This is a genomic window from Acinetobacter sp. GXMZU3951 (genome assembly GCF_054457875.1).
The window spans coordinates 115343-173013 of sequence record NZ_JBTLFO010000006.1 but is presented as its reverse complement, the minus strand read 5'-3'; the positions used below and the strand labels follow the sequence as shown (position 1 = coordinate 173013).

The window sequence follows — 57671 nt, the reverse complement described above, 5'->3', positions numbered from 1 at the left end:
GGTGTACGCACTTCTTGTGCTTCAAGGTCAATGGTTAACTGATAGCCTTCCGTTGCCGCACATTCTTTAAAAAGCTGATCGACAATTTCTTCAGCCAAAATTACCGGTAACATGCCATTTTTAAAGCTGTTATTAAAGAAAATGTCCGCATAGCTTGGCGCAATCACGGTTCGGAAACCATATTCTTCCAATGCCCACGGCGCATGTTCACGGCTTGAACCACAACCAAAGTTGGCACGAGAAATTAAAATCGTCGCACCTTGATAACGCGGCTGATTCAATGCAAACTCAGGATTTTTAGGACGTTTAGAATTATCTTGACCTAAAAAGCCTTCGTCTAAATAGCGTAATTCATCAAATAAATTTTCACCAAAACCAGTGCGCTTAATCGACTTCAAAAACTGTTTTGGAATAATTAAATCTGTATCGACATTGGCACGGTCTAATGGTGCAACAATACCTTGTTCAACGGTATATTTTTTCATGTCTTTGCTCCCCAGCCCGAATTAAAATGATCGTACATCAACGAAATGACCTGCAATTGCCGCTGCGGCTGCCATTGCTGGACTTACCAAATGCGTGCGACCACCATTGCCCTGACGGCCTTCAAAGTTACGGTTAGACGTCGAAGCACAATGCTCACCCGGTTGTAATTTATCCGCATTCATTGCCAAGCACATTGAACAACCTGGTTCACGCCATTCAAAACCAGCTTCAAGGAAGACTTGATCCAAACCTTCGTCTTCGGCTTGTTTCTTGACTAAACCAGAACCTGGAACCACCATGGCTTGTTTAATAGTTGCAGCAACTTTACGACCTTTCACTACTTCTGCCGCAGCACGAATATCTTCGATTCGTGAATTGGTACATGAACCAATAAATACGCGATCCAATTGAATATCTGCCAATGCCTGACCGGCTTGCAAGCCCATGTATTGATACGCACGGGTCCAGTCATTGCGTTGTACATCATCTTTAGCATCTGCCAAAGTCGGTACGACTTGAGACACTGGAATCACCATTTCAGGAGAAGTGCCCCAAGACACTTGCGGCTCAATCTCTTCGCCTTGTAAAACCACGACCGTGTCAAACTCGGCATCTGCATCTGAATGTAAGGTATTCCAATAAGCTACCGCAGCATCCCACTGCTCTGCTTTCGGTGCATAAGGACGGTCTTTCACGTAAGCAATGGTTTTATCATCAACAGCCACCATGCCCACACGTGCACCGGCTTCAATTGCCATGTTACATACCGTCATACGTCCTTCAATCGACATATCACGGAACACCTGACCACCGAATTCAATTGCATGACCTGTACCGCCAGCGGTCCCGATTTTACCAATAATGGCTAAAACGACGTCTTTAGGTGTAACGCCCTGACCTAATGTTCCATCCACGCGGACTAACATGTTCTTCATTTTTTTCTGAACCAAGCATTGGGTCGCCAATACATGCTCAACTTCTGAAGTTCCAATCCCATGTGCCAAACAGCCAAAAGCACCATGTGTAGCCGTATGCGAGTCACCACACACCACCGTCATCCCCGGTAAAGTTAAACCTTGTTCTGGTCCAACCACATGGGCAATCCCTTGGCGGATATCATTGATTTTGAATTCAACAATATTGAAGGCTTCACAGTTGTCATCCAAGGTTTGTACCTGAATACGTGAAGTATCATCTTCAATCCCTGCAATCCCCTGTTCGCGCTCTTTCTTTGAAGTTGGCACGTTATGGTCAGGCGTTGCGACATTGGCACTTAAACGCCATGGTTGACGGCCTGCAAGCTGTAAACCTTCGAATGCCTGCGGTGAAGTCACTTCATGTAATAAATGACGGTCGATATAAAGTAAGCACGAACCATCATCACGTTGTTTTACTAAGTGGTCATCCCACAATTTGTCATATAAGGTTTTGCCTGCCATGTCGACGCGCTCCATAGAACTGGGTAATTGCTATACTTTAGGTGATTATAACGCTGAAATAATATAAATCTAATTTATCATTTTTATAGATTTAAATACTTTTTGGAATGAATTTAACACCCAATTAAAATCGCATTATTCGATTATTTTAAAATAATTATTCGCTTTTACAGATTAAATTAAACTCATTATCATTAAGCCATACAGCGCAGCTCAAGGACATTTTTCTCATGGCACATATTTATCATTTTGTTCAGCACAATCAACGCACATTAAAAAAAACGTTCAGCTACTACCTTATGCATATCAGTGTAGCGATGTTCGTTGGCTACTTTGTAACAGGCAGCTGGGTCATGGCAATTACCTTAAGTTTACTCGAACCAACGGTTCAGGCGATCGCGTTCTTTTTTCATGAAAAAGTCTGGGATAAAAATTCAAATCAGGCGACGAGCACACAGGACATTTCAGCCTAATCATTCAGTCCTGAGTATGCTTTCCTCTTTGCACCCTAAATCTGGGTGCTTTTTTTATTTGCTTAATGCTAAAAGTTTATAAATAATACATAACACATAAAAAAACTTTATGGATTATATCTATGAACTTGGCCGCCTTTGAAGCCTTTGTAAAAGTAATGGAAACAGGTTCGATTTCCTTAGCGGCTGACCAACTGTTTATTACCCAACCCGCGGTCACCAAACGAATTCATAGTTTAGAAGATTATTTTGGGGTTAAACTGTTTGAATCCGCAGGACGTGGGGTACAAGCTACCCATGCTGCACACTCGCTGTTGCCCAAAGTTAAAAACTGGCTGAATGAACTGGGTGATATTCATCACACCCTGAGTCATGAACAAGGGCAAGTACAAGGCAAACTGAAAATCGGCACTAGCCATCATATTGGCCTGCATCACCTCCCGCATCATTTACGCAATTATGTACAACACTTTCCGCAAGTCACTTTAGATGTGCATTTTGTTGATTCCGAGCAAGCCCACGAACAGGTTTTGGCTGGTGATCTAGAACTGGCCTTTCTGACGCTACCACCGCAAGGGGATGAACGCTTAAATTATGTCACTATTTGGAATGACCCTCTGGTGTTTGTGGCGGCCCCATTTCACCCTTTGGCTCAGAAGAAAAATCTAAAACTTGAAGATCTGATTGCCTATCCAAGCTTATTGCCTTCGGCTCAGACCTATACCAGTCAAATTACCTTGGCCGAGTTTGAAAAACAGGGCTTAAAGCCGAAAATTACCATGAGCAATAATCCGCTGGAATCAATCCGGATGTTGGTGTCAATTGGCTTAGGTTGGTCGGTGCTGCCACAAACGCTGCTGAATCAAGATTTGCAGCAACTGGACATTCGTTTTGAAATGAACCGTCAATTGGGCATGGTTTGGCATCCGGCACGTACCCAGTCCAAAGCCGTTTTAGAATTAATTAACATGATGAAGTAAGCTTTGACAGCATGAAAAACCATCCTGAAGGATGGTTTTTTATCTTTGCCATAAACCTTCGCTATAGATTTTTCGATAAAATAACCTCTGAAAAAAAGGCTGCAATCTCAAACTCAGGTGATTGTGCCATCAGGGGAATTTCTTCAAACTGCTCTACAAGAGTCAGTTTTCCGCAACCAATACGGTACGAGCTTGCTCAGGCTGATTCATGCAGGTCACCTGCTTAAATAAAACTGAAAATGAAAAGATTGTTGATCTTAACGGAGCTCTTTCTTTTGATTTATTCAGTTATGCCATGGTGCAACCTATTTAAGCCCATCCCTAAATTACAACTTACTTTTGAGCATTGAATCTTCATGCAACGATTCATTCAGCTGATCGACAATAATCGCCCATTCACCATCGGACTGGATTTTTTCTTCTAAAAATTGCCGCTGTGCCCCGCTCCAAAAGTCGGCCTGAGCAATATGGGTTTGTGCATTCAGTTGATGCGTCACAATAAATAGCGCGATTGCATCTTCACTGGCATCTAAACCGAGCTGTTCAAATAAATGTGTCATTCTTGGGCGCACTTGATTCATTTTAATATTCTCCAGTGTTCTTATTCTCCCTCTTAGCATATCAACACAACAGCCGAGAAACTGTTAAATCTCTTTAATCTGTCCATAAAAAAGCATGGGCAGATTTCAATCCACCCATGCTTGTTTATTAAAATCTGCTGAAAATTCTTTAGCTGATTGACCAGTCTTGAATGTCCCAGCCCTGTTCTTTGGCCAAAACTTCTAGGCGATCATCTGGATTCACCGCAATGGCATGGTCGGCATATTCCAACAAGAAACGGTCATTAATGGAGTCGGAGTATGCCCAAGACTCTTTTACTTCTCGTCCATCTAGCCATAAGTCTAAACGCGCCAATTTACCTTTTTGGTAGCACGGAATATTGATCACTTTGCCCGTATATTTACCATCGATCACTTCTGCATTGGTGGCGATAATTTCGCTAATGCCAAATTCACGAAAAATCGGTGCCGTAATAAAGTCCGACGTCGCAGTTATTCCCACCAAAGCATGTCCAGCTTCCCGATGTTTTTCAATTGCGGCAAATCCTTCAGGACGCATTTGTGGACGAATCACTTTATGCATAAAGCGTTCATGCAATTCAGTTAAATACTGATTGTCGTGCTGAGTCAGAAATTCAAAGACAAATTCATTATAGGCAATCGGGTCTAACTGCCCCGCTTTATAGTCTTCATAAAATTTGTCATTCATTTGACGATGGCGGATAGGGTCGACCAGTCCTTCATTGACTAAAAACTCTCCCCAAGAATGATCTGAATCGGTATTAAGTAAGGTGTGATCGAGATCAAATAGCGCCAATTTCATGAAAATACTCGTAAAAACTGAAATTTAAGAAAAAAATTGTAAATCTATCTCCGCTAGTCGATAGAAATTCGTTAAGATCATAGCAATTTTAACATTTTAGCTTTGTTTTGGTTCGAGTTGGATAAAGAAATAACAATCCCCGAACGCGAGGCCACAATATTACACAAAATTTAGGTAGCCAAATGATCGACTCTGAAGGTTTCCGACCCAATGTCGGGATCATTTTGGCAAACGACTTTGGACAGGTTTTATGGGCAAAACGCATTGGACACAATGCTTGGCAATTTCCACAAGGAGGTATCCAATATGGAGAAACCCCTGAACAGGCACTTTATCGTGAGCTGAGAGAAGAAGTTGGCTTACTGCCCGAACACGTCGAAATCATAGCGCAAACTAAGGGTTGGCTGCGCTATCGTTTGCCACATCGGTATATACGTGCGGATTCAGACCCCGTATGTATTGGTCAAAAACAAAAGTGGTTTTTACTGAAACTGACCGCTTCGGTACAGCACATTCAATTGAATTTGTCTGACCCGCCAGAATTTGACCAATGGCAATGGGTCAGTTACTGGTATCCATTAGGACAAGTGGTGAATTTTAAGCGCGATGTCTACCGTAAAGCCATGGTAGAATTGTGCAATCAATTACCCATTAAAAACCCTTAAAAAAAATGTATAAAAATGCAGATTTTTTAAGACACTATTGCTATAAATAATACTAATTTAGACCTTTATTTTGGGAGCAGACTTTATGTCAAATATGCAACTGGATACCCTCAGACGGATTGTACAAGAAATCAATGCGTCCACCAGTTTGCATGAATCACTCGACATAATGGTCAATCAAGTCGCTGAAGCGATGCATGTCGATGTCTGCTCCATCTACCTTCTCGACGAACGCAATCAACGTTATCTACTCATGGCCTCTAAAGGTCTGAACCCCGAATCTGTCGGTCATGTGTCTTTACATACTGGTGAAGGACTTGTCGGTCTTGTGGGGCAACGTGAAGAAATCGTCAACCTAGACGATGCACCAAAGCACGAACGGTTTATGTATCTGCCAGAAACAGGGGAGGAAATTTATAACTCGTTCCTCGGTGTACCTGTGATGTACCGTCGTAAAGTGATGGGGGTATTGGTGGTACAAAATAAGGAACGACAAGATTTTAGCGAAGCTGCAGAATCTTTCCTTGTTACTTTGTGCGCGCAGCTTTCTGGTGTAATTGCCCATGCACATGCTGTCGGCAATATTGATGTATTCCGTAAGCCGAACAATCTGCCGGCTTATAAAACCTTTCAAGGGGTTTCCGGTTCTGGTGGCATTGCCTTGGGTCGTGCCGTCATCTTGTATCCTCCTGCAGATTTATCCGCAGTTCCTGACCGTGAAGCTGATGACATCAGTGAAGAATTGGATTTACTGGATCGTGCGCTTACAGCAGTACGCGAAGAAATTCAGTCACTCGATGACAAAATGCAAGATGCCTTGATGGCCGAAGAACGCGCCCTGTTTAGTGTGTTCTTACGCATGCTGGATGAGAATGCCCTGCCAGCCGAAATTAAATCGGAAATTCGGGATGGTAATTGGGCACAAGGTGCGGTACGTATTGTCATCGATAACCATATTGCTCTGTTTGCGCAAATGGAAGATGACTACTTACGGGAACGCGTTGCCGATCTGAAAGATTTAGGCCGACGAATTTTAGCGTTTTTACAAGAAGCGGATTCTAGCCATCGTGAGCTGACCGATGAAAGCATCCTGATTGGGGAAGAAATTTCCACGGCGGCCTTGGTCGAATTGCCCGTGGATAAGATTGCCGCGATTGTGACCACCGAAGGCGCCATGAATTCACATATGGTGATTGTGGCACGTGCCTTGGGCATTCCAACCGTGGTCGGGGTCACGGAACTGCCGATCAATACCCTTGATGATGCCGAAATGATTGTCGATGCCCATCAGGGACGGGTCTTTATTAACCCGCCGCGTCGTTTGCGAACCCGCTATAAAGAAATTCAGAAAGAAGAAGAACAAATTGCCAAAGACCTGAAACAGTACGAGACCAAAGATGCCATCACTCCGGATGGTGTTGCAGTGCGCTTGTACGTCAATACAGGTTTAATGATTGATGTGGTGCGTGGTGTGCAGCGCGGTGCGAAAGGTGTCGGGCTGTATCGTTCTGAAATTCCGTTTATGCTACGTGACCGCTTCCCTGGCGAAGAAGAACAACGTGCCATTTATCGCCAGCAACTCAGCCATTTCGCCAACAAGCCAGTGGTGATGCGTACCCTCGATATTGGTGCAGATAAAGACCTGCCTTACTTCTCAATTGAAGAAGAAAACTCAGCTTTAGGTTGGCGTGGGATTCGCTTTACCCTCGATCATCCTGAAATTTTTTCTTCGCAAATTCGTGCCATGCTCAAGGCCAGTATTGGCCTGAATAATTTGCATATTCTGTTACCCATGGTCACCAGTGTGAGTGAGGTCGAAGAAGCCCTATATTTACTAGATCGTGACTGGCACGCCGTTCAAGAAGAAGAACAGGTCAAAATTAATAAACCTAAAATCGGGATTATGGTTGAAGTGCCAAGTGTGCTGCTGCAAATTGAAGAGTTTGCAGAATTGGTGGACTTCTTCTCGGTCGGTTCAAATGACTTAACGCAATACTTATTGGCCGTAGACCGTAACAATCCACGGGTTGCTAACGTCTATTCGCACTACCACCCTTCTATCTTGAGAGCACTCACGCGCTTGGTACAAGAATGCCATCAGTATGACAAGCCGATTAGTATCTGTGGGGAAATGGCGGGGGATCCGCTGTCTGCGGTGCTGCTGATGGCGATGGGCTTTAATACCCTCTCGATGAGTTCGAGCAATATCTTACGTGTGCGTAAAGCGATTTGTCATGTCCCGATGAGCGATGCACAACAACTGCTGGAACGCGTGCTGAAAATGAGTAATCCGTTAATGGTGAAAAGCTGGATGGAATATTATTTTAAAACGCATGGTTTGGCCGATATGGTGAAATCGAGTACCCGAATTGTCAGTGCCTAAGTCAACAGCACAGTATTGATGAGACATAAAAAAGGGCGATAATCTTCGGAATATCGCCCTTGTTTGTGTTTGTTATAACCACGTTTTGCATTTTTCTTTCGATCTACAAACACTTGGCTTTTGTTGACCTCGTGCATGTATTTTGCCACAAAATTATGCATCACAGCTTCTGGCTGTGGCTTCTTCTTTGCCATTCTGTTTCACCTTATTCACAACAGATTTCAAGCATGCTCTGAGTAGAACATGCCCTGCGATAATACGCCTTTCTGTTGCTTTTTCAAGCAATTTTTCGTCCTCAGAACGCCCTACTTCGGTCTGCAAAAATGCTTCTAAATTCAGCCAGGGTCGACCGAGTAAAATTCATAATTGGCTACAAGCCTAGCGCGCTTACCGTTATAATATCAATAATTTCCACGCTCGGTGCCCGACCATGTCCAAATCAGAGGAGTTGTTAAAGCTCGATAATCAACTGTGCTTTGCGCTCTATTCGACCAATCTGGCACTGAACCAATATTATCGTAAATTACTACAGCCACATGGGATTACTTATCCGCAGTACTTGGTTATGCTAATTTTATGGGAGCAGGATCAACTGACAGTATCTGAAATTGGCGAACGGATTTTTTTAGAGTCTTCCACCCTCACCCCCTTATTAAAACGTCTAGAAAGTTTGGGTTTGATTGAGCGTAAACGCTCAGTTGAAGATGAACGGCGCGTGCTGATTTCCCTGACAGACCAAGGCAAAGTCCTAAAACAAGCTGTATTGCCGATTCCAGAACAAATTTTGAATGCCATTCAATGTATGCCAGACCAAGTCACCCAATTAAGAGAAGAACTACATCGCTTACGTACGCAATTAAAACAGCAATAAGATAAAACACAGCAAAAAGGAGATTGAAAAGTCCGGCTTGTACATTTTACAATCATTTTATCTCCTTGCTTGGGACCGCGTCAGGCAACCAAATCCAATACATTTTCCATCATTCACATAAAAACAATCGTGCTTGACAGATATTGAGCCTTGTCTGCCCATACGAATAAAACATAACAAACCACCTGCTTTAGCATCATGGCTCTACTTTACCAAAGGGCTGAATGTACAGATCACCGTACGATGGGATCTGCTAAAGGTAAAGCACTTCCCCCACCTCTTTCAACTCAATGTTTTGGCTAGGAAAAAAATAATGATAAGCAGATAAAAAGGATGAACATCATGAGAAATCAAGCTTTTAGGTTAGCCAAATATCCGCAAGGAACATTGAGCATAGACATGTTTGATCTGCTTCCCTTTCCCCTCCCGCAGCTCACTCAAGGTGAGTTTTTAGTCAAACAAAGCTATATGTCCTTAGAACCAGCCTTGCAGAGCTGGCAGCACAAAACACTACACAACCCGAGCAGCCATTCAGTGTTTGATGACGTCTTACAGGCTTATGGTGTGGGCATGGTGATTCAATCTTTGAATGCTCAATTTCCCGTTGGTGCGATGGTAGTGGGTCCAACCACATGGAGTGAGTATGTACTGGGGTGTGAGGAAATGCAGATTGTAGATTCGACCCTCCCCGCAGAAGCCGTGCTCGCGATTTTCTATTTGACTGGCCTGACGGCCTATGCGGGCTTAATCAAAATCGGACATGCTCAAAGTGGAGAAACCGTATTGATTTCTGACGCGAGCAGTAGCGTTGGGGCGTTATTGGGACAACTGGCAAAAGCCCAAGGCTTAAAAGTGCTTGGCATCGCAGAATCGGCAGGTCAGTGTGCATGGCTAAAACAGCAGCTTGGATTTGATGCCGCCCTTAACGAGAATGCGCCCGATTTAGCGACAGAATTAAAAGCCGCTGCCCCACATGGGATTGATCTTTTTTACCCCAATACGCAGCGTTCAAGCTTCGATCAAGTTATGCATCACATGAATCAATACGCACGGATTGTATGGGGAACCACCCATGCTGTGCAAACTCAGCATCAGCCCAAACATGCCATAGATTGGGCCGATATACAGAGGAAAAGTCTGCATTTACAAGGCTTTGTGGTGGCTGATTATTTAGACTACCAAGAGGAGGCCAATCACGTGATTGCTGCGTTGTTACAGCAAGGTCTAATCCAATATAAAGTCCATGTAATAGACGATCTAGCACATTTACCGCAACGCTTAATTGAGTATTTTAATCACGACCATGTCGGTCAATTGATGGTGAAATTTTAACGCAGATCAGAATCGGACTAAACCTGAATATATTTTTCTTCTACAAAAGAAAAAGCCCAACATCCTGTCGGGCTTTTCCGTATTTGTTGCTCGGTATAACATCCTGTTGCACCAAAACGATCCTTGCTTTAGAACATCTCAATCCTTGTATGTTCCGGAACATCCTGTTCCTGAATGAGATGCATGATAGGAGATTTCTAAAAAAATACCTATACGCAAAGTCCTTCATTTATTGTACGCCAGAGCTTACACAGGCGATCAAAAAACAATCTACACTTTGCGTTAGTTTGTCATGATAACTGCTTTTAAACTCGTAAAGCACGTTGTAATAATTGTTCTACATCAATATCTTGTAGCTCTAACATGCCCACCACGCGCCCATGAAAGGCATGGTAACGTGACTGAATAAAAGCCTTGCTGACAAAGTCTGGTGCATACTGCTGTAATAAAATCGCTTGGGCTAAAATCACCAATCGACTGACTAGACTACGTGCCATGAATTGCAATTGCTCAGACTGTTGCTGAAATAGGGCCAGCAATTGCTGTAGTTCTGCCTGCAATACAGGCTGCTCGGCTGCCACAGGTGCAAAGGACTGGAGTAAAACCTGCAGCGTTTCCGGCTCTCGCTGAATGGCTCGCAGTACATCCAGACACATGACATTACCCGAACCCTCCCAAATGGTATTGACCGGTGCTTCCTTAAAAATGCGCGCCATCATGCCATTATCGACATAACCATTGCCGCCAAACACTTCCATCATTTCACCAGTGAGTTCCACCGCACGCTTACAAATCCAGAACTTGGCCGCAGGGGTCATAATGCGTTTCCATGCGACAGACAAGGCATCATCTGTTGCATAACAATGCGCCAAGTGAAAACTAAGCTGTATGGCAGCTTCGGTTTCTAAAGCCAAATCAGCCAGTACCGCTTGCATGAGGGGTTGTGCGGATAGGGTTTTGCCAAAAACTTGACGCTGGCGGGTATAGGCCAAGCATTGCACCAAGGCCTGTCTCAGCATGGCGCTACTGCCTACCGAACAGGTCAAGCGGGTGTAATTCGCCATTTCGATAATGGTCGGAATGCCACGCCCTAGCTCGCCAATCATGATGCCCCAAGCCTCTTTAAATTCGACTTCAGAACTGGAATTACTGCGATTACCGACTTTTTCTTTTAAGCGTTGCACCTGTACCGCATTTTTACGGCCATCGTCTAGCCAACGCGGTACAAAGAAGCAGGCCAAACCATCCTGTTCAGTTTGTGCCACCACCAAATGCGCATCACACATTGGTGCAGAGAAAAACCATTTATGCCCCGTGAGTAAATAGGCTTGCCCTCGTCCTGCGGCAGCAATCGGTTTTGCCAAAGTTTGATTGGCGCGGACATCCGACCCACCCTGTTTTTCGGTCATGCCCATGCCCAGCCAAATCGACTTTTTCTGCGCAATTGGAATATCTCGCGGGTCATATTCGGTCGAGAGTAATTTGCTCCCAATTTTCTCCCACAGCTCGGGTTCACGTTGCAGCACAGGAATGCTGCCCAAAGTCATTGCGGTCGGGCATAAACTGCCACATTCTACTTGCCCTGTGAGATAGAATCGTGCTGCCCAATCCACCCAATTTGATTTTGTATGGGGCTGTATAAATGGATGGGCATGTACGGCATGGTTTCGGTTTAATGCCATCCATTGATGCCATGCAGGATGAAACTCGACTACATCCAGACGACGACCCCGAGCATCAAAGCTATGTAATAGTGGTGTATGCCGATTGGCCTGTTCTGCATAGGCATAATATTCTGCTGAGCCTGCAATTTGCCCCAGTTTGGTTAAATGTGCCTGATCCTGACTGCCATAACGTGCCAATATTTCCTGTAATACCATGTCTGTACTGAACAAGTTATAGTCTTGTTTTTCATCAAATTGATTGCTAATTTGATGGGTCATCCATGTATTCAACATCGCCATTTCACTCTTGTTCTGATTTGGGTTTTCTTTCAGTATAGACAAAAATGTCCCTTGAGATGTTCAGCTTTCAGCTATGAAAAATCCTGAGATTCAAGTCCGTCGTAAACCACGCCAATCCAGAGCTCGACTCACTCAAGAAGCGTTGCAAGACAGTTTTGTTCGGCTTTTGCATGAGCGTTCGGCAGAGAAAATGACCATTCGTGAAATTACCGATGTGGCTGGTGTAGGCTTGGGCACCTTTTATGAATATTTTTCTAAGAAGGAAGATTTGATTGCCTTAACCATTCATCAGCATGTAAAAAACAATGCTGAACAACTCAAAAGTTATGCACAAACGCGAATGGAGTTATCCACAAAATTAAGTTTTGAGGACTATTTACAGCAAATTATTCACTTCCAACTTGAACAGATTCAGGCGCAACAGTTTCTTTGGGCGCAGACTTTTTTACTGGAACGGCAGATTTCAAGCATTGAAAGTTACCGTAAAAGTTATGCCATGATGCTGCAAATGTGGCACAGCATTTTGTCGCCTTATGTGGAAGATGAAATACAACTCCAGCGAATCAGTTTAAATGTACAACGGGTGTGTTATGGCTTTGTATCGCAGACTTTGTTGGTCGAGCCTGAATTTAAAGACTGGCAAATTTTAGAACAAGACATTCAATTTACTTTAGATGGGTGGATGAGTTCGTAAATATACCTCTCCCCTTTCAAAACAAGTCCACTGGAAGTTGATAGAAAACAGAATTTTATTGAAGAAATTTTCTAATAAGTCAATGTATTAGATGAATGCTGTCGACACACTGGCAAAGTATTCAATATCAATAAAAAAACTGCCATTCGTGGCGGCTTCTCATTTCTGTTCTTGGTATATATCGGTATTTAAACCAGCATATCTAATTACTTTGACTTAGGTGGTTGTGGATGGTCTTTTCCGTTCATGTATTTCGGCTGTATTGGGCAACCATTGGCATCTTTTGGTGGCTGTGGGCAACCTTGTGCATTCGTCATATTGTGATGTGCTGAATCATGCTGCATATGGGCTTGCGAATTTTATGTGGCTGTAGCCGAGTTTTCCGCTAATGCAGTACCTGCTATAGCCAATGAACTCACGCTTAAAATTAAGCCCGATAAGATTTTTTTCATTGTGATGAATCTCATTTATTTCACTTATTCTCGCTATCCTGTAAATCAATTATGAATTTTTAATGTATTTATTCAAATATATCAACATATTATAAAATATACTCTGATTTATGGAATAACATTCAAACCATTATTTTTTAAATTTTGATATTCATAGGGTGCATCTTCTGCTGGATAACGTAAATTTTTAACACCATAGATTTGGGCAATACTCCATACAATACTTTCACCAGCAGGTAACAGTTGTGGCTGAATTTTGTACATTGGATCTTGATAAGCTGTATCACTATCAATAAATTTCCAGCCCTGTTGATTGAATGAAACAATGATATCTTCTAACCATGCTGCATTAATGGCTCTAACATGAAGTAAAAGCACATGCTTTGGTGAGCGTCCCAATGTTTGTCCTGCTAAGTCATCGTAATATTTTGCTCGGTCAAGTAAATGGGAAATATAGGCATGTTTTAATTTTTCTAAGCTTGCCTGATCACTTTCTTGTTGGTATTTCAAAAATAATTGATTGTAATACCAATCACTCGCGTCAATGCTTACAGCTCCTGATTGATAGTGATGACGACTAAGCCAATTTCTTACAGCATCCCTTTTTTCTACAGTATTTCCCTCTTTTAAAAATGGAAATCGATAACGTGGTACAAATCCGTCTAAAGTAGAAAAGGCATAATGACCCTGCTGCATATCTTGCAAATAATCAGGTAATTTCACTTCATTTTTATTCAAATTGAGATGTAAGTTGCCATGATTACCAATACGATGTCCTTGTTTCCCCCATTTCGCAATAAGATTGAATCCTTCTGCTCCGCCGATTTTACTGATACTAGGGTAAACAATTGCATGAATTTTATGGCGCTGTAAGGTCTTTAAAATATCATCATTGATTTGTTGAGCTTGTAAATTAATGGAGGGATCTAAACCATCATCAAAACTTAGTGCTACGCTTTTTGCGATGACTGCATTAGACAAACCTACGCAAAGGCAGAAAATCATTTTTTTAAGCATAAAGTGACTCTATTATTTGAAATGATTAATGATGAATCACCTAGCCTAACATTTTATCGTACGGTTAAACCTTTCTAAAATTCATCTAAATACAGTTGATACGAAGTTCAATTCATAGCATAAATATTTCAATGTCTTGAGCTATATAAACGACTAAGTTTCTAAGTCGTTTAATTAGATTCAAAATCATCAATCCATAAAAAAACCGCCCTTTCGAGCGGTTTTCTAACCTAAATCAATGCAAATTACTTCACATCAAAACGGTCTGCATTCATGACTTTATTCCAAGCGGCAATAAAGTCATGCACAAATTTCTCTTGGTTATCGTCCTGCGCATACACTTCAGCATAAGAGCGTAAAATCGAGTTAGAACCAAACACCAAGTCCACACGAGTCGCAGTCCATTTCACTGCGCCTGTCGCACGATCACAAATTTCATAACGGTTTTTAGCAACGGGTTTCCACGTGTTATTCATGTCGGTGAGGTTCACAAAGAAATCATTGCTTAACACACCGACACGGTCGGTAAACATACCTTCTTTTGCACCGCCATAGTTGGTGTCTAACACACGCATTCCACCAATCAACACCGTCATTTCAGGTGCGGTTAAGCCCATGAGTTGGGTATGATCTAGTAACATTTCTTCAGGTTGTACCGCATAATCCTGTTTTAACCAGTTACGGTAACCATCATGCACAGGTTCTAAATCGGCAAATGAGTATTCATCGGTTTGTTCCTGAGTCGCATCACCACGACCTGGCGTAAATGGTACTTTCACATTTACCCCTGCGGCTTGTGCTGCTTTTTCTACCGCTGCGGTTCCCCCCAGTACAATCAGGTCGGCAATGCTGACTTTTTTCGCAAGACTGGCCTGAATTTCTTCCAGTTTGGCTAAAACTTTGGCTAAACGCTCAGGCTCATTCCCTACCCAGTCTTTCTGTGGCGATAAACGAATACGCGCGCCATTGGCACCGCCACGGTAGTCCGAACCACGATAAGTACGTGCACTGTCCCAAGCGGTGGTAATTAAATCACTGCTAGATAAACCACTATTCAGCAATTTCGCTTTCAGTTCATCAATTTCCGCTTCAGACAAGGTGTAATCCACAGTCGGAATTGGGTCTTGCCAAATCAAGTCTTCCGCAGGCACATCGGCACCCAAGTAACGCGATTTTGGCCCCATATCACGATGCGTCAGTTTGTACCATGCGCGGGCAAAGACTTCGGCTAAACGTGCAGGGTCTTTATAAAAACCTTCTGCAATTTTGCGGTATTCCGGATCCATTTTCAGAGCCATGTCGGCATCGGTCATCATCGGATTGCGGCGTACGTTTGGGTTGTGCGCATCAACAGGCTTGTCTTCCTCTTTGATGTTAATCGGTTCCCATTGTTTCGCCCCCGCAGGGCTGGTGGTTTTTTGCCACTCATAGGTGAATAAAAGATACAGGAATTCATTGTCCCATTTGGTTGGATGTGTGGTCCATGCACCTTCTAAGCCACTCACCATGGTATTAGGGCCGTTGCCTGTGCCTTCTGGGTTATGCCAACCTAAGCCTTGGAATTCGACATCGGCTCCTTCCACATCTTTACCGAGGAGTTCCGCTTTACCATTACCATGCGCTTTACCCACGGTATGCCCACCGACGGTAAGTGCCACGGTTTCTTCATCATCCATGCCCATTCGGTCAAAGGTGACTCGCATGTCTTGTGCAGTGCGCAGTGGATCTTGCACGCCATCCACGCCTTCTGGGTTCACGTAGATCAAGCCCATTTGTACCGCAGCCAATGGGTTTTCTAAAGATTTACGGTCTTGGTCACTGGCATAACGGTTGGCTGTCGGTGCCAGCCATTCCTGCTCTTCACCCCAGTAAATGTCTTTTTCAGGATGCCAGATGTCTTTACGCCCACCACCAAAGCCAAAGGTTTTAAGACCTGCCACGTCATACGCCACAGTGCCTGCGAGAATAATTAAATCTCCCCAAGAAAGTTTGTTGCCATATTTTTTCTTGATAGGCCACAGCAAACGGCGACCTTTATCGGTGTTGACGTTATCTGGCCAACTGTTGAGGGGAGCAAAGCGCTGATTGCCTGTATTGGCACCGCCACGCCCATCTTGCTTACGGTAAGAACCCGCCAAATGCCATGCGGTACGGACAAACATCCCAATGTAACTGCCATAATCGGATGGCCACCAGTCTTGGCTGCTGTTAATCAGGTCTCGGAGATCTTGTTTTACGGCTTCTAAGTCAAGCGACTCGAATGCCTTGGCATAATCAAATTCGGGATCTAAAGGATTGGTTTTGGTATCGTGTTGCGAAAGGATGTCTAAATTAAGTGAATTTGGCCACCAATCATGTGTGCTGGCAGCGGAGGTATTTGCGCCATGTGAAAATGGGCACTTACCCGTCGAGGCTTGCGAATTATTGTCCATATTATCTCTCCAAACTCAAGTATGGCATTGATTATTATTGAACCGTCGTAAATAGTGTTCGACTACCAACATAGCCCTTTTTTTATGCAAGCTAAAGCGGTATTTACTAATCAAAACAATCGAATTCTTCTATGCTTAGCCCAAATTCCAAGTCTATGTTTCAGTTCAACATCAAAAAAAAATCGGCCTACAATTGAGAGGCTTTTTTAAACTATCTCGGTTTTCAAGAATCTGCTATTTTGAAGCGTCTGAATCTGTGAATGCTTAAACAATGCAACAAGATATCCAACACATCATTCAGCAAAATGACATTATTCTCTTTGATGCCATTTGTGTCATTTGTAATGCTTGGGCCCGTTTTCTCATTCAACATGATCCACAGGCGCAATTTAAATTAGTGTCAGCTCAATCTGCTTTGGGTGAGGAAATTCTTAAATATTATGCGCTGTCGACCACCCATTACAGCACCATGCTTGTGATTATAGATGGGCAATTATTTACCGAATCTACGGCCTTACTAAAGGTTCTGTCTCGGCTAGGACTTCCGTTCTCACTGATGAACGCAGGTTATCTGATGCCGCGAGCTTTTCGAGATTTTCTGTATCGCAAGGTTGCATTGAATCGCTATAAAATTTTTGGTAAAACCCATTTTTGTCTTATTCCATCCCCAGAAAATAAACATCATTTTCTAGAACAGGTCATCCGTGGACAGTCAGCAAGCAAATAAAAAATCTCTGCAAATCATTCATATGAGCCTAGCCACACTGTGGATCTATCAAGGTCTTGTTCCGAAAATTCTATTTCAAGCAAATGATGAAATTCAGATCTGGCGCATGCAAGGATTCAACCTAAACACGGCTATACATTTGATGCAATACTCAGGGGTCATGGAAATCCTGTTTGGATGTCTCTTTTTATGTGGTTATAAAAGCAGGCTGTTACATCGCTTGAATATTCTCGGCATGTTGGGCTTAAGCTTTTTAATATTAGGGATCTATCCGCAATATTTTATGCAAGCCTTTAATCCCTTTGTCATGAATGTAGCAATGGCGGCGCTGTCTCTCACCGCCCTTACGCTGATCCAACAGAGGGATAGCTCTTCTCACATGCCAAGGCTGCATTAAACAATCAAGCGCTTTCCTTCACGGATGCAATAGAACGGATTCATCAATTTCGAAGTGCCTCGCATCGCGACATGTAAGTCACGTTCAGGTTGCTCACGTGCTTCATCGGTGAGTTGATAGCTGCGATAATGAATCGCCAAGGAGCATTTGGCATGTAAGTCTTTATGCGCCTGAAAGGCATCTTCAGGGTTCATATGCAAATACCGCATTAACTCACGCGGTTCATACGCCCCGATTGGCAATAGGGCAATTCGAGGAGCCCCCAAGCGTGCATGAATCTCTTTAAAATGGGCTGAATAGCCTGTATCACCGGCAAAGAAACAATGATCTCGACCATGTTTTACCGAGAAGCCGCCCCAGAGTGCCATGTTCTGATCACGCATGCCCCGCCCAGAACCATGTTGCGCCGGAGTATAGACCAATTCAAGTTCATGGAATTGTGCCGACTGCCACCAGTCCAATTCAATCACATGAAAACTCTTCGGCAAATACCAGCCATTTCCTAAACCGGTATAAATCGGCATGGCAAATTTTTCATGTAACCAGTTCAAGCTGGCGAGATCCATATGGTCATAGTGATTATGACTGAGCAACACTGCATGAATGGTCGGCAATTCTTCCAGAGCAATCCCTGCTGGGCAAAAACGCTTGGGACCACGCCCTTGTTTCGGACTGACAAAATCAGCCCAAACAGGATCCGTTAATAAGTTATAAGGCCCAATTTGTAACAGTACCGTCGCATGCCCAACAAACCAGACTTGCCAGTCCTCCAGTGCCGCATTGGGACGATCATGCGGTAAAACACGGTTAGCACTGCTATTTGAAGGATCCGTGCTCTCTGCAGCGCCCCATGTGGAAGACTTTCTTTTTAACAGCCATTTAAACAGATCAAAATGGGTGAGACCTTCGGGTGCAGGCGTAGGGTTTAAAAACCGCACGCCATTAAAATGTGCAGATTCAAGATATTGAAAAGAAGGTCTACGCCAAGTATGTGACCAACATTCTTGGGTTTTAATTTGGAAATGCTGTTGTTGTAAGTTCTGCTTCATGTACTGTCATTATCTAAAAGAAATGTCACATTCAATCCAATAACACGAATGTCGAGATCGGCGTGTTTCTTATTGTAGATACTCTGTTTGCTAATTCAAGCCAAACCGTAAAATATAAACTTTAGACGTATAACTTAAAGCTGAGGCATCCACACTCTCGCGGTGGAACGTTCGGATAGATCACCAAATAAAAAAATAGCAGGCTTAAATCTCCCAAGCCTGCCAAGGTTGCAAACATAGTTTTAGGCAATTTTGCGTAAGTCTTGTACCAGATCCAGATGCTTTTCGGCATCAAAAGGCTGTTGCTTACTGATCATTTTTTTCAAATGGCGCATTTCTTTGGCCGCATTCACCGTGATGCCTCCCACCACAACACCATCAGTCACACCAAACAACACACACGAACAGGCTGAACCTAAAGCTGGGTCAATGTCCCCGCGCACATGCCATTCGGCTGCCTGCATATCACCCACAAACTGGTAATTAATCTCCAGTTGATCGGTCCAGAACCATGCGGGATTGCCTGCTGGATGCGTCACACCCATCACATGGCGGGCAAAAATCCCCGCTTGTAGATTGGCATTTTCCCAAGTTTCCACACGGCGGTATTGACCATCGGCACGCAGTTGGGTTGCCACATCACCCGCAGCATAAATATCCGGATGTGAGGTTTGGCAGTTTTCATTCACCTGAATGGCAAAATCTACCGCTAAACCGGCATCAACGGCCAGTTGCGCATTCGGTATAATGCCAATCCCGTAAATCACCGCATCTGCACGCAATTCTTCACCATCGACTAATGTAATCAGCACCTCATCACCCGCTAAGCGACAGTCGCTGATTTGCGTGTTTAGACGGACATCCACCCCCGCCAAACGTTGCTGTGCCAATAAAAATTCGCTCAGAATCCGAGGAGATGAACGTCCCATCACCATCGGCCCCATTTCAATCACGGTCACCTGACAGTCTTTAAACCGTGCTGATGAAGCCAGTTCCAAACCAATCACACCACCGCCAATTAATACAATGCGACGCTGTGCTTGCAGTACAGGCACGAGGGCTTGAGAGTCTTCCAGATTCCTTAAGGTATAGACCTGTTGACCCAAAGCATCGAAATTCGCTAAGCGACGCGCAGCACCACCTGTCGCCAATAACAGCTTGTCAAATGCCAAAACCTCCCCATTTTTCAAGGTCACGGTTTTGGCTTCAGCGTTGAGTTTGACCACGCCATTGCCGCGAATCACCTCGACGCCCAATTCTGCCAGCTTGGCTTCAGACAGAATTTCAATTTTGGTCTCTTCCGGTTTTAAAATCACGTCTTTGGATAAAGGTGGACGCTCATAAGGCAGGTGGCTTTCATCCCCCACCAAAATGATTTTGCCTTGGTATTGGTTAGCACGCAGTTCTAAAATTGCGCTTGCCCCTGCTTGTCCTGCACCGACAATAATAATGGTTTCAGTCTTGCTCATGTCATGATCCTTTTAATCCTGCCGATACGATGCCAAAGCCCGCAATCCACTCGCTAATGTCTTCATAGCAATGCGTGGTCATCTCATACTCACCTAACTCATGTAATGCAGCAAAAGCGGCCATCCATGAACGCACCTCCTGACCACCACGCCCACCATCACGGCGAATCTCGGCTTCGGTCATGGCTTCAATTGCAGCGAAGTCTGCCTTGGCAAAGGTCTCTAACAAGGCACGATCCCACTCAGGATTCAGCGGCACAGCCACGGACTGATCTCCCGCAGCCAGTTTTTGACCGACAGCAATGATTTTGGCTTGGCGATTTTGGCGTGATTCTGGCGATGGGTTACGCCCACAAATCAGAAACTCTTCAACTTCTGGTGGCACTGCTCCCATTTGTGGCGTCGGTGGATCATGTGATAATCCGCCTGTGCCTAAAATCAGCACCCGCTCATGTTCAAGATTTAAAGACTGGATAAACTGTCCCACGGCACGTCCTAAGGCCACTGTCCGCTTGGTGGTCGGCATCGGGGCAGCCGCGCCATTAATAAAAATCGGAATGGTTGGATAACGGTTTAACTGCCCATCACATAAAAAATGCAAGGGCTGAGTTACGCCATGATCGGCCTGCATGCGATAGGAATAAGCCACATCAACGCCTTCATCCAACACACGGCGGACCAATTGCAGCGCAGTCTCCTCCGGAACGTTCAGTTCAGGATGCTCCTTGCCATAGTCCCAATCCCCTGCGGCTGTGGCGCGAATGCCCACGCAGAAACTCGGCATCAAGTCATAGAAAAACCCATTAAAATGATCAGGACCAAAGGTAATGATTAAAGTCGGATCATAGGCTTTGACTTCCGCAGCCAGCTTGCTAAAGGTTTCACGAACCAGCTGTTCTTTGCGCTGTTCCTGCGGGGATGCAAATTCCATCAATGGGCTGTGCGATGCACAAATGAGTTTAACGGCCATGTGTGACTCCAAAATAGAAACCGTCGCTTAATGACTGTGTTTCCTTAAAATATGCAAAGATTTCAATATAAAGACTGGGTCAAAATTAAACGTTGAAATGATGAAGCGGAGTCTTTCCAAGAACGCATAAATTTTCGGATTAACCTTCGGTTCGACCTACTTTTCTTTTGGGAAAAGTAGGCAAAACCATTGTGATTCGCAAAACTCGGCAACGACCAGCTCGATCTTAATGAATCGCAGAAACATTTCGTTTTGGCTCTAGTCCTGCCTCAAACAATTGCGAATGACATTTCCGCGTACCAAAGATCTTGAGATCCCCATCCAACCTCATGCAATTTAAATTCGAGATTTCTTTAGGTTTAAAAGCTCTGAAGATCCCTAAATGATGAGTCGTTTAGTGAATCAATCACTCATCAAAAAAACCTGCACGCGGTTGACGTAAACCACGAATACCAAGACCACATTCAGCATTAATTAAAACCCCCGTCAGTGGACGGTTATTTTGACGCGATGCCAACAGCACATATGAACCGGTCATGTCTTCAGGTTCAGGTAGAAAATTCAACGGCATACCCCGGGCAATTTTTTCAGGGTCACGGGCATCTAGTAAACCGAGGTTCTCCTGCCCTAAAGATGCGGCACCTTTAATGTTGACGTTCATGCCTGATGGCGCAACCGCATTTACGCGCACTTTAGGCGCAAGCTCATAAGCCAGCTCTTTCATCACCCCCACACCCGCATGTTTAGAGGCGGTATAAATGGGTCCACCACCCGCAGAATAAAGCGCAGAATTTGAAAGCGTAAAAATGATCGAACCTTCAGATTTCACCAATTCATCCAGTGCTGCTTTCGCTCCGAGAATCAATGCTTTGGTGTTAATGCCCATGATTTCATCAAAGGCATGTTCCAGTTGCTCGCCCGACATATTGACGATGTCGGCATAGTGATCCCAAATGCCCGCATTACCAATAAAGCAATCCAGTTTGCCAAAGCGTTCTACCGTAGCCTGTACCGCATGCACGTTGTCGGCAAAATTAGCCACATCGCCAGCCACCGCGACAATACGATCACCGAAGTGGGCTTTGAGCGCATCCACTTTGGCTTGGGAGCGTTGCAATACTGCAACCTGAGCACCTTCTGCTAAAAAGCGTTCAACCAACGCCCAGCCGAGACCTGAGCCACCACCTGTAATCAGGGCAACTTCCCCCTCTAGCCAGCCCATGTTTAGGCTCCTTCCATGCTGACGTATACAGCACCGTCTTCGATCAGTACAGGAAAGGTCTGAATTGGATCAGTGGCAGGCAGGCACAATGCCTGACCTGTTTTTAGACAGAAACGAGCAGAATGTAATGGGCATTCCACGGTGCCATCTTCTTCCAGATAGCCTTCTGACATTGAAGCATTCCCGTGTGAACAACGGTCATTCATGGCGAAGAACTCTCCGCCATTGTTGAAGACTGCCAATGCTTCAATACCATTGACTCCACATGCCACTTTGAGTGCATCCCCTTCATCCAATTCATCGATTTGGCAGACAAAAATCTTATTCATTAGAAGAACACACTCAAGTTATGTGACGAATAGGTCACTTGATCCAATACAATTTTGCGGTTAAAAATCTGCCAGCCCAACTCCGTATCCACTTTACGGATTTTGTCTAGGCGCTTACCGCAGTAGATGGTGACATCTTTTTCTTTTTGCGTGCGATACAGCAAATAGGTCAGATGCACATCATATTCACCCTCGACGTCAGTCGCTTCGACCAAAATATTCGAGACCATATGCGTAGTGCGGGATGGTGGTTCTTCGGCCCACGCCATCCCCGTTTCCAAACGTGCCACCCGACGTTCCAACAAGTGTTTATTGTCATTAAACACCCATGTGGTTGGCGGTTCGACCGAGCGACGACGATCACGGGTTTGTGCATTTGGCGTGGTACGCAAGGTATAGGAAATATCCTCGGCCAGCACATCCAGCCATTCGCGGAATTTCCAGTCATCCAGCAACTTGGCTTCGGTATACATAAATTGGCTAATTGAATGATAAAGCTCTAGGCTGACTGCTTTCATTTCACAAGCTCCTTCTCGTAGGCTTCTGCAGCGGCTTCCACGTCTTCCCATTTTTCATGGATCAATAAATCTGCCCAACGGCGATATAAACCACGTGCGGCAGTTTCAGAGAAAATGTAATTGGTGATGCCTGGAATACCGTCTTCACGGACTTTCTCATTGCCCATGCCCATTTCCATAATCAGTTGGTTTTGACGAGCTTTGTAACCACGTAAGACTTTCTGAATTTCCACCCAGTTTTCCGAGTCATCTTGCTCAAGGAAACCTGCTGGACCAAAGGCACGTGTCGCAGAACGTTCAAAGGCATCTTTCACTTCTTGTGAGGCTTCGGCATCGGCAATACAGAATGCCCAAACTTCGGTTTTGTTTGGACCGCGTGGGTGCCAGACGCGCAAAGTCGCAGTACCGTTTAACCAAGACAAGGTTGGGAACATGGTGTTATGCCCTGCCAAACGTAAAGCCCGGATTTCACCTAAACGTTCTTTGACTTCGTCAAAGGTTTCACGGAAGTAGTTGGCCACTTCACCATCGACCCATACGTTGGCATCCGGTTTTTCGGTAAAGAAGAAGCCCGAACCATGACCGCGCTGACCATATTGCAAGGCATCTTTAGCGGTTTCCCAAACTGGACGCGCCGTTTGTGCTGCACCGAGTTGCTTCGAGGCATCATCATTCGGCTTGGCACCCAAAACTTGCACCGCAGAGGCATGCGAGAACAAGGCATGGTACTGGTCGGAAGCAAACTGTTCCGCGGCAAATTTCCAGTTACACTCGATTTCCCATTTGTGTACCCCGCCAATAATTTCGGTGCCCCCCGGACGACGATCCAGTACACCATCCAGATACCAAGCGATGTCGCCCATGTATTCAATCAGATCTGGGGTGGTTTCATCCCAGCAACCAAAAATCAGGCCTTTGTAGCTTTCTACGCGGTTAACTTCGACCAAGCCCCATTTTTCTTTACACGCGCCCTGTGGGAAGGCACGACCTTCTAAAGGAATGTCTTTCAGTGAACCATCGACCCCATAAGACCAGCCGTGATACGGACAGGTAAAGGCACGGGTATTGCCACAGTCGGCAAAGCTGACACGCATTGAACGATGGCGGCATTGGTTTAAAAATGCTTTGATTGAACCATCTTTTTGACGTGCCACAATGATCGGGTCTTCACCCATATAGGTATTAAAGAAATCTCCCGCTTTAGGAATTTGGCTTTCATGACACAAAAACAACCAAGTCCGTCCAAACACGCGTTCGAGTTCTAATTCGTATAAATCTGGATCGGTATAGATGGATGGCGAGATACGTCCATTTTGTGCATCGACCAAAGCGTCGATTTCACGCACATCAATTTTTCCACTCATGAAAAGCTCTCCTGCGACCAATACACGGCACAACGTAAATAGACTCAACTTTGGGGGAATCATGGTTTTTTAGGCGCTTTTAGGGAAATATTTTTTTTGTTTTAATTAATACGTTTTAGCAATTATTAAAAAAGTTATTTCTTATATTAAAATCTCAACCCTATACTCAAGATCATTTATTTTCTAAATGCTTGAATCAACTTCACGGCATAGTTGTTTATAGATTATACTTTGCTGCAGTCATGGTAAGACATTTTTTGGATTACTCAGTGGGTTATTTATATGGAACTTAGACACCTTCGCTACTTCATTACCGTTGCTGAAGAACTGAACTTTAGCAAGGCCGCATTGAAGCTTTATACCGCTCAGCCCTCTTTAAGTCAGCAAATTAAAGATCTGGAAGAAGATGTCGGTGTGAAGCTATTGCATCGAACCAAGCGCAAAGTTGAACTCACGGAAGAAGGCGCCGTTTTTCTGGAACAGGCTCGTCTGACGCTGGCTCAAGCCGACAAAGCTGTGGCGATGGCACGCCAAGTGGCGCAAGCCAAACAGCAGATGCTACGCATTGGTTTCGTGCCTGTCGCGGAAATGAAGATTTTCCCCTACGTCTTGCCGAATTTACGGGTACAAAATCCTGATTTAAAAATTGAATTGCTGAGTATGAACAATACTGAGCAAATGCGTTTGCTCAAAAAAGGTGAACTGGACATTACCTTTACCCGACACAATTTTCATAATGATGAAATTGAAAGTCAGTTTGTGCTGCGTGAGCCACTATTGTTTTTGCTGCCCAAAGATCATCCTTTGGCCAAATACGAACGCATTCCCGTTAAAGCATTGAATGGTATTGATTTTATTATTCCTGCGGCAGAACAATCGCTCACTTTGCACAACACCATTTTGGAGTTTGCCAAAGCCAACAATATTGAATTTAATATTGTGCAAAAGGCCGACAACATTCTGTTCAACATTAACTCGATTGGCATGGGACTGGGATGTACCATCTTGCCGGGCTATATTGCCCCACTGACCATGAACAATACCGTGATTCGCCCACTTGAAGTGGAGTTGCCTTACCTCGACCTGTATGTCAGCTACCGTAAAAATAATACCTCACAGGCCGTCGATAAATTCATGGAGTTGCTGACCCGCGTGTTTTATTTAAATATTAACCGCAATTAATTTCAGCTTGAAAAGCAATACCAGCTCCTCCATCAGCGCACCATTATTTTCTGAATAAATAGTGGTGGGCCTTTTTCCCCAGTAAATAGCAGCTTTTCAGCACAAAATCGTCCTTCATCGATAATAATACCGACACAAATATGGCGCTGTTTTTCCGCCCCTGATTTTTACGATACGATTCAGCCACAAAATCAGATTATTTGTAGGGTTTTTCCTACAACTTAAGTCTAAACTGATACCGATCAACGCATAAATTTTTATACTGTCAGCAATGAGATAAAAACAAAAAATTCTAGGGAGTGCTTTATGCCTATGCCTACCTTGCATCGTTTAAAATCAGGAATGCAATTTCGCCCTTTCTTTTTTATTACTTTTTTACTGACCGCCCTGATTTATGTGGTGCTGAATCTTTTCACCGACTGGGCATGGTCAACCAATTTGCTCATCAGCTGGAATATTGCCGTGTCCAGTTATTTGATTAAAACCATGCGTACCCTTTGGTCTGTCGACCATCGGCATATTTTGCAGCAGGCACAACAACAAGATGCCAGTAAATGGATTATCTTACTGCTGGTCATGATGACTTTGGTGATGTGCCTGATTGCCATCGTGATTGAACTGACCCATTTACCACATAACGTGCTGCTGACATTGGGACATTTATTGCTCTCACTACTAACCATTATCAGTGCTTGGTTTTTTATGCATACCATTTTTGCCATTCATTATGCACATGACTATTATCTGGCACTGGCCGATGAACAAGATGCAGGACTAGACTTTCCCAAAACCGCCCATCCGACTTATCCCGATTTCTTATACTTTAGTTATGTGATTGGCACCTCGGCACAAACCGCGGATGTTTCGATTACTTCCCGCCCGATGCGGATTCTGAATATTCTGCATATTCTTTTGGCCTATGGTTTTAATACCTCCATTTTAGCCATCAGCATTAATGTCGCCGCAGGTTTTATCACGCTTTAATTTAATGTGATCTCGATAAACGATCCGATATAAAAAAGGGATGGCTGAACCATCCCTTTTTCATTTACATCAGCTTATTTCACGCCACGTGCGCTCAAATAATCTTTAATCACAGTGTTAAATTCTTCGGCTTTTTCCACTTGTGACCAATGTCCACACTGACTGAAAATATGCGCATCCGCCAATGGCACCGTATTTAAAATATCCCATGTCCGCGAGACGGGAATCACCACATCCTGAACGCCATGAATCAGCAATACAGGCACTTGAATCTCTTTCATTTTTTCAAAATCGAGTGGGAACTCGAAACGGTCACGATCACGCGCACCAACCACATCCATTAAACGGTCTGAGGCATAATCATTCTTGGCCGCTTCATAACGCACTTTGACCAGCTCGTCGGTAATCAGGCTCTTATCCACCACAAACATCGACAAGGTGTTTTTAATGCCTTCTTCCGTTAAGACAGGGTTGGCATGGGCTTTAAGCGCTGCCGTTTGTTTGGCTCCACCGGTCCCCATCGATACAATACCCAGCACCCGCTCTGGGTAGTCCAGCACCATTTGGAAGGCCAACCAGCCCCCGAGCGAGTTACCGACCAACCAGGTTTTTTCAATGCCCAAGGCATCGAGGGTACGCACCGCGTGATCGACCCAGGCACGAATGCCATAGGCTGTCCCTTCCGCCACCACAGTTTGACCGTAGCCAATTGAATCGATGGCGATACAACGAGCCTGCTCACCAATTTGCGGCAAGTTCAGCCACCAGTTGGCCGCAGCGGACACCCCAGTACCAGATCCATGTAAAAATAAAATCGGTGTGCCTTGACCCACTTCATGGTAATGGGTTAACTCTCCCTCAGCCGTTTCAATCCATTTATCTTCCAAGCCAAAAAATGGGTCGGTGGTGTAATTCGGGATTTGGACCGTGCTCATACATACTCCTCGTACAGCCTTGGACCTATCTGATCTTCTATGTTCAAGACAGGTCAATTCGTTCATTTCGACAGGTTTTACGGTTCCATCTTACCTGTTCCAAGCGCTGCCACTGATACTTGTTTTCGATCATATACTATAAAAAAACGATAATTTAAAACACTGTTTTAAAACAATATTTTTACTTAAAAAACCAACTCCACCTGATTATCTCGGCGCGCCCCCACAGGGTATCAATAAAAAAAAAGAGCGACTTGTCACCAAATCGCCCGCTTGCGGCTGAAACTTAGAATTTATAACTATAGCTGGTGGCAACCCGATATTCTTTTAAGTCACTTTTCCAGTCATAATCCGTGTCAATATACATCGCTTGCACCCCTAAACCCTTGAGTTTACCTTCCGGCACGGTGTAGTTCACAATCAGATTTAGCTCTTGTTCTTGCTGATTGCTTTTACCGCCAGCCTTAGCATCATACCCTGCAAAATAGATGGCATTGGCATTCAAACCTTTTAACCCCAAGCCTGCAAAGTCATAGGCATAAGACAGGCTCCAAGATTTTTCCTTGGCATTGGTAAAAGTCGCAACTGACCAGTTCACCAAATACGGTTGTGGTACCCAACCTGCCAAGGTCGGGAAGTTATTTTCCCCAAACATTTGTTGATAGCCCAGCCCAACTGTATGTGCGCCATAATTCAATTTCGCACCCAGCGACAAGGCTTGGTTATCAATATCACCATACAGTTTGTCGCCTGACTCAGCGTTATCAAAATAGCGTACATGACTGCTAAGCTTGGTGTTTGCTGTTAAATTGGTGTTGTAATTAATACCTGCATAATGCTGTTGATAGATGTCTTTGACATCGGCATACCAATAACTCGCACCAAACGCTAGGTTAAATTGATGATCAATCCCCGCGATATACATTCCATCCGCGGCTTTGGCGGTATTGGGATTGTTGTGCGGGAACAAGCTTAAGTCCTGAAACTGATTGTCATAGCGGGCATTAATGCCATCAATATACGCCAAACTCAGTTTGGTATCTTTCAGCTCTTTCGACTCTAACCATGCCCCGCTATAAGTGGTGAGCAACTGGCGCGAAGGGTCAAACACCAAAACTGGCGATATTGGCAATAATTCACCGACTTTGAGTTCAGTTTGCGACACTTTGGCTTTTAAAGTGGCGCCGACTTTGCCGAAGTTGCTGGCTTGTTCCTGTCCATTATGCGGAAGCACCCAATCGGCATTTTTATCCCGCCCATTTAAACGGAATGCATGTTGCACCAACAAATCGGCCCCCAATTGCAAACCACCCAATTCGGCATAACCTGATTTGGCATCTAAGGTGATACCTTGCGACCAACTGCCCCAATTGTTTTGTGACACGGTTTCATACTGGCGGTCTAAATAAAAATTTCTGAGTTTAAGCTGGACTTGGCTATCGTCGATAAATTCTGCATTCGTTGCAGTTGTACCTAATGCTGCAGTTGCAACACAGATGGCTGTCCATAAAGTTTGACGACGCATGGTATTCATTCCAATAATCACATTAAGCTATGACGCCATCATGCGGAACTCGTCGAAGAGAAAAAATCCGACCACAGTCTTAAGAAAATGCGCGTAAACCCGACTTTAACCACGGAATACCGTTCGCCTATTTTTGATTAAGACCTAATTGCAATAACTCACTCTTTAGCAGATTTCGCAAGATGTAATGAAAGATTGAATCTATACCGTTTTTATTCGCCAAATCTGATTTATTCTCTGAATTACTGCAATTCTTAAGTGTTTTTTTGTTTAAATTTTAAGATCATATTTTCTAAGTTAGTTGCAGAATTATAAGAAAAAGCGCTCATATCACAGATATTTTCTATATGTGCATAATGAGGTTAAATAGCTTTAAAACAAGAAGAATGCGTAATCAAAAAACAAGAAAGGTCTAATTTATTAAATACGATAGAAAATAGAAGAACTTGATAATTCAATCGCAGTATTTTAAGTAAATATCCCTACGTTTAGAACTACTCGCCATGCAATCTTTCAATGGCTAAAGCTACTGTTGTTTCATAGCTGAGTAAAATCAGCTTTGGATACGCGAAGTGCGGCAGGGATGCCGCGCGTTGCCCATCACGGCACGGATGCTGTGTATGGGCAACAAAAGACTTTTGCCGACTTTGGGTCTTTCCAAAGTCGGATCTTGCCTGCGCAAAGGCGTTTAAACTTTATAAAATAAAAATACGGCAGTGCAAGCGCTGAAACTTAAGAATTAAAAAAGAAAATGCCAGTCAATTCCTTAATTGACTGGCATTCCTATTTAGATGTTCTTACTCATTCAAGATCAGATTAAACCATAGCCGCCTTGGCTTTAGACATGGTCAAGGCCAAATCTTCAATCATGTCTTCCTGACCACCTACAGTCCCACGACGTCCCAATTCCAGCAGAATTTCACGTGCAGAGACCCCGTATTTGGCTTCCGCACGTTTCGCAAATAACAGGAAGGATGAATACACGCCTGCGTAGCCTAAAGTCGCAGCATCACGGTCTGCACGGATTGGATTGAGCATCATCGGAATGACCAAATCTTCTGCCACATCCTGTACTTTAAACAGGTCCACGCCTGTTTCCATACCCATACGGTTGGCGACTGCAATAAACAATTCTAAAGGTGTGTTGCCTGCACCCGCGCCCAAGCCCGCAGAAGCCAAGTCGACGCGAATTGCCCCCGCATCCACCGCAGCCACGGTATTCGCCACGCCCATCCCCAAGTTATGATGCCCGTGGAAACCCAGTTCAATACTGCTGTCCAGTTCTTGGCGCAATAAACCGACACGATCCGTCACATCTTGCGGCAACATATAACCGGCTGAGTCTGTCACATAAATACAGTTCGCCCCATAAGAGATCATCTTTTTCGCTTCTCCCAAAAGACGCTCAGGTGATGCCATATGCGCCAACATCAAGAATCCTACGGTATCCATTCCCAAATGACGCGCAGCGGTAATATGCTGTTCGGAGCAATCTGCTTCGGTACAATGCGTCGCCACACGAATGGTCGATACCCCAATCTCATGCGCCATTTTTAAATGATCGACCGTACCAATGCCCGGTAATAGCAATGCCGAAACTTTAGCATTTTTCATCCGCGGCACAACAGCTGATAAGTATTCTTCATCACTGGCCGCAGCAAAACCATAGTTGACTGAAGCCCCTCCCAATCCATCCCCATGCGTGACTTCAATCAGCGGCACCCCGGCATCATCCAATGCCGTTGAAATCGCAATCATTTGTTCAACTGTGGTTTGATGGCGCTGAGGATGCATCCCATCACGCAAAGTCATATCATGCACAATAATCTTAGACATGGGTTGCTCCTTATACTTCAGCCGTTGCCAATAAACGTTCTGCAAACATTTCTGCGGTCCGCGCAGCTGCTGCAGTCATAATGTCGAGATTACCGGCATAGGTCGGCAAGAAATCTCCTAAGCCTTGCACTTCAAGGAAAATCGACACGCGATTGCCATCAAAGACCGGACCATTTACCAAGGTATAACCCGGTACATATTTTTGTACTTCTGTGATCATGGCCTGCACCGAAGCGGTAATGGCGGCTTGATCTGGCTCACCCTCGACCAAGCAATGCACCGTATCTCGCATCATCAGTGGCGGTTCAGCAGGGTTAATAATAATGATGGCCTTGCCTTGTTTCGCACCACCGACTTTTTCAATTGCACCTGCCGTAGTACGGGTAAATTCATCAATGTTTTTACGCGTTCCCGGCCCTACCGATTTGGTTGACACGGTGGCAATAATTTCACCATAGTTGACTGGTTGTACACGAGAAATCGCGGCCACCATGGGAATGGTGGCTTGTCCCCCACAGGTCACCATATTCACATTGGGCAACTCGCCTGCATCCAAGAGTTCTTGAAGATTTACAGGGGGAACACAGAATGGACCAATCGCCGCAGGCGTCAGGTCAATCATCTGCACGCCCAGTTCATTCAACTTACGGCTGTTTTCTGCATGCACATAAGCCGACGTCGCATCAAAGGCAATTTGAATCTCATCAGCAACGACATGCGGCAATAAACCCTCGACACCTTCAGCCGTAGTTTTTAGTCCCATGCTCGCAGCACGTGCCAAACCTTCTGAGGTTGGGTCAATCCCGACCATCCAGACGGGTTCCAGAAATTCACTCCGCTGCAATTTATACAGTAAATCTGTCCCGATATTTCCCGGACCGATTAATGCACATTTAATCTTTTTCATGCATCTACTCTCTTAAAATTCACACTTATTCCGCAGCAAAAGCAGCGACCACTGAACCAAAACCTTCAATTTCGACCTTGAACTCATCTCCCGGCTGCGCGACCACCATCGGACCTAAAGCACCAGTTAAAATAATATCGCCTGCAAGCAATGGACGACCACGGCGCACCATCTCATCCGCCAGCCACACCGCGGCATTCAGCGGATTGGCTAAACAGGCTTTGCCCACGCCTTGTGAAACCACTTCATCACCACGCGTCATCACCATTTTGCAATTGACCAAATCCAGTTGTTCAAGTTTCACGGGACGTGAACCCAACACAAAGGCAGCAGATGAAGCGTTGTCCGCCACGGTATCAATCAGTGAAATTTTCCAGTTTTCAATACGGCTATCGACCACTTCAATCGCAGGCAAGGCATAGGCTATGGCACTGATAATGTCGGCATAGCTATGTTTTTCTTGAGTTAAATCTTTATTAATCACCAGCGCAATTTCGGCTTCAACTTTGGGTTGAATCAATACGCCTGCGGGAATGGCTTCACCATCGCCATACGCCATGTCGGCAAACAGCATGCCAAAGTCGGGTTGATCGACCCCAAGTTGCGACTGAACCACTTTAGACGTCAGACCAATTTTACGTCCGACTAAACGACGACCTTCGGCTAAGGCACGTTGGGTATTGACTTCCTGAACCGCATACGCAATATCGACGTCTGCTTGTTCCGCGCCCAGTTGTGGGCGAATGGGTACAATCGCAGTCTGTGTAAGCTCAGCGTTACGTAAAGCTTGTGCAACGGATTCAACAACAGCAGAATTCGACATCTAGGTTTCCTTAAACTGCAAATAACGACAGATAACGTTTTCGAGTGTGTGAACATGCAAGACAGCATCTTTCTCATACAATGAAAGTGCCAAGGAGAATCTGATGGCTGTCCCTAACCACCGCTAAAAACGTGTATGTTTAGACCGCTTAAGCATCGGAAAAATGACCGCTTTATGCCAATACTTATTTTATTTTTTACAATAGCTAGAACCTATTAGTGCTGTTGCAGCAGTACATGCAGAAACAAGGACTTTACTTAGGTGAGACGTAATTTCCGAGAGGAATACGCTGTTCTTATTTTTCATTCTAGAGCGTCGATGGCAGCACTTAAGACCAAATGCTAAGCCCATAAAAAAATCAGGAGAAACCGCACTTTGTAGCCTCCTGATTTCGATTCAACCTGCGCAGCCTTAAATGGCTTGTTTAAGTTCCACATATTGCAATAGATATTGCTGCAAACTCGCCACATCATCGGCAATGGTCAGCGGTTGATATTGTTGCAAGGTGGTCGGCGTATGCACCCCATAGCTCACACCAACTCGCGGCATGGCAATATTTCTTGCCATTTCCAAGTCATAGCTGGTATCGCCCACCATAATCGCTTGCTCCGCATGCAGTCCTGTGACCTGCAAAATTTCCTGTAACATCAGTGGGTCAGGTTTGGAACGTGTTTCACTGGCAGCCCGTGTAGCAACAAACAACTCTTGGCTTTCGGTTTGCGCCAAGACACGATCCAATCCTTTGCGGCTTTTCCCTGTCGCCACAGCCAACAACAAACCAGCTTCACGCAATTCATTCAGCATATCCGCGACACCGTCAAACCAAGCATCACCTTTGGAGTTTGCGACATAGTGTTCGGCATAACACTGCAAAATCTCGCGGTGTAATTCAGGCACTTGAGGGAATAAACACTGCGCCACTTCGGGCAGGCCTAGACCAATAATACTTTTGGCATCTTCACGAGTAAGCGGTTGCGAAAATTGCTGCGCGGCAAACTGCAAACTCGCCACGATCTGCCCGACTGAATCAAATAGCGTCCCATCCCAATCAAAAATAATCAGTTCTACAGGTTTGTTCATTCAAGGGTCCAATATTTACTTGTATCAAGACAATTTACACGATGCATTTGCTACGCGATGGCGACAGGGATGTCGCGGTTGAGCTGACGTGCACTTCGCTTTCAAGCCGTGCTTAAAATTCATTCAGAACGTTTCATCAGCTCAACATAAGATTTTTGTTACTTTTTATCTTTTAAAAAGTAAGGATGACCAATACAGCATCATCTCCAATCAATCACAACAAAAGAGGTTATATTTTACCCCCTCTCCTAGAAGGAGAGGGAAAAAAGGTTTAATCCTTCTTCTGTGCTCTTAACTGCGCCACAATATTCTGCATATCTTCAGGCAAAGGCGCTTCAATCGGCGGATAGCCAGGAATATCCAAACGCATGGCATGTAAGCACAAGCGACGCGGTTTAGGGCCGTTATACTCGGTTTCATGGCCATATTTATCATCCCCCACCAGCGGATGACCAATACTTAAACCATGCACACGAATTTGATGGGTCCGTCCCGAAAGTGGTGATGCATACACCAAGGTGGCATGCATAAAACGCTCTGCCACATTCCACTGCGTTTTTGAATCCTTACCTTCTTTGGACACACGTACACGACGCTCGCCATTCGATAATTCATAACGGTGCAAAGGCGCATCAATCAGTTGCTTGTCTAAACTCACCACGCCTTTCACCACCGCAGCGTAGGTTTTTTTAATCTTATGTTCACGCAGCATGTCCTGTAAGGTCTTCAGTACACTGCGTTTTTTAGAAATCATCACCAACCCTGAGGTATCACGGTCAATACGGTGAATCAGTTCCAAATATTTCTTCCCTGTTGCCGCACGCAAGCCTTCAATCAGGCCATACGCCACACCGCTGCCCCCATGAACGGCAATACCCGATGGCTTATTGACCACCATTAGTCCTTCATCTTCATATACCACACGGCTCACTAAACTCTGCGCGACTTTATCTGAAACGGGAGCCGCAGTTTCATCTTTTTGCTCATAGCGAATTGGTGCAACACGAATTTGGTCACCAATCGCCAATTTGGTTTCGGCTTTAATGCGTTTTTTATTGACGCGCACTTGGCCTTCACGAATTAAACGATAAATGCGACTTTTCGGTACACCTTTGAGTCGACTAAATAAAAAATTATCGATGCGCTGACCCGCTTGATGCTCGTCCACTTCAAACCAAGTGACACTTTGCCATTCTTGCGTAGAATTCATACAGATACTGTGACCTAAAAAAATACTAAAATTGATTAAAAACTGATCATTTAGGCTATACTTTTCACTAGAAACGTAAGCTTAGCCCATAGGCAGATGATGTAAGGTTTGCTATAGTCAGCGCACGGAAACCATCGTAAGTGAATCATCATCAACACATTTCAATTTATTCAAAACTGAAATGTCATTGAAAATATGATCATAAACTCGGAAAGGTCCCAAAAGAATTATGCCGACGCCGAAGGCTTATTATATCGGCAAAACCGCAAACTGTTGCGTTTAATTGTACCTCAGGTACATAAATCAGTTTGCCCGAAAAAATATGTCGCCAACCTCAAGTTGGTTTTTAAACGTAAACTGATACACATCAGATTAGTCGCACCCTGATATAACCTTCAGGCTACAGCGTCTGATGCATTGGATCTGCACAGTTTGTAAAGGTACGACGATAATTCCGTATCAAGACACTCTTATTTTGTAGGGATGCTCTTCGAGCAATGTGACAGTGAAAGTTACTCACATCCAATGCACCGCTTGTTCGCCAGTGAAGTGTACAGGTGACTTTAATCGTTTAAAGATTGAAGCCGTATTGCCATCATCAATACGTGAATCAAAGCTGGAGCCCACCTTAAAAGAAGGCCAGTGAAAACCCTCAGACCACAATTGGTTTATTTGAGATCTGAGTTTGATCCGTGATGTTTGATGTTCGCTACGTGAATAGCGATTTTTTGTTGTGTATCACTATAAGGTGTTACACCCATGAAACGTATGTTGATTAATGCAACACATGCCGAGGAAATCCGCGTTGCACTGGTTACAGGTCAGCGTCTTTACGATTTCGACTTAGAAAATCGTACCCGTGAACAAAAAAAATCCAATATCTATAAAGGTCATGTGACTCGCGTAGAACCTTCTCTAGAAGCTGTATTTGTCGAATACGGTGCAGGTCGCCAAGGTTTCTTGTCGATGCGCGAAATCGCAAACTCTTATTACAAAGCCGACCCTCGTCAAACTTCAAATATTCGTGAATTAATTACTGAAGGCACTGAGCTTTTGGTTCAAGTTGAAAAAGAAGAGCGCGGCAACAAAGGTGCTGCACTTTCAACGTTTATTTCTTTGGCAGGTCGCTATTTAGTGCTTATGCCAAACAATCCAAAAGGTGGTGGCATCAGCCGTCAAATTTCGGGTTCAGTTCGTGAAGAATTGAAAGAAATGTTGGCATCATTGAACGTGCCGCGTGGCATGAGCGTGATTGTACGTACCGCAGGAATTGGTCGTTCTCAAGAAGAATTACAACTTGATCTACAACACTTGCTTGACCTTTGGGCGCAAATCCAAAGCACGGCAAGTTCTGGTCCATCACCAATGTTGGTGCATCAAGAAGCGGGTGTAGTCACACGTGCGATTCGTGACTACTTACGTGACGATGTAGCAGAAATTCTGATTGACTCTGAGCAAGCCTATAACGAAGCCTATAACTTCGTAAAAGCAGTCATGCCACGTCAAATCGACAAGTTAAAAACTTATACCTTGAATGAGCCACTATTTGCACATTTCGGTATCGAAAGCCAAATTCAAACGGCTTATGAACGTGAAGTAAAACTACCTTCTGGCGGTTCAATCGTGATTGACCAAACAGAAGCATTGGTATCTATCGATATTAACTCTGCGAAATCGACTCGTGGACATGATGTTGAAGAAACCGCACTCAACACCAACTTAGAAGCTGCTGAAGAAATCGCACGTCAATTACGTTTACGCGATATCGGTGGTTTGGTGGTCATCGACTTCATCGATATGACCAAAGACCGCAACCAACGCATGGTTGAAGCGAAACTTCGCGAAGCAACACAAAGTGACCGTGCACGTATCCAGTTTGGTCAATTGTCTCGCTTCGGTTTAATGGAAATGAGCCGTCAACGCTTACGTCCATCTTTAGAAGAAGCCACTGGTTATGTCTGCCCGCGCTGTCATGGTACAGGCATGGTGCGTGACCTACGCTCTCTTTCACTTTCAATTATGCGTAAAGTGGAAGAAATCGCGCTACGTGAGCGTCATGGTGAAGTTCAAGTTGAAGTGCCCGTTGAAATTGCGGCGTTCTTATTGAATGAAAAACGCCATAGCTTGGTGTATTTAGAACAAACTTCAAATGTGCGTGTCACGGTATTACCGCATCCACACTTGGAAACACCACATTACGAAATTTCGTACAACCCAGAAGGCTTCGCGCCAACCAGCTATGAACGTACTGAAGCCACTCGTTCTAGCGAAAAAGAATTGGGCTATGAAGCTTCAGATTGGCACTTAGAAGAAGCCGAACAACCCGCCAGTGTTGCGCCTGCAGCTGAAAAGCACAGCAAGAAAAAGCCACAGCAAGCAGCTCAACCAAGCACTCAAACTTCTCGCCAAGCAGCACCTGCGGCAGCATCAGGCAGCCCATGTGCATGGTTAGAAAACTTGTTTGTGCAAAAACAAGCACAGACTGTAGACCAAGCACGCACAGCCAATAACGCTGCAGCGGCAATTGAACAAATGGTCAACGGTGGTGCTGTAAGCCGTGGTCAGTTTGGTCAGGTCACCACACCAGCGGCTGCACCTGCGCCTGTGGCAAGCAGCAACGTTTACCTCTCTGCAACACCTGCTCCACAAAAACCAGAGCAACGTGATCTTGCAGACAAAAACGTTGAAAAAGAAGAGAGAACGCAGCGTCACAACAAAAAGCGCAACAATAACAACAAGCACAGAGAGCAACGCGAGCAGCCACAAGAGCAAAACCAAGTGGTTGAAGAAGTTGTTCAGATGACGCGTCAAGAGCAACGCCAAGAACAGCGTGAGCAAAAACGTCAACGCCAACAACGCCAACAACCGCAAGAGCAACAGAGCGAAGCTCCGGTTGAACAAGCTGCAGTGCCACGTCGTGACCGCAACAACCAGCAACGTCCAAATCGCCCAAATCGCCACCGCGACCAAAGCGTATTTAACGAACAGCCAGCTGCTGCAATCGCTGCGCCTGCGCCAGTTGTAGTTGATGAGCGACAAGTAAAAGTTGACGTGATTGATGCGCCACGTCAGGACATCATGCCAACAGCACTTGTGGTTAATATTGATCAAGCACAAAGTGAAATTGTGGCCATCAACAATACTGCTCCTGTAGTCGCTGTTGCAGCAGAACCAGTTGTCGCTGAACCGGTAGAAGCCGTTCAAGCCACTCCTGTCGCCGCTCAAACTGAAGCCAAAGCAGAAGTTCAACCAGAAGCAACAACACCTGCTACCAAGGAAGAGCACAAGCCTCGTTCAGAAGTAAAACGTGCAAGCAACGATCCGCGCATGCGTCGTCGTCAACAACGTGAGGCTCAGGCTAAACAAGCGCAAGCACCGAAGCTCAACCCGTCACAAGTGCCAACCTTGGCGCAATACACCGTGGGCAGCTTAATTCGCCATGTCTATGGTGAAGACTGTGCCGTACTGATTGAGCAATTTGGCTTGATTCCAACCTTCAACCGCGCTCTGCAAAAGTTCACGACTGAATACGCAGCGAGCTTAAGCAGCCCTGCTACGGTAGAAGCGGAAAAGAAACCTGTCACACGTGATGTAGAAGTAGCCAAAGCAACGCCTGAAGCTGAACCTGCACCAGTGTTGGATTTGACTCCACCCAAGCCAGAGTCGGAAAAACGTGTTGCCAATGACCCGCGCGAGCGTCGTCGTTTAGCGAAACAGGCAGCTGAACAAGCATTGGCTCAAGTAAAGCAAGCTCAAGTGGAAGAAACACCAGTTGCAGCAGAACCTGCTGTCGCTGCAGTGGTTGAAGAAGTTGCTGCTGTCGTTGAGCCTGTAGAGGCGGCTGCCGAAGTTGCCGCTACGGAAACCGTTGTTGCTGAGCCGGCTGAACAAGCTGCTGAAGTCACCGAAGCACCGCTGGTCGAAAAAGCGGCTCCGGCAAAAGCCAAAGCTAAAGCTGAACCGGTACAAACGGAATTGGCCGTAGATGTTGCCGATGATGCGACAGCCGAAGAAACAGCAGCGGAAAAGGAAGAGAAAGAAAAAGCTCGTCCTCGTCGCCCTCGCGGCCGTCCACCGAAAAAAGCCAATCCAGCAACTGAGTAAGCATTTACCCAATTGCAAGAAAAAATAAAAACCTAGTCATTTCGGTGACTAGGTTTTTTTTGTTACTTTGAGCAGATTAGGTTGATTGCACTAGAAAGAAACGATTAAAAGGACAACTGTACAGATTATTTCGTTCAACCTGTAAACAAAGACATCGTATTGGACACGAAAAATAAATAGGATTCTTATGAGCCAAACCACACAAAGCGATCTTATTGGAATTACGGACGTCGCTGCCAAAATCCCGCAATTTATTGGAAAACTGCCTCATCTGATTACAGGTTTGAAACAGGCTTATATACGCACTGCAAACTCGCCTGCCGGCTTGGGCATTGCTTTTGAAAAGGCGGTCAAACGCAATCCTACGGGCTATGCCTTGTTATTTGAAGAGCAAAAATTTACCTACCAGCAACTGAACGACTGGGCCAACCAAATTGGTCATTATTATTTGTCGATTGGGGCAAAAAAAGGCGACGTGATTGCGGTCATGATTGAAAACCGCCCTGAACTGGTGGCCAGCGTACTGGCACTGGCAAAAATTGGCGTGACTGCCGCCTTGGTGAATACCTCTCAAGTGGGCAAGGTGCTGGCGCATAGCATCAATTTAGTCAAACCGATTGCTCTGATTGTCGGCGAAGAGTGCCGCGTTGCGGTCGATGAAATTCGTCAGGATTTGGCTTTGGACGAAAATCGCTTTTACTGGTTTGCCGATCAAGCAACCCGTCAAGATGCAGGTACGACACCAGTCGGCTATCTCAACTTAGCTCATGAGATCATGACTTTCCCGACCTTTAATACTCCAACCACACACAGTGTCAAAGGCAAGGATGGCTTATTTTACATTTACACCTCAGGGACCACAGGCTTACCCAAAGCTGTAATTTTTACCCATAGCCGCTGGACGCTGGCTTACGGCACCTATGGGCATGTCCTCGATCTGAATAGCAAGGATGTGATGTATGTGACTTTGCCGCTGTACCATGCTACTGGGATTGTGGTGTGTTGGTGCGGTGTGATTGCAGGTAGTGCAACACTGGCACTGCGTCGTAAATATTCCACCTCTTCCTTCTGGAAAGATGTACAGAAATTTGATGCCTCCGCCATTGGCTATGTTGGGGAACTCTGCCGTTACCTGATGGATGCGCCTCCTTCAACGCTCGATCAGGGGCATCGGGTCAAAAAAATGATTGGCAATGGCATGCGCCCGAACATTTGGGACAAATTCAAACAGCGTTTTGGTATTGAAGAAGTCTTGGAACTTTATGCTTCAAGCGAAGGCAATGTCGGTTTTAGCAACGTATTTAATTTTGATAATACTGTGGGCTTCTCTCCGACCCCCTATGCCATTGTGCAGTTTGATAAAGACAAGAATGAACCGATTCGTAATGCACAAGGCTGGTGCCAGAAAGTCGCAAAGGGTGAAGTTGGTCTGTTGATTGGTAAAATTACCCGTCGCTCCCCTTTTGATGGCTACACCGATCCTGAAAAAAATAAATCAGTGATGCTGAAAAATGTGTTTAAACAAGGCGATGCCTATTTCAACACCGGTGATTTGGTGCGTGACATCGGCTTCCGTCATGCCCAGTTTGTCGACCGTTTGGGCGATACGTTCCGCTGGAAAGGCGAAAACGTCTCGACCACTGAAGTGGAAAACATGCTGTGCGAATATCCCAAAATTGCTGAAGCTGTGGTCTATGGGGTTGAAATTCCACATACCAATGGTCGTGCAGGCATGGCTGCCATTACCTTAGCCGATCAAGCCCAACTCAATGCCGAAGATTTGCAGGCCATGGTCAACTGCTTTAAAAAGAGCTTACCCGCCTATGCGGTTCCTGTATTTTTACGTGTGCAAAAACAAGTCGAAACGACTGGCACATTTAAATATCAGAAAAATAAACTCAAGGAACAAGCGTTTAACCCTGAAAAAACCGAAGAGCAAATTTTGGTGTTATTGCCAAACAGCAGCGCCTATTGTGATTTGAATACTGAAATCTACAGCAATATTCAAAGCTATCAATATCGTTTCTAAAACCTAAAATTGGCAATTTTTTGCATAAAATTGAGCAAAGTTGTTGTATTTATAATCAAACATCAACAACTTTGCGATTTTTCTCTTGCGCTCGTTCGAGATCTTGCTACAATACGCTCCATCAAAACGAGATGGGTCGTTAGCTCAGTTGGTAGAGCAGCGGACTTTTAATCCGTTGGTCCCGCGTTCGAGTCGCGGACGACCCACCACTTATTTTGATTCCTGATGGGTCGTTAGCTCAGTTGGTAGAGCAGCGGACTTTTAATCCGTTGGTCCCGCGTTCGAGTCGCGGACGACCCACCATCTTTAAGCTTTTCAAAAAAGCTGTCATAATGTGAAAGCATTCTAAATGGGTCGTTAGCTCAGTTGGTAGAGCAGCGGACTTTTAATCCGTTGGTCCCGCGTTCGAGTCGCGGACGACCCACCATTTATTCAAAGCTTCTCTCTTCTTCTCTCAGACCTTTGCAAGTTGCAGTCTCAACTGCTGGCGATACCTGTGCAACTCATTGTAAAAATCGAGCAACCAATTAAAAGAATTGCGGTTTTATTATTAATCTTTAATTAAATGATAAGCCTGTGATGGCATGGGATAACCCGAGTCAAAAAAATTCTGGTTTCTGGCATGTGCCCGATCTAAAGTCCGCTCCAGATCTAAGGTCAAATTGTGCTGCTCATCAACATCATAATAAAATTCTGCCCCTTCTTCTAAATGCACGATCAATTCCGAACCATCTGCATTCACTGACCAAGTATCACGTCGGTAAGTCTGAATGTTGCTGTTTTCTGCATGCTTTTCGCTAAATAACTTACCGCTGTAAACAATACTTCGGAATGCGGAACCATCCGCAGCCAAAGTCAGAATATATTCAGCAGCGCCTTGAGAGCATTGCACAAAATCATCATCACAAGAAATCTGCACATGATAACGCCCAACATAGGGATTTTCGTTTTTATGCTCAGCACGCTCTTGCACGGTTGATGCTGCGTCATTCGGCATACTGGCCTGCCCTGCCAGCTCCGTCAGGCTTTTTCCCGTCTGCGGCGGGCTCACAGCAGAGGCCGCAGCCTGTAGATCCTCTTGATCAGTGTGCTCCTGAGTGGGGACTGTGGACTGACTACAGCCCAAAAGCAAAAAGCCTGTACAGCATCCTGCCAATATTTGCCATGCCAACTTCGGACTAAGTTTAAGACTTTTCCATTTCTTCACTTGAATATACAACCCGCACTGAATCTGACCACTCACCCAAAGGGTAAAAATGTAATTGCCTCATCATCCTTAATAACAGCAATAACATTGCAAGTAATTGTATTTATTTAGCAAAAATAAATACAATCGTAAATTTGATCACATTTTAAGTAGTCTCGTTCAAGGTTCAAATCCTTGTTTACATAACTTAACCATTTTCGTGCTCTACGCTGTTTAAAAATTGAAGTACATCACCATTTATATTTTATGGGGATAGCACAAATCCCAAACTAAATTCTAAGGAGACCTGAATGGCCAATGTTGGTTTATATCGTTCAAACCGCCAAAATATGATTGCGGGTGTGATGGGCGGTATTGCTGAACGCTTTGGTTGGAACGCAAACTTATTTAGAATTATCTTCTTTTTGGTTTCCGTCATGAGTGCCGCCTTTCCGGGCATTTTAGTGTATTTGATTTTATGGCTGGTTATTCCAAAACGTGAAGATGCCGATGCACAAAAGTATCGTCAATCCATACGTACAGTGAACGAGCAACACCCGCCACTGTAAGTTTGAAAGAACCTCATTTGACCTACCGTTTTGGTCGCTACGGCTTTTTCCCCAAAGAGTCGTAGCTTTTTTTATTTATGCCGGTGATTTTTGATTTCGCAATTGAATCAGCTGCTGGTTCAATGCGGCAATCATATCCGCACGACTAATCATACCGACCAATTGCTGCTGCTCCACCACGGGAATGTAATTAAAAGACCGTTCCACAAAATACGGCACCAAATCCTGAATGGGCTGATTGGGCTGTACCGTGACCACTTGTCTATTCATAATCTGCTTCACCTGATGTTCCCAACTGGCTTTGGGATCGGCCGCTCGTTTAAACCATTCCACCACATCATACAGCGCCAGTGTTCCCACCAATTGTCGCGCTTCATTGACCACGGGCAAGCTCATCAAGTTAATTTGCTTAAATTTATCTAAAGCCAAATGAATGTCATCCTGTTCATTCAACATTAAAATATCTTTAGACATTAAATCCTGACAGGTCAGCTCATTCACAGCGCGGGCATTGGCAATTTGCTGGGCTTTTAAAATAATGTTCTGTAAATCATATTCACTGATATCTAACAGCTGTGGCTGGTGTTCCAGCACATTGTGAATATCTTGCGGCTGAATCGTGACTTTTTGTGTGGGCGTCGGATCGCTTGAACGTGGATTTAGCTGCGCACTTTGCGGATATGCGCGCCCGAGCATACGGTTAAACCCAACCGCGATAAGCAATAACAACAGGGAATTTAATAACACCGGATAGGCAATAAACTGATAACCCATGGCATGCACATTATCACCACCCAAAACTGCGGTAATGGCCACAGCCCCACTCGGTGGATGCAAAGAATCCGTCGTCATCATCAGAAAAATAGACAGTGCCACTGCAATACTGAAGGCTTCGGTTAAATTCGGCAAATACAGCGCACACGTCACCCCAATAAAACCCGCCAAAGTATTGCCAATAATCATATTCCATGGCTGTGCCAAAGGACTGGCAGGTACTGCAAACAACAGTACAGATGAAGCACCCATTGGAGCGATGTACCAGGCATTGATGCCGCCCAGCATCCACCAACTGATCAAGGATGACAATGCCAAACCCAATAGCGCGCCAACACCACAGAGTAAACGCTCCTTGAGGGGTAACACTTTAAAATTTGGTTTTAAGCTATTCATCCATTCAAGATTAGTCTGAAACACGGGAATCCTTGATCTCTTTAAAGCACGCTGCAAAATTATACGTGGACTCAGCAATAAGATGTATTAGTTTTACATTTTATAGCAATCCATACTTCTGCTGGTTCCGTTCGTCTAAATCAATCAACATAATGCTGTAATTGCATGACACGATCTGCATACAGCTGCATTGGACAATAGGCATACATCGGTGAACCAATATATAGTCCAGCATTATCACACTCTTGATCGACATACGCTTTCCACAAACGCTGTGATTTTAAGATCGCTTGATAACGCTCAGGCTGTTGCCACTCATTACTTTGCACACGAATTTGATCGAGTAAGACCACAATGTGCTTTTCATAACCTTGCTTAGCTTGGTCGGAACAAATCTGCACCACGCTATTATTGATACTGGCAAGCTGTTGTTCTTGAATGGTTTGCTCAACACATTCATTATAAGGATCGGGTGCTTCTGTAGGCTGTTGAGCATGCAACGGCTCCGTTAAAGCCAAAGTCAGCAAGAAGAGTGATAAAGAGGATTTCAGCATGCTAGATGAGGTTTGTTGTTATGAATTATCGCCACTATAACAAAATCCGAGTTCCTCTCCCAAACCCGAAAATGAATCTTAAATTAGCAACGATCGCAGCATCAAAAGCGGATTTGTAGGCTTCACTCAAGCTTATACTGCACAAATAATCATAAATGAATCGATAAATTTTAAATTGATGATTCAAGCTGAACCCTTTGCCACTCCCCTGCAAAATCCTTATACTTAGGGGCAATTTTTCTCTAATTTTTAATGGATGCACCATGAGTCGCGCCATATCGCATATTGATACATTTCAAGGCTTAATTCTTGCCTTACAAAACTACTGGGCTGAACAAGGTTGTGTGGTTTTACAACCTTACGATATGGAAATGGGAGCAGGAACATTCCACACTGCAACCTTCCTTCGTGCATTAGGACCAGAAACGTGGAACGCGGCTTATGTACAACCTTCACGTCGTCCAAAAGACGGTCGTTATGGGGAAAACCCGAACCGTTTACAGCACTACTACCAATTCCAAGTAGTGCTTAAGCCAAACCCAGACAACATTCAACAGCTTTACCTCGACTCTTTAAAAGCGATTGGAATTGATCCTTTGGTTCATGACATTCGCTTTGTCGAAGACAACTGGGAATCTCCAACATTGGGGGCTTGGGGCTTAGGTTGGGAAGTTTGGTTAAACGGTATGGAAGTGACTCAGTTCACTTACTTCCAGCAAGTCGGTGGTGTTGAATGCTACCCAGTAACGGGTGAAATCACTTACGGTCTTGAGCGTTTAGCCATGTACCTGCAAGGTGTGGACTCGGTTTACGACTTGGTTTGGACCAAAGGTCAATTCGGTACAGTAACTTATGGCGATGTTTTCCATCAAAATGAAGTTGAACAATCGACCTATAACTTCGAATACGCTCCTGTCGACAAACTCTTTGAATTGTTCGATTTCTACGAAGGCGAAGCCAACCGTTTAATCGAAGCGAAATTGTCTCTTCCTGCGTATGAGCAAGTGGTTAAAGCGTCGCATACCTTTAACTTACTCGATGCACGTGGCGCGATTTCAGTAACTGAACGTCAACGTTATATTTTACGTGTGCGTACTTTGGCGCGTGCGATTGCACAAAGCTATGTGGCAGCGCGGGCGGAACTCGGCTTCCCAATGGCAGAGCCACACTTACGTGACGAAGTGCTTGCACAACTTAAAGCACAGGCTGAAAGCGAAGCAGCCCAAGCAGAAAAAGCAGCGGAGAGCAAATAATGTCTAAACATACTGTTTTATTCGAACTTGGCTGTGAAGAACTTCCACCCAAAAGCCTGAAAACTTTACGTGATGCTTTAAAAGCTGAAACTGAAAAAGGCTTAAAAGATGCGGGCTTGGCGTTCGATGCCATTGAAGCCTATGCTGCCCCACGTCGTTTAGCCCTCAAAATTGTGAATGTCGATGCGGCTCAAGCCGACACGCAAAAACGTTTTGATGGTCCTGCGGTACAAGCGGCTTATGATGCAGAAGGCAAACCAACCAAAGCGCTAGAAGGCTTTATGCGTGGTCAAGGCATTACTGCAGATCAAGTATCGACTTTCCAAGCGGGTAAAGTTGAAAAAGTCTGCTTCTTGAAAGATGTGAAAGGTCAAAGCCTTGAAGCACTCTTGCCACAAATTTTACAAACAGCGTTAGATAACCTTCCAATTGCAAAACGTATGCGTTCTGCGGCAAGCCGTACTGAATTCGTGCGTCCTGTAAAATGGGTTGTGTTGTTGAAAGACAACGATGTAGTTGAAGCGACGATTCAAGATCACAAAGCAGGTAACGTGACTTATGGTCACCGTTTCCATGCGCCTGAAGCGATTACCCTTGCCAATGCAGATGCTTACTTAGATGCACTTCGTGCAGCAAAAGTTGTAGCGAATTTTGAAGAGCGTCAAGCCATCATCGACCAGCAAGTGAAAGCCTTGGCGGATGAAGTGAATGCGATTGCGATTGTGCCTACGGATCTTCGTGATGAAGTCACTGCTTTGGTGGAATGGCCTGTAGCATTGCGTGCCAACTTTGAAGAACGCTTCCTTGCGGTTCCTCAAGAAGCTTTGATCACCACCATGCAGGACAACCAAAAGTATTTCTGTTTGGTCAATGCAGACAACAAGCTCCAACCTTACTTCATTACCGTTTCTAACATTGAGTCGAAAGACCCAACGCAAATTATTGAAGGGAACGAGAAAGTTGTACGTCCACGTTTGTCAGATGCTGAATTCTTCTTCTTGCAAGACCAGAAGCAACCGCTTGCATCTCGTAAAGAAAAACTGGCGAATATGGTGTTCCAAGCACAGTTGGGTACGCTTTGGGACAAATCTACTCGTATTTCCAAATTGGCTGTTGCCCTTGCGCCAATTACTGGTGCCAATGTGGCTGATGCTGAAAAAGCAGCACTGCTGGCTAAATGCGATTTAACTTCTGAGCTTGTGGGTGAATTCCCTGAACTTCAAGGTATTGCGGGCACTTACTATGCACGTCTTGAAGGCGAAAATGATGAAGTGGCTGAAGCCTTAGGCGAGCAATATCTTCCTAAATTTGCGGGTGATGTATTACCGCAAACTAAGACAGGTACCACCATTGCCCTTGCAGACCGTTTAGACACGCTCACCGGTATTTTTGGTATTGGTCAAGCGCCGACTGGTTCGAAAGACCCGTTTGCATTACGTCGTTCTGCAATTGGTATTTTGCGTTTAGTGACTGAAAACAACTTAGACGTTTCAATTGAAGAACTCATTCAGTTGGCTTTAGCAACTTATGGCGATGTGGTAAAAGATCACGACAAGACTTTGACAGATGCAGTGGCATTCTTAGAAGGTCGTTACCGTGCGAAATACGAAGACCAAGGTGTCGCTGTTGATGTAATTCAAGCAGTTCAAGCCTTGTCACCAAAATCACCGCTTGATTTTGACAAGCGTGTAAATGCGGTAAATCACTTCCGTAACTTGGCGGAAGCGGCTGCTTTGGCTGCGGCAAACAAACGTGTTGCCAACATTCTTGCCAAAGAAGCGACACCTGAGGGTGCTGTGGTTGAAGCGAAGTTGGTTGAAGATGCTGAAAAAGCATTATTCGCAGAACTTCAAGCCATTACTCCAGTGGTTGAACCATTATTGGCTGCGAAAGACTATACCGAAGCGCTTTCTAAACTCGCTGCCCTTCGTGCGCCAATTGATGCCTTCTTTGATGGCGTAATGGTGATGGCGGATGATGCTGAATTGAAAGCTAACCGTTTACGTTTACTGGCTCAGTTACGTGGCTTGTTTACAAGTGTTGCAGATATTTCAGTGTTGCAGCACTAAGTTGAATAATTGAAATAAAGAAACCCGCTTTTGAGCGGGTTTTTTTTATTCTTAGAATTTAATATTTATGATATAAAATCAAAATGATAACAAAAAACATCCATATGATAGACAATAATTTTACAGAAAACATAGAGAAAGACCCCCAACGATTATCTGAAGGTAAGGTAATTTATCCGTGTTTACTAGATCCTGGTATTCATAAGATATCTTTGGAAAATTTGGAAAAAACAGTTCTCAATCCATTTCAAGATAAAAGAACACGAGCTAATTTATGCAATCGCCTAAGAGCCTTAATTCAGGAATTAGAGGCTTATCAAGTTGAGATGATAATCTGGTTAGACGGATCATTTTGTTCAAAGAAACCTCATCCTAGTGATATTGATATTGTTTTATTTCTCAATGAAGGAGACCTGAATAAACTTTTATCCGAAAAATATAATGAGTTACTTTCATTTCTAGAAAATCGTAATACAATTCGCGCCCGATATGGGTGTGACTTGTTTTTTAACACTATGAGCGAAGTAGATCGCTATCACTATTGGCGTAGTCTTTTCAGTTACAATCAACTATCTGAAGCTAAAGGTTTCATTCAACTTCGAGTAAACTCTCATGAACATCTCTACTCTTGAAGAACAAATACATTTAGCTGAAGAGATTTTGAATAAGGATAGTCAGACCTTAGATAAAAATGATCGCTTCAAAATAGCTTCGTTTAACTCCTTTAAGGAACATCTAAATAACCTCAGAAAGCAGCTCCGCGATCTACAACTCCGTAGAGAAAAAGAAATTCTAGAAGTTCGCTTCATAGGTGACAAAGCTCACAATGGCTCTCTACCTTTGATGCTACATGCAACTTTGTCAAAAGGTTTAGCTGAGAGCCTAATTACACTTTCTACAAAAGTAAGAACTCCTAAAAAACATGCTGACTTTGTTAACCAATCTGACTTAGATCTACGTTTAGCAAATATTGTTTCAGGTTCAACAAAATTCATCATCAGTTTAGAAATTCAGCCAGACTTATTTGGATGGAGTTTGTCGCAAAATACCCTTTCCCATTGGTTCTCATTTTTTCAATCCTTAGATAATCCTGAGATAAATCAAGAAATCTTCTCAATTATGGGTAACAAAGGTATTGCTAGCATTAAATCTATGCTTTCAGCTTTGAAAAGCAATAATTTAGACTTTGAAATTAATTGGGATTCACATCAAAATCAAAAACATTATTGGATGGGCAACACTAATAAAATTGATAAAGCTTTAAACTTTTTAAATGAGCTAGTAATTCAAGAACCAGTTGAATGCGAGATTTCTGGGATAATACAAAATCTTGATAGATCAGGAAAAATTACTCTTGTAAATGAGGATAAAAAAATCTATCGAATAAGATTAGAAAAATCAGTTTTATCTGAAATAGAAAAGTTACGTATCAACCAGTTTGTAACATTAAAAGTAATTAAAAATATTAGCACTCACCCAACATTTGATAAAGTTATAGAAAGCTATGATTTCATTAATATTATCTAAAATCAAACTTCCAATCTGCTCTTAGAAATAGCTTTAATATCAATATTAGAGTATAGAAAGCTAAGCCCAAAATTCCAAAAGCAGAATACTATGGTCTTCCTTTTCACAATTCCCTATACTCAAGCTAACAACACTCAACAAGAAAGAACGTTATATGAAATTAAAAACACTTTTACTTACGGGCTTAACTTGCACAGCACTTACAGCATGTACCTCATCTCCTAAAATTCCACAACTGGAAACAGGTGTACTGCAAGAAGTTCAAAACTTAGATGTCTATCCAAACACCACAGATAACAAAGCAAAACTGACCAAATTTGTCGACAAGTGCGTCATTGAATTTACGGGGAATTTAGACGGCAACAAAGTCATTGAACAATGGTCATTTAGAGGCAATACCCTCATTACTGGCGGCACAGCAACCTTTGCCAAAGATGGCACCAGCCAAGCTCATAATTTCGACCTCAATAATGCCGAAGTCCAACAAAACTTTATCAAGTTACGCAAAAACTTTGCCAAAGAAGCCGTTGCACAATGTAACTAAGCTTCAGCCTAGACTTTGCGTCCATGTCACGCAAAGTCTAGCCAAAGCGCGGCATCTTCAACTCTCTCCCCCTGTTTAATCTTCTCCCCTGTTGTTACAAACACCATGCCGAAATGCATCAACATCACAGCGTCTATACAGGAACAAGCCCCATTTCTCGGCTATCGCTACAATTGCGTGGGTATTGTTAAACTACACGACTAAACTGTAGAGGTTTCATCTCAAATCGAAAAAACACCGATTGATCTGTTTATGATGGCTCACATTCAGCACTCCCATGACATGGGGTGAAGTCACAGAGGAAGATCCAACATGAACATGATGAAAACCGCATTAATGAGTACCGCATTTTTGGCTTCAGCTTCGGTCTTTGCCAATACCGCCATCCATGCTCAAGCCAATGCCACTACCGAGGTGCAAGGCTCTACTCACGGCGTACTCCACAATATTCATGAAGGTGTAAAAAGTTCTACCCAAAAAGTGGGACATGGTTTAAGCACAGCAACAGAAAATGTCGGACAGGGCATTCAACATACATCTAGCCAAGTCGGACAGGGCTTAAGCACAGCATCGGAACGGGCTGGACAAGGCCTTGAAAAAGGTGCTGAACAGAGTAAATCTGCCAGTAAAGCTGCATGGCACAACACCAAACAATTCAGTGCCGCACAGACACAAAATGCGCGTCAAACCCTACATAAAGCCAAAGACTCCAGCGCAGACCAAGCCAAACGTAGTCAGCAATATGTGGGGCAAAAAATCAAACAAGGCAAAGCAACTACTGAACGAACTTGGGACAAAACCAAAACAGCATTGACCACCCCGGCGCAGGCAGATGTCAACGCACAAGTGGGCGTACAGACACCGATTAGCAAAACCCAGATTGGCGTGACGGGTCAAGGCTCAATCCATAACCAAAATAATTAGTTTAATCCGTTTTCATGGCCACATTTTTAACTCAAGCTGTGCGCTACAGCGCACTGAAAAATCTTGACGGATGCATGGATACAGCAGAATATGATGTATCCATTCAGTCGTGTCACACTATTAAAAGCACATTTGCCTGATGTGCTTTTGCCTAAATAGATGTCGAGCAATAGAGGAATATGTTGATGCACTTTGTAAAAACAGCATTGTTATCCAGCGCGGTCATTGCCGCCATGATGTTATCTGCGCATGCCGCAGAAAGCAGCAAGAAAAATGACTATGGCGACAACCCGAATATTTTTGAAGTCTTGGGGCAAAAAACCTTGGATACAGCTCAAGATGCTGCCAATGCCGTAGACCGTACCACCATGGATGGTATTGCCAAAGTCCGACCTAAAGTCGCAGAAACATGGCAAGGCACCAAAGCCTATAGTGAAGAGCAAGCTGAAATTGCCAAAGAAAACTCGCAAAAAGCCGCGGCCAGTGTCAATAGAAAATGGCATGAAGCCAAAGCCAACGTTTTAGGGGATCCGAATAGCCCGCCTGCCCCAATTGAATCACATCCTTTAAGTGCTCCCCCTCAAAATAACTAAGGGTTTTCGCGACTGAGGAAAAAGCGTTGCACTAAATACAACGCTTTTGGAGGCTTAAGCCACCCGACGAATCGGCTGACCTTGTTGATATGCTAAGGTATTTTCCAGCATTTGCTGCACAATACGTTGCCGAGCATCAACACTTCCCCAAGCACTATGTGGGGTAATAATTAAATTCGGGATATCGGCTGCCAGCAAGATATTGCCATCTTTCGGTGGCTCTACGCTCAATACATCGGTTGCCGCACCTGCAATTTGCCCTGTACGCAAAGCCTGCGCCAAAGCGGCTTCATCGACAATGCCCCCACGCGCGCAATTGATTAAAAAAGCACTCGGTTTCATCGCCGCGAATTCGGCAGTACTGATTAAATCACGGGTGGAATCGGTCAGTGGACAATGTAGGCTGAGAAAATCGACCTGAGGTAATAATTCAGCCAAAGGCAAGCGACCTTCACGCTGTGGACGATCCGCCAAACCTGCAATTAACACCCGCATATCAAAAGCCTGTGCCAACTTGGCCACCGCCTGCCCTAACTCGCCATAACCGACAATGCCCAAGGTTTTACCCGCCAGTTCCACAATTGGAAAATCCAGCAGACAAAACTGTGATGATGTGTTCCATTGCCCCTGCTTCACTGCTGCATCATATTTTAATAGTGAAGTGGCCAATGCCAGCATTAAAGCCAGTGTATGCTGTGCTACGGCAGACGTACCATAACCCTGACAGTTACACACCACAATGCCTTGTGCTTGGGCTTGGTGCAAATCCACATTGTTGGTGCCTGTCGCAGAAATCAGGATGAGTTTTAATTGTGGGCATTGCTGCATGATCTGTGCACTAATCTGCACTTTATTGGTAATGATAACCTCAGCATTCTGCACTCGTGTCAGCACCTGTTCTGGGCTTGTGGCAGCATAACACTGGAGTTCGCTAAACACGGCTGTTAAGGCGGTTAAATCTAAATCCTGTTGATCTAAAGATGCTACATCCAAAAATACCGCGTTCATCCTGCCCTCCTCGATTTATTGGCAATGCCCTGTAGGGACTTTATTAAAAGCCAAAGCCGATTCAGGTGCAAGTGTGCTGGAATAAAAAGAAAAATCCACTATTTTGTGGATTCTTTTATACACTCATGCACGGAAACGCGAATTTGTTGATACACATAAATCGCCAGAATCAAAACCAGCTGCAAGCCACTGGCCAGCATAATCGCTGCCAGATTAAACGCTTGAAAAAACAGATAGATGAAACTCAGAATTAGTGTCGTCGATACAAGCACAGCAGGTATAAATAGCCTATTCATACAGCCAAACCTTGAATGAGAAATGAAAAAAGAGTGGATAATTTTTATCCACTCTTTTGATCTTAATCCAATTTACTGAAAAATCAAGCCTTCAGAATTCAAGAAGTTTCATCCAATTACGACTCGTCTTCAGGCTGCGTCATAAACTTGGCAGTGTCAGGCGTATCTTCGACAAAGTCGTTACCGCCATATTCATCACTACTCAAATTAAACTGCTTATAACTCAATAAGTAATGATCACTATATTTTTTCAAAACCAAGGGATGCATGCCCGCTGAAAGTTCATCCTGCTCTTTAAACAGCTTCATGACATGACGGTCATTCATGGCAATCACATAGCGTTCATCATTCAGGCTGATTTGAACCAAGCCTGTGCCTTTGGCAAAAATTGGAATCAGGAATTTATGATTCAGGTTAATGGCATTTTGTGCATAGCTTTCAATTTTCTGGCTAATCACGTTAAACACCAAGCCATGCCCAAAGCTATCCAATAACTGACTGTTATTTTCCTGCGGCAAATTCACCTGAATCCCGAGCTTTAATAAATCCTGCTCACTGACCTGACGGTTGCTGAGTAACTGACGAATAATGCTTTGTTTTAATTTGGCATCAAAAAACTGGCTGTCCAACTGCATGTCATTGTTTCTAAGAATTTTCCCCAGTGAACGACGATGATGTGGCAACAGAGTTTCAATCACTTTACGATAATAAAACTTGCTGCCTTTTTTTACCTGACGAATTTTTTGATAGAAATACACGCTATCAAATTCACGGGTTAAAAAGTCATTTAACAGCTCGGAACTGGCCAACACGGCAATCGCATCATGCCCAGTAAATGGCAAATTCAAGGTTTTGATTTCAGGAATGACCTGCTCCAGCAGCACATAGTGCGCGCGGTCTTCCTCGCAATATGGGTCATAGACCACAATATATTCACAGTCCGTGGCAATATCTTGCGGTTGCACCTGCATATTGGCATTCAATTCTGCATGGTAGAACATGTTATAGCGACTGTCTTCTACCACCTCTGGGTCAATCGAATATTGTGGCACCAAAGACACCACACGTTTCAAGCCCAATAACTTTGAATACTTAATCGCGGCATAGCCCCCCATGGAACCGCCATAACCAATGCGCTTTTGAAATGGGGCAATCAGGCTCTCAATCGCTTGTAAGAGGTTATGCATGGACTCGGCAGGAAACCACGACTTTTCCTTAGGCATAATGCCAATAACATTAAAATCGAATTTTGCCAGTGACTTTTCAGCGTTAATCGAAAGCCCTTTGGCACGGGTAATTAAATCACCAAAAGAAAAAACCAACTCGTCTGACGAACCTTTTAAAAAAATAGCGCGAATTTGTTCATCTTCAAAAATAATGTGTTTATCCATGTCCACACCGAAACAAATCGGCCCTAATTTTTGGTATCAATAAAATTCATAGTGCAGCTGCTTATCATGCTGTCTATGTAGGAGAACGTCTTGACTGTCATCTTCATCACAATCAACAACTTTATAAATCTACGGCATCACACCGTTGCAGCATTTTAACGTATGCGTCTGCAGATGTATGTATTAGAAAAACAAGTCCTGTTAAAGCTTGCTTACATTCATCTACAAGGACTATGTTATTTTATAGATGCACAGCAGATAAAAAAGCGCAAAATATGACACAATCACTTCATCCTGCCGCACAACAAGGCTTTAGTTCTGGCGCCGAACTTTATCAACAGGTTCGTCCAAGTTATCCGCAACAGATCGTGACTTGGCTACATGAACAGCTCCACCTCAGTGCACAGTCTCACGTGATTGACCTCGGTTCAGGTACTGGAAAATTTATTCCTTATTTGCAGCAAGTCACCTCCCACATTGTGGCGGTGGAACCGATTGCAGAAATGTTAGCGCAATTGCAACAACGCTATCCGGATATTCCGACCTTACAAGCCAGCAGCGAGCAACTTCCCTTGGCCGCTGAAAGTATCGATGCGGTGCTCTGTGCGCAATCTTTTCACTGGTTTGCCACGATTGAAAGCCTCAACGAAATCCATCAAATCTTAAAACCGAATGGACAACTGGGCTTGGTCTGGAATCAGCGTGATATTGAGGTGGATTGGGTGAAAGCATTGGCAGATCTGCTCGAACCCCTCGAAGGCGATACGCCACGCTTTCATCATGGCACATGGAAACAGGTATTTGAGCAACAATTTTTATTCCAACTCGATCAGGTTAAAACCTATCGGCATTGGCATACGGGGCGGGTAGAAGATGTGGTCTCGGGGCGTTTACTTTCGACCAGTTTTATTGCCGCTTTACCTCAAGCCCAACAACAGCAATTAAAAACTCAGTTTGAGCAGATTGTGGCCAGCTATACAGGAAAGTCTGTGCAAGATGAAATTGCTTTTCCTTATGTCACCTATGCCTATAATTTTAAGAAAACAACATAGATTTCACTTTAGGACAATTCAAAATGAGCCAAATGAAAGCATATTTACTCCCCTTATTATTCAGCTCGTTATTGTTTACCGCATGCAGTAAAAATAATGAAGCAGATGCTCCAGATCCTTCTGAAGATCGTATGATGCAAGAATTAAGTTCTTCCCCAATCCAAGAGTTTCCGCAAACGGCCAATGATCAACATGACATTAGCCTGTTACGGGATTTTGACCGTCGCTTCAGTGATATGAGCGATGAAATGGAAGATGAATTAATCAAAATGCGCGACAATGGCAGTCTTAGCGATGAATTTGCCCGTAGCCGCAAACAGGACAATATCCAATCGGCACTGACCATGCTCAAAGATCTGGATTTAAAAACCGAGCAAGGGCGCTATATTCAAGGGCTGATGGCACAGTACTGGGAAAACCAAGCCAAACTTTTGAACAACAGCAGTAAACCTGCGCAGAATCTTCCAAACTCAACCCCAGATAATATTAAAGGGCTGGGAGAATTCCTGCATGCACAAGAACAACTGGATCATTGGGAAGCGCAATACGCACCTGCGGAACAACCCAAATCGTAAATGCTCGACGCAGATGACGTCATCATGATTTAAAAAAAGACAAGCGAGGTTAACCCGCTTGTCTTTCAGCGTGATCTCCTAAACGCTTAAGGGCGTTCACTATACTGTGGTAACGCATCACAAATGCTGTCCCACTCGGCCTTTGAATCCACAAAAATATGCATGGTCGGTTTTTGCTGCAAAGGGGTATCTAGGGTACCAATTCTTAAACGGTAATAATCTGGTGTATCCGTTTTAATGCTCATAATCGGTGAACCACACTCACTGCAAAAACAGCGCTGAGTCGTGGCAGTCGACTGATAAGATTTTAAAAATTGCTCACCCTGTAGCACCTGAAAATCTGACTTTTTAATTGGCGCATTGGCAGCAAACGCAGTCCCATTGGCTTTACGACAGCGTTGGCAATGGCATTGCACCACATCACCAATTTCACCGCGAACTTCGTAACGAATGGCTCCACATAAACAGCTTCCCGCATAATTGTGTTGTGACATCAGTTCAGCCCTGTGCATGAAAGAGCTTTAAAACTAACATGTCTAACTCAGGCAGGACACCTGTTTTTCAATGCTGCGACAGATATTCGTGTACCCCTTCACCTGCTGCACGTCCCGTCGCAAAACACGCTGTGAGCAAATAACCCCCTGTAGGTGCATCCCAGTCCAGCATTTCACCACAACAAAAAATCTGCGGTTGCTGTTGAAGTTGCAATTGTGCATTTAGCGCGTCACGTTTGACCCCACCGGCACAACTAATCGCTTCTTCAATCGGGCGAAAGCCTGTTAAGGGAATCTGCAACTGCTTAATCTGCTGTGTCAATTTTTCAGGGTCATGCCAGTCTGCTTTCGGCACCAACTCACGCACTAAACTGGCTTTGGCCGAATCTAAGCCTGCTTTACGCCAGAGATTACTTAAGGACTGTTTTTTGCTTGGCTGCAGTTTTTGCAGCAATTGGGCATGGCTCAGTTCAGGTAACAAATCCAGCTGCAATTGCATGACAGACTGCTGTCTTAAGGCTCTCCCCAGCTTATAGATGAGTCCACTCTCCAAGCCATAATGCGTGATCACGATATCGCCCTGACTCTTTTCCGCCGGATTGACCCAAGCCTCGACCCGTTTTAAGGGTTGCCCAAACACGGGCTGCATAAAGCTCGACCATAGGCGCTCCACCCCAGCATTGCTGGCTTGAAATGGATTTAATTGGTCTGCTGCTAACCAATTTTGCCACTGACCATCACTGCCCAGTTCTGGCCAAGAGATGGCACCACATGCCAGGACAATCGCATCAAAGCATTCACTCAATTCACGTTGCTGTAGCAAATCTTTGATCTGCAAGCGATTCAACTGAATCCCTGTGCAACTGTGCCGATAATGAAATTGCACGCCCTGAGCGCCTAAACGCTTTAACCAAGCTCTTAACAACGGTGCAGCTTTCATTTCAACAGGGAAAATACGTCCGGATGACCCCACATAAGATTCAATGCCCAAGCCCTGCATCCAATTTTGAATCCAGCTGGCATCCCAACGGCGAATCCATGGTGCTAGCCAATCTGCTTGATCATAGCGCTGAATAAATTGTTCTAATGGCTCTGCATGGGAAATATTTAACCCCGTCTTGCCTGCCATTAAAAACTTACGGGCAGCAGAAGGCTTTTGCTCATAGACATGAATATCGTACTTGAATTGACTCAGGACTTCTGCGGCCATCAAACCCGCTGGCCCTGCACCAATA

General features: G+C 44.4%; 52 protein-coding genes and 3 tRNA genes (2 of these 55 running past the window's edge). 26 read left to right on the top strand and 29 right to left on the bottom strand.

Features of this window, described 5'->3' with window-relative positions:
* Together leuD and leuC are read right to left on the bottom strand one after the other, a co-directional pair.
* On the bottom strand, positions 1–485 hold the 5' portion of the coding sequence (gene leuD, locus ACX17N_RS11055) for a 3-isopropylmalate dehydratase small subunit (RefSeq protein WP_458892623.1). The gene continues 166 nt to the left of window position 1, outside the view; the window shows 485 of its 651 coding nt (coding positions 1–485); it begins with the start codon at positions 483–485; its stop codon lies beyond the left edge, outside the window.
* 21 nt (positions 486–506) lie between these two features.
* Complete coding sequence (leuC, locus tag ACX17N_RS11050) at positions 507–1925, bottom strand: 3-isopropylmalate dehydratase large subunit (RefSeq protein WP_458892622.1); 1419 nt, start codon at positions 1923–1925, stop codon at positions 507–509.
* Between the two features lie 230 nt (positions 1926–2155).
* On the opposite strand from leuC, the gene ACX17N_RS11045 reads away from it, so the two are divergent.
* Entirely contained in the window at positions 2156–2398 is a 243-nt protein-coding gene (locus ACX17N_RS11045; protein ID WP_458892621.1) for a DUF2061 domain-containing protein, read from the top strand.
* Between the two features lie 122 nt (positions 2399–2520).
* Positions 2521–3378, top strand: coding sequence for a LysR family transcriptional regulator (locus tag ACX17N_RS11040; RefSeq protein WP_458892620.1), 858 nt, complete (start codon positions 2521–2523; stop codon positions 3376–3378).
* 326 nt (positions 3379–3704) lie between these two features.
* Here ACX17N_RS11040 and ACX17N_RS11035 read toward each other — a convergent pair whose 3' ends face one another.
* Positions 3705–3959, bottom strand: a complete 255-nt coding sequence (locus ACX17N_RS11035) for a DUF2789 family protein (RefSeq protein WP_458892619.1) — start codon at positions 3957–3959, stop codon at positions 3705–3707.
* 148 nt (positions 3960–4107) lie between these two features.
* Positions 4108–4761, bottom strand: a complete 654-nt coding sequence (locus ACX17N_RS11030) for an HAD family hydrolase (RefSeq protein ID WP_458892618.1) — start codon at positions 4759–4761, stop codon at positions 4108–4110.
* Between the two features lie 182 nt (positions 4762–4943).
* Between ACX17N_RS11030 and ACX17N_RS11025 the strand changes: the two genes are divergently transcribed.
* Positions 4944–5426 carry an RNA pyrophosphohydrolase gene (locus ACX17N_RS11025; RefSeq protein WP_458892617.1) on the top strand — a complete coding sequence of 161 codons (483 nt, stop codon included), beginning with the start codon at positions 4944–4946 and terminating at the stop codon, positions 5424–5426.
* An 85-nt stretch (positions 5427–5511) separates the two neighbouring features.
* On the top strand, positions 5512–7809 hold the full coding sequence (gene ptsP / locus ACX17N_RS11020) for a phosphoenolpyruvate--protein phosphotransferase (protein ID WP_458892616.1): 2298 nt from the start codon (positions 5512–5514) through the stop codon (positions 7807–7809).
* Here ptsP and ACX17N_RS11015 read toward each other — a convergent pair.
* Positions 7806–8003 carry a DUF7230 family protein gene (locus ACX17N_RS11015; protein WP_458892615.1) on the bottom strand — a complete coding sequence of 66 codons (198 nt, stop codon included), beginning with the start codon at positions 8001–8003 and terminating at the stop codon, positions 7806–7808. The two genes, ptsP and ACX17N_RS11015, sit on opposite strands and share 4 nt — an antisense overlap.
* 236 nt (positions 8004–8239) lie before the next feature.
* Between ACX17N_RS11015 and ACX17N_RS11010 the strand changes: the two genes are divergently transcribed.
* Both ACX17N_RS11010 and ACX17N_RS11005 read left to right on the top strand, forming a co-directional pair.
* A complete protein-coding gene (locus tag ACX17N_RS11010) occupies positions 8240–8680 on the top strand; it encodes a MarR family winged helix-turn-helix transcriptional regulator (RefSeq protein ID WP_458892614.1) in 441 nt (146 codons plus the stop codon).
* A gap of 342 nt (positions 8681–9022) precedes the next feature.
* On the top strand, positions 9023–10012 hold the full coding sequence (locus ACX17N_RS11005; protein ID WP_458892613.1) for a zinc-binding dehydrogenase: 990 nt from the start codon (positions 9023–9025) through the stop codon (positions 10010–10012).
* Positions 10013–10317: 305 nt separating this feature from the next.
* Here the strand turns inward: ACX17N_RS11005 and ACX17N_RS11000 are convergent, their stop codons facing one another.
* Positions 10318–11970 carry an acyl-CoA dehydrogenase family protein gene (locus ACX17N_RS11000; protein WP_458892687.1) on the bottom strand — a complete coding sequence of 551 codons (1653 nt, stop codon included), beginning with the start codon at positions 11968–11970 and terminating at the stop codon, positions 10318–10320.
* Positions 11971–12049: 79 nt separating this feature from the next.
* Between ACX17N_RS11000 and ACX17N_RS10995 the strand changes: the two genes are divergently transcribed.
* Complete coding sequence (locus ACX17N_RS10995; protein ID WP_458892612.1) at positions 12050–12670, top strand: TetR/AcrR family transcriptional regulator; 621 nt, start codon at positions 12050–12052, stop codon at positions 12668–12670.
* 560 nt (positions 12671–13230) lie between these two features.
* On the opposite strand, the gene ACX17N_RS10990 is transcribed toward ACX17N_RS10995, so the two are convergent.
* Entirely contained in the window at positions 13231–14139 is a 909-nt protein-coding gene (locus tag ACX17N_RS10990) for a polysaccharide deacetylase family protein (protein WP_458892611.1), read from the bottom strand.
* Between the two features lie 245 nt (positions 14140–14384).
* Complete coding sequence (gene katG / locus ACX17N_RS10985) at positions 14385–16571, bottom strand: catalase/peroxidase HPI (protein ID WP_458892610.1); 2187 nt, start codon at positions 16569–16571, stop codon at positions 14385–14387.
* 271 nt (positions 16572–16842) lie between these two features.
* Between katG and ACX17N_RS10980 the strand changes: the two genes are divergently transcribed.
* Both ACX17N_RS10980 and ACX17N_RS10975 read left to right on the top strand, forming a co-directional pair.
* Positions 16843–17298: a thiol-disulfide oxidoreductase DCC family protein gene (locus ACX17N_RS10980; RefSeq protein ID WP_458892609.1), complete on the top strand. Its 456-nt coding sequence runs from the start codon at positions 16843–16845 to the stop codon at positions 17296–17298.
* Positions 17276–17695 carry a DoxX-like family protein gene (locus ACX17N_RS10975; RefSeq protein ID WP_458892608.1) on the top strand — a complete coding sequence of 140 codons (420 nt, stop codon included), beginning with the start codon at positions 17276–17278 and terminating at the stop codon, positions 17693–17695. The genes ACX17N_RS10980 and ACX17N_RS10975 overlap by 23 nt, the downstream gene beginning before the upstream one ends.
* Here the strand turns inward: ACX17N_RS10975 and ACX17N_RS10970 are convergent.
* The 7 genes from ACX17N_RS10970 to hcaE form a co-directional block, all read right to left on the bottom strand.
* Complete coding sequence (locus ACX17N_RS10970; protein WP_458892607.1) at positions 17692–18744, bottom strand: MBL fold metallo-hydrolase; 1053 nt, start codon at positions 18742–18744, stop codon at positions 17692–17694. The genes ACX17N_RS10975 and ACX17N_RS10970 overlap by 4 nt on opposite strands.
* A gap of 242 nt (positions 18745–18986) precedes the next feature.
* Positions 18987–20213 carry a 3-phenylpropionate/cinnamic acid dioxygenase ferredoxin--NAD(+) reductase subunit gene (gene hcaD, locus ACX17N_RS10965; RefSeq protein ID WP_458892606.1) on the bottom strand — a complete coding sequence of 409 codons (1227 nt, stop codon included), beginning with the start codon at positions 20211–20213 and terminating at the stop codon, positions 18987–18989.
* 1 nt (position 20214) lies between these two features.
* Complete coding sequence (locus tag ACX17N_RS10960; RefSeq protein ID WP_458892605.1) at positions 20215–21183, bottom strand: 3-carboxyethylcatechol 2,3-dioxygenase; 969 nt, start codon at positions 21181–21183, stop codon at positions 20215–20217.
* A 406-nt stretch (positions 21184–21589) separates the two neighbouring features.
* The gene (gene hcaB / locus ACX17N_RS10955) at positions 21590–22405 is read right to left on the bottom strand and encodes a 3-phenylpropionate-dihydrodiol/cinnamic acid-dihydrodiol dehydrogenase (protein ID WP_458892604.1); all 816 of its coding nucleotides are present in this window, start codon (positions 22403–22405) and stop codon (positions 21590–21592) included.
* A 2-nt stretch (positions 22406–22407) separates the two neighbouring features.
* A complete protein-coding gene (gene hcaC / locus ACX17N_RS10950) occupies positions 22408–22734 on the bottom strand; it encodes a 3-phenylpropionate/cinnamic acid dioxygenase ferredoxin subunit (RefSeq protein ID WP_458892603.1) in 327 nt (108 codons plus the stop codon).
* Complete coding sequence (gene hcaF, locus ACX17N_RS10945; protein WP_458892602.1) at positions 22734–23252, bottom strand: 3-phenylpropionate/cinnamic acid dioxygenase subunit beta; 519 nt, start codon at positions 23250–23252, stop codon at positions 22734–22736. Before hcaF ends, hcaC begins: the two co-directional genes overlap by 1 nt.
* On the bottom strand, positions 23249–24616 hold the full coding sequence (gene hcaE, locus ACX17N_RS10940) for a 3-phenylpropionate/cinnamic acid dioxygenase subunit alpha (protein ID WP_458892601.1): 1368 nt from the start codon (positions 24614–24616) through the stop codon (positions 23249–23251). The genes hcaF and hcaE overlap by 4 nt, the downstream gene beginning before the upstream one ends.
* 282 nt (positions 24617–24898) lie before the next feature.
* Between hcaE and hcaR the strand changes: the two genes are divergently transcribed.
* Positions 24899–25798: a DNA-binding transcriptional regulator HcaR gene (hcaR, locus tag ACX17N_RS10935; protein ID WP_458892600.1), complete on the top strand. Its 900-nt coding sequence runs from the start codon at positions 24899–24901 to the stop codon at positions 25796–25798.
* 306 nt (positions 25799–26104) lie between these two features.
* Positions 26105–26782, top strand: a complete 678-nt coding sequence (locus tag ACX17N_RS10930) for a DUF1345 domain-containing protein (RefSeq protein WP_458892599.1) — start codon at positions 26105–26107, stop codon at positions 26780–26782.
* Between the two features lie 74 nt (positions 26783–26856).
* On the opposite strand, the gene ACX17N_RS10925 is transcribed toward ACX17N_RS10930, so the two are convergent.
* The 7 genes from ACX17N_RS10925 to ACX17N_RS10895 form a co-directional block, all read right to left on the bottom strand.
* On the bottom strand, positions 26857–27717 hold the full coding sequence (locus ACX17N_RS10925) for an alpha/beta fold hydrolase (RefSeq protein WP_458892598.1): 861 nt from the start codon (positions 27715–27717) through the stop codon (positions 26857–26859).
* A gap of 286 nt (positions 27718–28003) precedes the next feature.
* Positions 28004–29242: an OprD family outer membrane porin gene (locus tag ACX17N_RS10920; protein ID WP_458892597.1), complete on the bottom strand. Its 1239-nt coding sequence runs from the start codon at positions 29240–29242 to the stop codon at positions 28004–28006.
* Positions 29243–30058: 816 nt separating this feature from the next.
* Positions 30059–31078 carry a 4-hydroxy-2-oxovalerate aldolase gene (gene dmpG, locus ACX17N_RS10915; protein WP_458892596.1) on the bottom strand — a complete coding sequence of 340 codons (1020 nt, stop codon included), beginning with the start codon at positions 31076–31078 and terminating at the stop codon, positions 30059–30061.
* 10 nt (positions 31079–31088) lie between these two features.
* Positions 31089–31985 (bottom strand): acetaldehyde dehydrogenase (acetylating), encoded by an 897-nt coding sequence (locus ACX17N_RS10910; protein ID WP_458892595.1) that lies wholly within the window; start codon positions 31983–31985, stop codon positions 31089–31091.
* A 25-nt stretch (positions 31986–32010) separates the two neighbouring features.
* On the bottom strand, positions 32011–32808 hold the full coding sequence (locus ACX17N_RS10905) for a 2-keto-4-pentenoate hydratase (RefSeq protein WP_458892594.1): 798 nt from the start codon (positions 32806–32808) through the stop codon (positions 32011–32013).
* 411 nt (positions 32809–33219) lie between these two features.
* Positions 33220–33888, bottom strand: coding sequence for an HAD-IA family hydrolase (locus tag ACX17N_RS10900; protein WP_458892593.1), 669 nt, complete (start codon positions 33886–33888; stop codon positions 33220–33222).
* A gap of 271 nt (positions 33889–34159) precedes the next feature.
* Entirely contained in the window at positions 34160–35098 is a 939-nt protein-coding gene (locus ACX17N_RS10895; RefSeq protein WP_458892592.1) for an RluA family pseudouridine synthase, read from the bottom strand.
* Between the two features lie 759 nt (positions 35099–35857).
* Between ACX17N_RS10895 and ACX17N_RS10890 the strand changes: the two genes are divergently transcribed.
* The 5 genes from ACX17N_RS10890 to ACX17N_RS10870 all read left to right on the top strand — a co-directional run bounded on the left by ACX17N_RS10890 (position 35858) and on the right by ACX17N_RS10870 (position 41658).
* Entirely contained in the window at positions 35858–39202 is a 3345-nt protein-coding gene (locus ACX17N_RS10890; RefSeq protein WP_458892591.1) for an Rne/Rng family ribonuclease, read from the top strand.
* Between the two features lie 187 nt (positions 39203–39389).
* Positions 39390–41231: a long-chain-acyl-CoA synthetase gene (locus ACX17N_RS10885; protein WP_458892590.1), complete on the top strand. Its 1842-nt coding sequence runs from the start codon at positions 39390–39392 to the stop codon at positions 41229–41231.
* Between the two features lie 133 nt (positions 41232–41364).
* A tRNA-Lys gene (locus ACX17N_RS10880) sits at positions 41365–41440 on the top strand.
* A gap of 18 nt (positions 41441–41458) precedes the next feature.
* Positions 41459–41534 (top strand) — tRNA-Lys (locus ACX17N_RS10875).
* A gap of 48 nt (positions 41535–41582) precedes the next feature.
* A tRNA-Lys gene (locus ACX17N_RS10870) sits at positions 41583–41658 on the top strand.
* Positions 41659–41781: 123 nt separating this feature from the next.
* Here the strand turns inward: ACX17N_RS10870 and ACX17N_RS10865 are convergent.
* A complete protein-coding gene (locus tag ACX17N_RS10865) occupies positions 41782–42438 on the bottom strand; it encodes a hypothetical protein (protein ID WP_458892589.1) in 657 nt (218 codons plus the stop codon).
* A gap of 290 nt (positions 42439–42728) precedes the next feature.
* On the opposite strand from ACX17N_RS10865, the gene ACX17N_RS10860 reads away from it, so the two are divergent.
* The gene (locus tag ACX17N_RS10860) at positions 42729–42986 is read left to right on the top strand and encodes a PspC domain-containing protein (protein WP_458892588.1); all 258 of its coding nucleotides are present in this window, start codon (positions 42729–42731) and stop codon (positions 42984–42986) included.
* A 75-nt stretch (positions 42987–43061) separates the two neighbouring features.
* On the opposite strand, the gene ACX17N_RS10855 is transcribed toward ACX17N_RS10860, so the two are convergent.
* Positions 43062–44180: an HPP family protein gene (locus tag ACX17N_RS10855; RefSeq protein WP_458892587.1), complete on the bottom strand. Its 1119-nt coding sequence runs from the start codon at positions 44178–44180 to the stop codon at positions 43062–43064.
* Positions 44181–44296: 116 nt separating this feature from the next.
* The gene (locus ACX17N_RS10850; protein ID WP_458892586.1) at positions 44297–44710 is read right to left on the bottom strand and encodes a lysozyme inhibitor LprI family protein; all 414 of its coding nucleotides are present in this window, start codon (positions 44708–44710) and stop codon (positions 44297–44299) included.
* A gap of 263 nt (positions 44711–44973) precedes the next feature.
* On the opposite strand from ACX17N_RS10850, the gene glyQ reads away from it, so the two are divergent.
* From glyQ to ACX17N_RS10815, 7 genes are all read left to right on the top strand, one after another.
* Complete coding sequence (gene glyQ, locus ACX17N_RS10845) at positions 44974–45963, top strand: glycine--tRNA ligase subunit alpha (protein WP_458892585.1); 990 nt, start codon at positions 44974–44976, stop codon at positions 45961–45963.
* Positions 45963–48032 (top strand): glycine--tRNA ligase subunit beta, encoded by a 2070-nt coding sequence (gene glyS / locus ACX17N_RS10840; protein WP_458892584.1) that lies wholly within the window; start codon positions 45963–45965, stop codon positions 48030–48032. Before glyQ ends, glyS begins: the two co-directional genes overlap by 1 nt.
* 83 nt (positions 48033–48115) lie before the next feature.
* Entirely contained in the window at positions 48116–48664 is a 549-nt protein-coding gene (locus tag ACX17N_RS10835) for a DUF6932 family protein (RefSeq protein WP_228258634.1), read from the top strand.
* Positions 48645–49559 (top strand): hypothetical protein, encoded by a 915-nt coding sequence (locus ACX17N_RS10830; protein WP_458892583.1) that lies wholly within the window; start codon positions 48645–48647, stop codon positions 49557–49559. The genes ACX17N_RS10835 and ACX17N_RS10830 overlap by 20 nt, the downstream gene beginning before the upstream one ends.
* A gap of 154 nt (positions 49560–49713) precedes the next feature.
* Complete coding sequence (locus ACX17N_RS10825; protein WP_458892582.1) at positions 49714–50103, top strand: hypothetical protein; 390 nt, start codon at positions 49714–49716, stop codon at positions 50101–50103.
* Between the two features lie 312 nt (positions 50104–50415).
* Positions 50416–51027: a hypothetical protein gene (locus tag ACX17N_RS10820; protein WP_458892581.1), complete on the top strand. Its 612-nt coding sequence runs from the start codon at positions 50416–50418 to the stop codon at positions 51025–51027.
* 185 nt (positions 51028–51212) lie between these two features.
* Positions 51213–51620 carry a hypothetical protein gene (locus ACX17N_RS10815; protein ID WP_458892580.1) on the top strand — a complete coding sequence of 136 codons (408 nt, stop codon included), beginning with the start codon at positions 51213–51215 and terminating at the stop codon, positions 51618–51620.
* A gap of 54 nt (positions 51621–51674) precedes the next feature.
* On the opposite strand, the gene ACX17N_RS10810 is transcribed toward ACX17N_RS10815, so the two are convergent.
* Together ACX17N_RS10810 and ACX17N_RS10805 are read right to left on the bottom strand one after the other, a co-directional pair.
* Positions 51675–52628, bottom strand: coding sequence for a 2-hydroxyacid dehydrogenase (locus tag ACX17N_RS10810; RefSeq protein WP_458892579.1), 954 nt, complete (start codon positions 52626–52628; stop codon positions 51675–51677).
* Positions 52629–53040: 412 nt separating this feature from the next.
* Complete coding sequence (locus ACX17N_RS10805; protein WP_458892578.1) at positions 53041–54315, bottom strand: hypothetical protein; 1275 nt, start codon at positions 54313–54315, stop codon at positions 53041–53043.
* A gap of 275 nt (positions 54316–54590) precedes the next feature.
* Between ACX17N_RS10805 and ACX17N_RS10800 the strand changes: the two genes are divergently transcribed.
* Together ACX17N_RS10800 and ACX17N_RS10795 are read left to right on the top strand one after the other, a co-directional pair.
* A complete protein-coding gene (locus tag ACX17N_RS10800) occupies positions 54591–55367 on the top strand; it encodes a class I SAM-dependent methyltransferase (RefSeq protein ID WP_458892577.1) in 777 nt (258 codons plus the stop codon).
* Between the two features lie 23 nt (positions 55368–55390).
* Complete coding sequence (locus tag ACX17N_RS10795; RefSeq protein WP_458892576.1) at positions 55391–55942, top strand: hypothetical protein; 552 nt, start codon at positions 55391–55393, stop codon at positions 55940–55942.
* Positions 55943–56028: 86 nt separating this feature from the next.
* Here the strand turns inward: ACX17N_RS10795 and ACX17N_RS10790 are convergent, their stop codons facing one another.
* Both ACX17N_RS10790 and ACX17N_RS10785 read right to left on the bottom strand, forming a co-directional pair.
* Positions 56029–56436 (bottom strand): GFA family protein, encoded by a 408-nt coding sequence (locus ACX17N_RS10790; RefSeq protein ID WP_458892575.1) that lies wholly within the window; start codon positions 56434–56436, stop codon positions 56029–56031.
* Positions 56437–56503: 67 nt separating this feature from the next.
* Positions 56504–57671, bottom strand: partial view of a TIGR03862 family flavoprotein gene (locus ACX17N_RS10785; protein WP_458892574.1) — the 3' portion only. It continues 20 nt past the right edge of the window; 1168 of the gene's 1188 nt are visible here — the last part of the coding sequence; its start codon lies off the right edge, out of view; it ends in the stop codon at positions 56504–56506.

Bases quoted from the DNA above. Each gene is read 5' to 3' on its own strand.
- ACX17N_RS10990 (WP_458892611.1), bottom strand. From the start codon at position 14,139: ATGCTTAAAAAAATGATTTTCTGCCTTTGCGTAGGTTTGTCTAATGCA.
- hcaD (WP_458892606.1), bottom strand. From the start codon at position 20,213: ATGAGCAAGACTGAAACCATTATTATTGTCGGTGCAGGACAAGCAGGG.
- leuC (WP_458892622.1), bottom strand. From the start codon at position 1,925: ATGGCAGGCAAAACCTTATATGACAAATTGTGGGATGACCACTTAGTA.
- ACX17N_RS10920 (WP_458892597.1), bottom strand. From the start codon at position 29,242: ATGCGTCGTCAAACTTTATGGACAGCCATCTGTGTTGCAACTGCAGCA.
- ACX17N_RS10805 (WP_458892578.1), bottom strand. From the start codon at position 54,315: ATGGATAAACACATTATTTTTGAAGATGAACAAATTCGCGCTATTTTT.
- ACX17N_RS11040 (WP_458892620.1), top strand. From the start codon at position 2,521: ATGAACTTGGCCGCCTTTGAAGCCTTTGTAAAAGTAATGGAAACAGGT.
- ACX17N_RS10830 (WP_458892583.1), top strand. From the start codon at position 48,645: ATGAACATCTCTACTCTTGAAGAACAAATACATTTAGCTGAAGAGATT.
- ACX17N_RS11005 (WP_458892613.1), top strand. From the start codon at position 9,023: ATGAGAAATCAAGCTTTTAGGTTAGCCAAATATCCGCAAGGAACATTG.
- ACX17N_RS10905 (WP_458892594.1), bottom strand. From the start codon at position 32,808: ATGTCGAATTCTGCTGTTGTTGAATCCGTTGCACAAGCTTTACGTAAC.
- hcaF (WP_458892602.1), bottom strand. From the start codon at position 23,252: ATGAAAGCAGTCAGCCTAGAGCTTTATCATTCAATTAGCCAATTTATG.
- hcaC (WP_458892603.1), bottom strand. From the start codon at position 22,734: ATGAATAAGATTTTTGTCTGCCAAATCGATGAATTGGATGAAGGGGAT.
- ACX17N_RS10930 (WP_458892599.1), top strand. From the start codon at position 26,105: ATGCCTATGCCTACCTTGCATCGTTTAAAATCAGGAATGCAATTTCGC.
- ACX17N_RS10995 (WP_458892612.1), top strand. From the start codon at position 12,050: ATGAAAAATCCTGAGATTCAAGTCCGTCGTAAACCACGCCAATCCAGA.
- hcaB (WP_458892604.1), bottom strand. From the start codon at position 22,405: ATGGGCTGGCTAGAGGGGGAAGTTGCCCTGATTACAGGTGGTGGCTCA.
- ACX17N_RS10815 (WP_458892580.1), top strand. From the start codon at position 51,213: ATGCACTTTGTAAAAACAGCATTGTTATCCAGCGCGGTCATTGCCGCC.
- katG (WP_458892610.1), bottom strand. From the start codon at position 16,571: ATGGACAATAATTCGCAAGCCTCGACGGGTAAGTGCCCATTTTCACAT.
- hcaE (WP_458892601.1), bottom strand. From the start codon at position 24,616: ATGAGTGGAAAAATTGATGTGCGTGAAATCGACGCTTTGGTCGATGCA.
- ACX17N_RS10835 (WP_228258634.1), top strand. From the start codon at position 48,116: ATGATAACAAAAAACATCCATATGATAGACAATAATTTTACAGAAAAC.
- glyS (WP_458892584.1), top strand. From the start codon at position 45,963: ATGTCTAAACATACTGTTTTATTCGAACTTGGCTGTGAAGAACTTCCA.
- ptsP (WP_458892616.1), top strand. From the start codon at position 5,512: ATGTCAAATATGCAACTGGATACCCTCAGACGGATTGTACAAGAAATC.
- ACX17N_RS10970 (WP_458892607.1), bottom strand. From the start codon at position 18,744: ATGAAGCAGAACTTACAACAACAGCATTTCCAAATTAAAACCCAAGAA.
- ACX17N_RS11030 (WP_458892618.1), bottom strand. From the start codon at position 4,761: ATGAAATTGGCGCTATTTGATCTCGATCACACCTTACTTAATACCGAT.
- ACX17N_RS10810 (WP_458892579.1), bottom strand. From the start codon at position 52,628: ATGAACGCGGTATTTTTGGATGTAGCATCTTTAGATCAACAGGATTTA.
- dmpG (WP_458892596.1), bottom strand. From the start codon at position 31,078: ATGTCTAAGATTATTGTGCATGATATGACTTTGCGTGATGGGATGCAT.
- ACX17N_RS11015 (WP_458892615.1), bottom strand. From the start codon at position 8,003: ATGGCAAAGAAGAAGCCACAGCCAGAAGCTGTGATGCATAATTTTGTG.
- ACX17N_RS10900 (WP_458892593.1), bottom strand. From the start codon at position 33,888: ATGAACAAACCTGTAGAACTGATTATTTTTGATTGGGATGGGACGCTA.
- ACX17N_RS10820 (WP_458892581.1), top strand. From the start codon at position 50,416: ATGAACATGATGAAAACCGCATTAATGAGTACCGCATTTTTGGCTTCA.
- glyQ (WP_458892585.1), top strand. From the start codon at position 44,974: ATGAGTCGCGCCATATCGCATATTGATACATTTCAAGGCTTAATTCTT.
- ACX17N_RS11010 (WP_458892614.1), top strand. From the start codon at position 8,240: ATGTCCAAATCAGAGGAGTTGTTAAAGCTCGATAATCAACTGTGCTTT.
- ACX17N_RS10890 (WP_458892591.1), top strand. From the start codon at position 35,858: ATGAAACGTATGTTGATTAATGCAACACATGCCGAGGAAATCCGCGTT.
- ACX17N_RS10925 (WP_458892598.1), bottom strand. From the start codon at position 27,717: ATGAGCACGGTCCAAATCCCGAATTACACCACCGACCCATTTTTTGGC.
- ACX17N_RS11045 (WP_458892621.1), top strand. From the start codon at position 2,156: ATGGCACATATTTATCATTTTGTTCAGCACAATCAACGCACATTAAAA.
- ACX17N_RS10895 (WP_458892592.1), bottom strand. From the start codon at position 35,098: ATGAATTCTACGCAAGAATGGCAAAGTGTCACTTGGTTTGAAGTGGAC.
- hcaR (WP_458892600.1), top strand. From the start codon at position 24,899: ATGGAACTTAGACACCTTCGCTACTTCATTACCGTTGCTGAAGAACTG.
- ACX17N_RS10980 (WP_458892609.1), top strand. From the start codon at position 16,843: ATGCAACAAGATATCCAACACATCATTCAGCAAAATGACATTATTCTC.
- ACX17N_RS10960 (WP_458892605.1), bottom strand. From the start codon at position 21,183: ATGGCCGTTAAACTCATTTGTGCATCGCACAGCCCATTGATGGAATTT.
- ACX17N_RS11035 (WP_458892619.1), bottom strand. From the start codon at position 3,959: ATGAATCAAGTGCGCCCAAGAATGACACATTTATTTGAACAGCTCGGT.
- ACX17N_RS10850 (WP_458892586.1), bottom strand. From the start codon at position 44,710: ATGCTGAAATCCTCTTTATCACTCTTCTTGCTGACTTTGGCTTTAACG.
- ACX17N_RS10825 (WP_458892582.1), top strand. From the start codon at position 49,714: ATGAAATTAAAAACACTTTTACTTACGGGCTTAACTTGCACAGCACTT.
- ACX17N_RS10795 (WP_458892576.1), top strand. From the start codon at position 55,391: ATGAGCCAAATGAAAGCATATTTACTCCCCTTATTATTCAGCTCGTTA.
- ACX17N_RS11000 (WP_458892687.1), bottom strand. From the start codon at position 11,970: ATGTTGAATACATGGATGACCCATCAAATTAGCAATCAATTTGATGAA.
- ACX17N_RS10790 (WP_458892575.1), bottom strand. From the start codon at position 56,436: ATGTCACAACACAATTATGCGGGAAGCTGTTTATGTGGAGCCATTCGT.
- ACX17N_RS10910 (WP_458892595.1), bottom strand. From the start codon at position 31,985: ATGAAAAAGATTAAATGTGCATTAATCGGTCCGGGAAATATCGGGACA.
- ACX17N_RS10800 (WP_458892577.1), top strand. From the start codon at position 54,591: ATGACACAATCACTTCATCCTGCCGCACAACAAGGCTTTAGTTCTGGC.
- ACX17N_RS10860 (WP_458892588.1), top strand. From the start codon at position 42,729: ATGGCCAATGTTGGTTTATATCGTTCAAACCGCCAAAATATGATTGCG.
- ACX17N_RS10885 (WP_458892590.1), top strand. From the start codon at position 39,390: ATGAGCCAAACCACACAAAGCGATCTTATTGGAATTACGGACGTCGCT.
- ACX17N_RS11025 (WP_458892617.1), top strand. From the start codon at position 4,944: ATGATCGACTCTGAAGGTTTCCGACCCAATGTCGGGATCATTTTGGCA.